46 protein-coding genes and 1 tRNA gene (2 of these 47 cut by a window edge) are annotated in these 57,671 nt (G+C 50.8%); 22 read left to right on the top strand and 25 right to left on the bottom strand.

What is annotated here, in order from left to right:
- The 3 genes from GN112_RS15590 to GN112_RS15580 form a co-directional block, all read right to left on the bottom strand.
- Positions 1-227, bottom strand: the 5' end (the start) of a protein-coding gene (locus GN112_RS15590; RefSeq protein WP_155311057.1) for an acyl-CoA dehydratase activase. 4,222 nt of this gene lie to the left of the window's left edge; the window shows 227 of its 4,449 coding nt (coding positions 1-227); its start codon is at positions 225-227; the stop codon falls past the left edge of the window.
- Between the two features lie 144 nt (positions 228-371).
- Positions 372-1,067, bottom strand: coding sequence for a GntR family transcriptional regulator (locus GN112_RS15585; RefSeq protein ID WP_155311056.1), 696 nt, complete (start codon positions 1,065-1,067; stop codon positions 372-374).
- Between the two features lie 450 nt (positions 1,068-1,517).
- Positions 1,518-2,264, bottom strand: a complete 747-nt coding sequence (locus tag GN112_RS15580) for a DUF6125 family protein (RefSeq protein ID WP_155311055.1) — start codon at positions 2,262-2,264, stop codon at positions 1,518-1,520.
- A 335-nt stretch (positions 2,265-2,599) separates the two neighbouring features.
- On the opposite strand from GN112_RS15580, the gene GN112_RS15575 reads away from it, so the two are divergent.
- From GN112_RS15575 to GN112_RS15535, 9 genes are all read left to right on the top strand, one after another.
- The gene (locus GN112_RS15575) at positions 2,600-3,403 is read left to right on the top strand and encodes an MlaE family ABC transporter permease (RefSeq protein ID WP_155311054.1); all 804 of its coding nucleotides are present in this window, start codon (positions 2,600-2,602) and stop codon (positions 3,401-3,403) included.
- Between the two features lie 7 nt (positions 3,404-3,410).
- Positions 3,411-4,181, top strand: a complete 771-nt coding sequence (locus GN112_RS15570; RefSeq protein WP_155311053.1) for an ABC transporter ATP-binding protein — start codon at positions 3,411-3,413, stop codon at positions 4,179-4,181.
- A 43-nt stretch (positions 4,182-4,224) separates the two neighbouring features.
- On the top strand, positions 4,225-4,677 hold the full coding sequence (gene mlaD / locus GN112_RS15565) for an outer membrane lipid asymmetry maintenance protein MlaD (RefSeq protein ID WP_155311052.1): 453 nt from the start codon (positions 4,225-4,227) through the stop codon (positions 4,675-4,677).
- Between the two features lie 267 nt (positions 4,678-4,944).
- Entirely contained in the window at positions 4,945-5,574 is a 630-nt protein-coding gene (locus GN112_RS15560) for an MlaC/ttg2D family ABC transporter substrate-binding protein (RefSeq protein ID WP_155311051.1), read from the top strand.
- 21 nt (positions 5,575-5,595) lie between these two features.
- Positions 5,596-6,438: an MlaA family lipoprotein gene (locus GN112_RS15555; RefSeq protein ID WP_162458957.1), complete on the top strand. Its 843-nt coding sequence runs from the start codon at positions 5,596-5,598 to the stop codon at positions 6,436-6,438.
- Positions 6,439-6,513: 75 nt separating this feature from the next.
- Entirely contained in the window at positions 6,514-8,313 is a 1,800-nt protein-coding gene (locus GN112_RS15550) for an ExeA family protein (protein WP_155311049.1), read from the top strand.
- A 67-nt stretch (positions 8,314-8,380) separates the two neighbouring features.
- Positions 8,381-9,136 (top strand): general secretion pathway protein GspB, encoded by a 756-nt coding sequence (locus GN112_RS15545; protein ID WP_155311048.1) that lies wholly within the window; start codon positions 8,381-8,383, stop codon positions 9,134-9,136.
- Positions 9,137-9,320: 184 nt separating this feature from the next.
- Positions 9,321-10,637 carry a M23 family metallopeptidase gene (locus tag GN112_RS15540; protein ID WP_162458956.1) on the top strand — a complete coding sequence of 439 codons (1,317 nt, stop codon included), beginning with the start codon at positions 9,321-9,323 and terminating at the stop codon, positions 10,635-10,637.
- 134 nt (positions 10,638-10,771) lie between these two features.
- Positions 10,772-10,847 (top strand) — tRNA-Ala (locus GN112_RS15535).
- A gap of 293 nt (positions 10,848-11,140) precedes the next feature.
- On the opposite strand, the gene GN112_RS15530 is transcribed toward GN112_RS15535, so the two are convergent.
- The gene (locus GN112_RS15530; protein WP_155311046.1) at positions 11,141-13,042 is read right to left on the bottom strand and encodes a hypothetical protein; all 1,902 of its coding nucleotides are present in this window, start codon (positions 13,040-13,042) and stop codon (positions 11,141-11,143) included.
- Between the two features lie 115 nt (positions 13,043-13,157).
- Entirely contained in the window at positions 13,158-13,559 is a 402-nt protein-coding gene (locus GN112_RS15525; RefSeq protein WP_155311045.1) for a hypothetical protein, read from the bottom strand.
- 459 nt (positions 13,560-14,018) lie between these two features.
- On the opposite strand from GN112_RS15525, the gene GN112_RS15520 reads away from it, so the two are divergent.
- Together GN112_RS15520 and GN112_RS15515 are read left to right on the top strand one after the other, a co-directional pair.
- Entirely contained in the window at positions 14,019-14,357 is a 339-nt protein-coding gene (locus GN112_RS15520; protein WP_155311044.1) for a helix-turn-helix domain-containing protein, read from the top strand.
- A complete protein-coding gene (locus GN112_RS15515; protein WP_197743333.1) occupies positions 14,347-15,135 on the top strand; it encodes a type II toxin-antitoxin system HipA family toxin in 789 nt (262 codons plus the stop codon). The genes GN112_RS15520 and GN112_RS15515 overlap by 11 nt, the downstream gene beginning before the upstream one ends.
- Before the next feature lie 341 nt (positions 15,136-15,476).
- On the opposite strand, the gene GN112_RS15510 is transcribed toward GN112_RS15515, so the two are convergent.
- From GN112_RS15510 to GN112_RS35285, 4 genes are all read right to left on the bottom strand, one after another.
- Positions 15,477-16,205, bottom strand: coding sequence for an ABC transporter permease (locus tag GN112_RS15510; protein ID WP_197743332.1), 729 nt, complete (start codon positions 16,203-16,205; stop codon positions 15,477-15,479).
- Positions 16,206-16,331: 126 nt separating this feature from the next.
- A complete protein-coding gene (locus GN112_RS15505; RefSeq protein WP_269434917.1) occupies positions 16,332-17,159 on the bottom strand; it encodes a quaternary amine ABC transporter ATP-binding protein in 828 nt (275 codons plus the stop codon).
- An 11-nt stretch (positions 17,160-17,170) separates the two neighbouring features.
- Complete coding sequence (locus GN112_RS15500; protein ID WP_155311042.1) at positions 17,171-18,178, bottom strand: ABC transporter substrate-binding protein; 1,008 nt, start codon at positions 18,176-18,178, stop codon at positions 17,171-17,173.
- A 356-nt stretch (positions 18,179-18,534) separates the two neighbouring features.
- Positions 18,535-18,696, bottom strand: coding sequence for a nucleotidyltransferase family protein (locus GN112_RS35285; RefSeq protein WP_155311041.1), 162 nt, complete (start codon positions 18,694-18,696; stop codon positions 18,535-18,537).
- A gap of 218 nt (positions 18,697-18,914) precedes the next feature.
- Here GN112_RS35285 and GN112_RS15490 point away from each other — a divergent pair, with 218 nt between their 5' ends.
- The 9 genes from GN112_RS15490 to GN112_RS15450 all read left to right on the top strand — a co-directional run bounded on the left by GN112_RS15490 (position 18,915) and on the right by GN112_RS15450 (position 25,261).
- Positions 18,915-19,151 carry a hypothetical protein gene (locus tag GN112_RS15490; protein ID WP_155311040.1) on the top strand — a complete coding sequence of 79 codons (237 nt, stop codon included), beginning with the start codon at positions 18,915-18,917 and terminating at the stop codon, positions 19,149-19,151.
- Between the two features lie 46 nt (positions 19,152-19,197).
- The gene (locus GN112_RS15485; protein ID WP_155311039.1) at positions 19,198-19,479 is read left to right on the top strand and encodes a hypothetical protein; all 282 of its coding nucleotides are present in this window, start codon (positions 19,198-19,200) and stop codon (positions 19,477-19,479) included.
- A gap of 552 nt (positions 19,480-20,031) precedes the next feature.
- Positions 20,032-20,304 (top strand): hypothetical protein, encoded by a 273-nt coding sequence (locus GN112_RS15480; protein WP_155311038.1) that lies wholly within the window; start codon positions 20,032-20,034, stop codon positions 20,302-20,304.
- 155 nt (positions 20,305-20,459) lie between these two features.
- The gene (locus tag GN112_RS15475) at positions 20,460-20,678 is read left to right on the top strand and encodes a hypothetical protein (protein WP_155311037.1); all 219 of its coding nucleotides are present in this window, start codon (positions 20,460-20,462) and stop codon (positions 20,676-20,678) included.
- A gap of 217 nt (positions 20,679-20,895) precedes the next feature.
- Positions 20,896-21,750: a hypothetical protein gene (locus GN112_RS15470; protein WP_155311036.1), complete on the top strand. Its 855-nt coding sequence runs from the start codon at positions 20,896-20,898 to the stop codon at positions 21,748-21,750.
- 80 nt (positions 21,751-21,830) lie between these two features.
- Entirely contained in the window at positions 21,831-22,961 is a 1,131-nt protein-coding gene (locus GN112_RS15465; protein ID WP_162458954.1) for a site-specific integrase, read from the top strand.
- A gap of 30 nt (positions 22,962-22,991) precedes the next feature.
- Positions 22,992-23,696 carry a dCTP deaminase domain-containing protein gene (locus GN112_RS15460; protein WP_155311034.1) on the top strand — a complete coding sequence of 235 codons (705 nt, stop codon included), beginning with the start codon at positions 22,992-22,994 and terminating at the stop codon, positions 23,694-23,696.
- A gap of 11 nt (positions 23,697-23,707) precedes the next feature.
- The gene (locus GN112_RS15455) at positions 23,708-24,289 is read left to right on the top strand and encodes a hypothetical protein (protein WP_155311033.1); all 582 of its coding nucleotides are present in this window, start codon (positions 23,708-23,710) and stop codon (positions 24,287-24,289) included.
- A 24-nt stretch (positions 24,290-24,313) separates the two neighbouring features.
- The gene (locus tag GN112_RS15450; RefSeq protein ID WP_155311032.1) at positions 24,314-25,261 is read left to right on the top strand and encodes a hypothetical protein; all 948 of its coding nucleotides are present in this window, start codon (positions 24,314-24,316) and stop codon (positions 25,259-25,261) included.
- A 434-nt stretch (positions 25,262-25,695) separates the two neighbouring features.
- Here the strand turns inward: GN112_RS15450 and GN112_RS15445 are convergent, their stop codons facing one another.
- On the bottom strand, positions 25,696-26,814 hold the full coding sequence (locus GN112_RS15445; protein ID WP_155310575.1) for an IS110 family RNA-guided transposase: 1,119 nt from the start codon (positions 26,812-26,814) through the stop codon (positions 25,696-25,698).
- A gap of 806 nt (positions 26,815-27,620) precedes the next feature.
- Complete coding sequence (locus tag GN112_RS15440) at positions 27,621-28,739, bottom strand: IS110 family RNA-guided transposase (protein WP_155309156.1); 1,119 nt, start codon at positions 28,737-28,739, stop codon at positions 27,621-27,623.
- 74 nt (positions 28,740-28,813) lie between these two features.
- Between GN112_RS15440 and GN112_RS15435 the strand changes: the two genes are divergently transcribed.
- Both GN112_RS15435 and GN112_RS15430 read left to right on the top strand, forming a co-directional pair.
- Positions 28,814-29,467: a deaminase gene (locus tag GN112_RS15435; protein ID WP_155311031.1), complete on the top strand. Its 654-nt coding sequence runs from the start codon at positions 28,814-28,816 to the stop codon at positions 29,465-29,467.
- Positions 29,436-29,606, top strand: coding sequence for a hypothetical protein (locus GN112_RS15430; protein WP_155311030.1), 171 nt, complete (start codon positions 29,436-29,438; stop codon positions 29,604-29,606). The genes GN112_RS15435 and GN112_RS15430 overlap by 32 nt, the downstream gene beginning before the upstream one ends.
- Positions 29,607-30,063: 457 nt before the next feature.
- Here GN112_RS15430 and GN112_RS15425 read toward each other — a convergent pair whose 3' ends face one another.
- The 14 genes from GN112_RS15425 to GN112_RS15360 all read right to left on the bottom strand — a co-directional run.
- Positions 30,064-31,020, bottom strand: coding sequence for a PGN_0703 family putative restriction endonuclease (locus GN112_RS15425; RefSeq protein ID WP_155311029.1), 957 nt, complete (start codon positions 31,018-31,020; stop codon positions 30,064-30,066).
- Positions 31,021-31,245: 225 nt separating this feature from the next.
- Positions 31,246-34,275: a sacsin N-terminal ATP-binding-like domain-containing protein gene (locus GN112_RS15420; protein WP_155311028.1), complete on the bottom strand. Its 3,030-nt coding sequence runs from the start codon at positions 34,273-34,275 to the stop codon at positions 31,246-31,248.
- Positions 34,265-37,864, bottom strand: a complete 3,600-nt coding sequence (locus GN112_RS15415) for a DEAD/DEAH box helicase (RefSeq protein ID WP_197743331.1) — start codon at positions 37,862-37,864, stop codon at positions 34,265-34,267. The genes GN112_RS15420 and GN112_RS15415 overlap by 11 nt, the downstream gene beginning before the upstream one ends.
- 43 nt (positions 37,865-37,907) lie before the next feature.
- Positions 37,908-40,481 (bottom strand): S8 family peptidase, encoded by a 2,574-nt coding sequence (locus GN112_RS15410; RefSeq protein ID WP_155311027.1) that lies wholly within the window; start codon positions 40,479-40,481, stop codon positions 37,908-37,910.
- A 2-nt stretch (positions 40,482-40,483) separates the two neighbouring features.
- A complete protein-coding gene (locus tag GN112_RS15405) occupies positions 40,484-41,482 on the bottom strand; it encodes an AAA family ATPase (protein ID WP_155311026.1) in 999 nt (332 codons plus the stop codon).
- 101 nt (positions 41,483-41,583) lie between these two features.
- Entirely contained in the window at positions 41,584-44,541 is a 2,958-nt protein-coding gene (locus GN112_RS15400) for an ATP-binding protein (protein WP_155311025.1), read from the bottom strand.
- 18 nt (positions 44,542-44,559) lie between these two features.
- The gene (locus GN112_RS15395) at positions 44,560-47,580 is read right to left on the bottom strand and encodes a DUF1156 domain-containing protein (protein ID WP_155311024.1); all 3,021 of its coding nucleotides are present in this window, start codon (positions 47,578-47,580) and stop codon (positions 44,560-44,562) included.
- A gap of 22 nt (positions 47,581-47,602) precedes the next feature.
- Complete coding sequence (locus GN112_RS15390; protein WP_155311023.1) at positions 47,603-48,841, bottom strand: macro domain-containing protein; 1,239 nt, start codon at positions 48,839-48,841, stop codon at positions 47,603-47,605.
- Positions 48,842-50,230 carry a type II toxin-antitoxin system toxin DNA ADP-ribosyl transferase DarT gene (darT, locus tag GN112_RS15385; protein WP_155311022.1) on the bottom strand — a complete coding sequence of 463 codons (1,389 nt, stop codon included), beginning with the start codon at positions 50,228-50,230 and terminating at the stop codon, positions 48,842-48,844.
- A gap of 3 nt (positions 50,231-50,233) precedes the next feature.
- On the bottom strand, positions 50,234-53,683 hold the full coding sequence (locus GN112_RS15380; RefSeq protein ID WP_155311021.1) for a helicase-related protein: 3,450 nt from the start codon (positions 53,681-53,683) through the stop codon (positions 50,234-50,236).
- Between the two features lie 69 nt (positions 53,684-53,752).
- The gene (locus GN112_RS15375) at positions 53,753-53,971 is read right to left on the bottom strand and encodes a helix-turn-helix domain-containing protein (protein ID WP_462477459.1); all 219 of its coding nucleotides are present in this window, start codon (positions 53,969-53,971) and stop codon (positions 53,753-53,755) included.
- Between the two features lie 306 nt (positions 53,972-54,277).
- A complete protein-coding gene (locus GN112_RS15370) occupies positions 54,278-55,408 on the bottom strand; it encodes a hypothetical protein (RefSeq protein ID WP_162458953.1) in 1,131 nt (376 codons plus the stop codon).
- A 185-nt stretch (positions 55,409-55,593) separates the two neighbouring features.
- Positions 55,594-55,860 (bottom strand): VrlD, encoded by a 267-nt coding sequence (locus GN112_RS15365; RefSeq protein ID WP_231717035.1) that lies wholly within the window; start codon positions 55,858-55,860, stop codon positions 55,594-55,596.
- A gap of 13 nt (positions 55,861-55,873) precedes the next feature.
- Positions 55,874-57,671, bottom strand: the 3' portion of a protein-coding gene (locus tag GN112_RS15360) for a DUF4815 domain-containing protein (RefSeq protein ID WP_155311018.1). 1,796 nt of this gene lie beyond the right edge of the window; 1,798 of the gene's 3,594 nt are visible here — the last part of the coding sequence; the start codon falls outside the window, past its right edge; it ends in the stop codon at positions 55,874-55,876.

Here is a 57,671-nt window from a genome sequence, read left to right as displayed (position 1 = left end):
AGGGTGCGTCTGGGATCACCCTCGTGGGGGTAACAGCTGTGCCTGAGGACCTGAATGCCTGCTGCTGATCCAACGCCCGGCCGTGCAATCCAGACCACCGACACGGTGGACGCGCCCAGGCACACGCCCATGGACGTGGTTCGCACCAGTCGGGCCGGTTTGAGGGACGGGGTTTCCGGTGCCGCGTGGAAACCGTCTCTGTTACCGATGGTTGAAGGGTCGTACATACGGCAATTGGCTGGACGCGTTGCTGGTTGATGGACGGTTTGGGATCGGCTGCCGGCCCGTGCGGGATCGGTTGGCCAGCGGGATTTCATTCAACCATAATAAGGCGATTTCTGTCAATGTGTTGGTTACGGTGCGACCGGCAATCAGAATCCGGTCTTTACCTTTTCCCGGGTCAGGCGCTCAAGGCCGTTGAGAACATGTTTTTTTACATTTCTGATGTGCTTGGAGAGGACCGTTTTTGCGCCGGCCAGATTGCCTTCACGAATATGGGCAAACAGTTCCTTGTGGGCCATATCGGCTTTGTCCATGGATGTTGAAAAAAGGATGTTGCCACCGTACTTGAGATACAGCCGGTCAAACAGGAGGCGCAGGATCTGCTGCTGAACCTGGTTGCCGGAGAGCGAGGCCAGGGTCAGATGAAACTCCATGTCCTTGAGCAGACGATCGTGCAGATAAACCTCGCGGGAGGCTTTCAGGTGGGCGTCCAGCGACGATTCGAGCATTTTGATCGCCGTCTTGTCCATGTTCTGCATGGTTCGGGCGAGAAGGGCCAGCTCGATCTGTTCCCGAAATTCGTAAATTTCCTCCACCTCCTGGGTGCTGATCGGTTCGGTATAATACCCGCGGTGGCGTTCATGACGAACAAGCCCCTGAAACTCAAGCCATTTCAGCGCCTGAATGACCGGCGTCTGGCTCATTCCCAAGCGCTCAGCCAGATCCCGGTAGGCGATTTTCTGCCCCGGTGCGATTTCGTTATGGAAAAGCATCTGCCGGATGCCCTGGTATGCCTTACGGGTGTGACCGGTATCGGACTTGGCGGTTGGTTTCGCGGTGGCCATTGTTTTTCTTCCTGTCCAATAGAAACAAGGCGACGGGGTTGTCGGGCAGCCCCGAGATTTCATATACAAAATATTTGATCAAATTTGTGATTAAATAAAAGTGTCAAAAAAGTCAATACCGGTCCCCCGGAACCACAGGGTAAATTTGTTCTATTTGTAACCCATTGATTTTACATGCCTGTGAAATATAAAGCGAATCTATCATTTCAGTGAGTTAGCATTAGAACAGATTCACTCTTCCCGGAGCCAGGTGGACGGCATTTATCGGTCTGCGGATTTCAGGGATGAGCACGATCATGGCTCGCAGGATGTTGCAGGAAGGTTGGCGCGGCCTTTTTCAATCGTCTGTCGATGGGACAGGGGGATTTTCGCGGCGCAGTATCACTCCGGGCCCACCCGGAACCCGACCGCGTTGCCGGTTTCCGGGTGAACATTCTTCGGGAAGGGGTCCTATTTTTTCAACGAAAACCGCCAGGCGCAGTACCACTCATCCGGGTGGGCGTCCGGGGGACAGCCGATGCATTCGGTTTCGATCCGCGGATCAATGGACTGTGCAAAATAGGTGTATTCGACCAGTCCTCCGGACTTGCAGGGGTAATCATCCAGGTTCTTGTTTTTGCGGGCGGCCTGAACCCGGCAGTCGTTCATCCGGAAAATGAAGGCGTCAGGGCCATCATCTTCAAAAGACTGCACGTTGATGCGGGCATAAACACGAAAGTTGAGGGCTTTTTTCAGCCCTTCCAGGCCCGGCCGGTCACCGAGGTCCAGGAACCGACGGACGGACCATGCCTCGAACGGCGAAAAGTGCGCCCAGCTGGAGTCGTTGCAGCGCTTGGCATCGTTCATACCGTTGGTGAATTCAACCGACTGAAACCACACCCCGTCATTGGCCAGCCAGTTGATGGCCGCCCCATCGAGAAGGGCCGACAGATCCTTTTTTTCCATGTTCAAGAGCGGTGTGGGGATACCATCCTGCAGGTCGAAACCCAGGATTTTTCCCAGGCGCTTGAGTTGGATGCCGATGCTTCGTTCCGATGCGGTGGATAGGCATTCCAGGGCTTTTTCAGGCCCCATCTGGTGGCGGATTTCGGTGAACCAGAGGGCGTAATGGACGATGGTACGATGCAGGACATCCATCACCAGGCGGGCAGTCTGGGTCTGGTCAAGGTCATCGATGGTCGCAACAGGTTTGGCCATGGAAATCTCCTTTGGTCGGGTGTTAAGGCAACGATGGCAATCATCGTAGGCAAAGCATAAGGTGAAGTCAAGGGGGGCGAACAAAAGCTCAAAATTCGGTGTGCATGGACCACGGCCGATCCTCATGGGGCCATCATGCCAATAGGGCGGCAACGGATTACCGGAACTCGGCGATTTCCATCTGTGCTTTACTTTGTCCGCGACTTCAGCTATTTCTATTAACCATTGCATACGAACCGAACCGGTTGACAATTTTAGGCTTTTTGTTAATGCCCCTGTCCTGACAGGCATTTTAAGGCACTTTCCTTTTTTCTGCAAAGCGCGGTGACGATGTGATGGCGCAGCTTCCGACAATCGAAACGTTCCTGGCTGGATTGGGCCGCATGGCCATTGCCCCCGTTCAGGAACTGGGGCGGGTGGCAATTTTCTTTTTCCGTGGTGTCCTGCATCTTTTTTCCGTTCCCATCCAGGCCGAAAAAATTATCGATCAGGTCTATTTCATCGGCATGAAATCGGTCTTCGTGGTCTGCCTCACCGGAGCCTTCACCGGAATGGTACTGGGGCTGCAGGGATACTATACCCTGGTCAAGTTCGGCTCCGAAGGCGTGCTGGGGGCCGCCGTGGCCCTGAGCCTGATTCGGGAAATGGGGCCGGTGCTGACCGCGATCATGGTGGTGGCCCGGGCCGGATCGGCCATGGCAGCCGAGATCGGCATCATGCGTATCTCCGAGCAAATCGATGCCCTGGAAACCATGGACATCAATCCGGTGCGTTTCCTGTTCAGCCCCCGCCTGGGAGCCGCCCTGATCAGCTTTCCCTTTCTGACGGCCATTTTCGATGTGGTGGGAATTATCGGAGGCTATCTGACCGGATCGCTGCTGCTGGGCATCAATTCGGGGCTCTATTTCAGCCGAGTCGAATCCAGTGTGCTGATGGAAGATATCAACGGCGGTTTCATCAAGGCCTTCTGTTTTGCCGCCATCGTGGCCACTATCTGTTGCTTTCAGGGTTACACCACCCATTTGCGCAAAGAGGGGTTTGGCGCCAAAGGGGTCAGTCTTTCCACCACATCGGCGGTGGTGATCTCTTGCGTGATGATTCTGGTGGCCGACTATGTACTGACCTCGTTTCTGCTGTGAGAGAATCATGACCGAACCGCTGATCGAATTTGAGGGGGTATTCAAGAGCTTTGGCGACAATGCCGTGTTAAAAGGGGTCGACCTGTCCATTTATCGGGGGGAGGTGACCACCATTATCGGTAAAAGCGGAATCGGCAAAAGCGTCCTGCTCAAGCACATCATCGGCCTGTTGGCACCGGATGCCGGCGAGATTCGGTTCGAGGGCCGCGCCATCCACCAGATGGCGCCTGCCGAGCGCAAGGCCGTGAAAATGAAATTCAGCTACATGTTTCAGGGAAACGCCCTGTTCGATTCCATGACCGTCTATGAAAATGTGGCTCTGCCACTGAAGGAAAAGGGCCGGGTGCCGTTTCACGAAATCGAGGAGCGGGTCCACGAAAAGTTGACCCAACTGGACCTGGCCGGCATCGAGGCACGCTATCCGTCGCAGCTTTCCGGGGGCATGAAAAAGCGGGTGGCCATGGCGCGGGCCCTGGTGACCGACCCGGAAATCGTGCTCTTTGACGAACCGACCACGGGACTGGACCCCATTCGTAAAAATGCGGCCCACGCCATGATTGTCCAATACCAGAAAACATACGGATTTACCGGAGTGATGGTCAGCCATGAAATTCCTGATGTATTCTACATTTCCCAGCGAATCGCCATGCTGGACCAGGGCCGGATTATTTTCCAGGGCGGGCCGGAAGAGATCCAGGAAAGCCGCGAACCGGTGATTCGTCAGTTTATCCGGGGCCAGGTTCCCGAAAACTTGCAAAGCGCGCTAAACGAACTGTAGGCAGAACGATCGTTCCGCATTCAGGATCGGTCGCGGAGGAAAGATGAAAAAGACATCGGTTGAGACATCGGTTGGGATATTTGTGCTCATCGGCCTGCTCTGTGTGGCCTACATGGCCATCAAGCTTGGCAAAATGGAGTGGTTCGGCGATGATTACTATATGCTTGACGCACGTTTCGACTCGGTATCGGGGCTGAAACCCGGTGCCCAGGTAGACATGGCCGGTGTGGAGATCGGTCAGGTGGCGGGTATTGATCTTGACAATGAGCGGCAAGTGGCCATCGTTCGCATGAAAATCAGGAAAGGGATCATCCTTACCGATGACGTCATTGCTTCGGTGAAGACCTCCGGCCTGATCGGCGATAAGTACATCAAAATGACGCCGGGAGGGTCGGACCGGGTGCTCAAATCCGGAGACATGATCATCGAAACCGAGTCGGCATTGGACATTGAGGAGTTGGTGAGCAAATATGTCTTCGGCGATGCGGGGAACTGATGCCCTCGTGAATGGCTAACGATCCTGAATAAGGCGATATTTTTTTTCGTGTCTAAAGATGTGGACAGGGAGTGCCGAAGGTCAAAAAAACCAACCTTGATGGTCTCGTAAAAAATCTCCGTTCAGACGGATTCGAAAAAAGCCCGAGATCAAGGCTTGCGAATCCTGAGGAATGAGGCGTACTAATCGTACTCCGCAGTGACGAAGGATGAAGCGTAACGCCGATATCGGGCTTTTTACGAATCCGTCAACCTTCGTGGAGGAAATATGATTGCCAAAACCATTGCCAGCATTCTGACGCTTGTTTTTCTGACCGTTGTTCCGTGCATGGCTGGATCCACGGATCCCATGGAAACCATCCGGACGCCCATCGATGCTCTGATGGTGATTCTCAACGATCCCCAGTACAAGGAACCGGGAACCAAAGCGGCCCAGCGGGATGAGATCTGGAAAATCGTCAAGCCCATGTTCGATTTCGTCGAGATCTCCAAACGGACCGTGGCCCGCAACTGGAGAGATTTCAGCGATGCGGAAAAAACCGCCTTCACCGATGTCTTCGCCCAGTTTCTGGCCAATACCTATATCGATAAAATCCAGGGCGAGTACCACAATGAAAAAATCGTTTACCTCAATCAGGATTTCTACTCGGACGCCTATGCGGAAGTCAAAACGCAGGTGTTGAGAGAAACCGCTGAAATCCCGGTCAACTACCGTATGTTTAAGGATGGTGCCGACCTGTGGAAAGTGTACGACATCATCGTGGAGGGCGTCAGCCTGGTCAAGAATTATCGCACCCAGTTTGCCAGCATCCTGAAAAAGGACAAGCCGGCGGCCCTTATCCAGATGCTCAACGAGAAGCTGGCCCAACAGAATCAGCGCTTGGCGGAAAACGGGTAATTTGAACGGATGAGGCAAACGATGAAAATGAAAAACCAACTGCCATTGTTGGCTCTGCTGCTCTGCATACTGGGGCATGGTCTTACCTGGGCCGCCTCCCCGGCGACCTTGGCCGCTCCCACGGGTGACGAAAGCGCGGCGGAAGCGGTTCCCTTTGACCCCTTTGACCCCTTTGATCCGTTTGACGATTCGACAAATGACCCTTTTGCCGGGGATGATGACGCCGTCCAGTCGGTGGCCGATCCCATCGTCGGGTTCAATCGGGCGATGTTCGCTTTCAATGACAAATTGTACTTCTGGGTTCTGAAGCCGGTCGCCATCGGTTACCGCACTGTGTTTCCCACGCCGGTACGGCTGGGGGTGAAGAACTTTTTCTACAATCTGCTGACGCCGGTGCGCTTCGTTAACTGCCTGCTTCAGGGAAAAGACGAGGCGGCCAAGGGTGAGTTCATCCGGTTTATGGTCAACACCACCTATGGGGTAGGGGGGCTGTTCAATCCGGCCAAAAACTATCCGGGACTAACTCCCCCTGCGGAGGATTTCGGCCAGACCCTGGGGCTCTACCATGCCGGCAATGGATTTTACATTGTCTGGCCACTGTTCGGGCCTTCCACCCTGCGCGACACCGTGGGAAGCGTGGGCGATTGGGCACTGAACCCCCTCACCTTCATAAAGTTGATCCAGGTGGATGCCGGAGAATTGACCACAACCACGACCGGTGCGGCGGTGTTCGGGCTCCGGACCGTCAACGACACTTCTTTTCATATTGGTGATTACGAAGCATTGAAAAATGCGGCCCTGGATCCTTACGAGGCCTTTCGCAATGCATATATTCAGAATCGTAACAGCAGGATCGCCCAATAGGGCAAAGGGCTGATAAAAACAGCTATCGAACCCCCGACGGGCGGATCCTCCAGCCCGAATAAGCTGGCAATATTCATGTACAATCGCTTTTTCGGTTTCAAAGAACGCCCTTTCAAGCTAGTACCCAACCCGGCGTACCTTTATCTCTCGCGGGTCCATGAAGAGGTGCTGGCGCATCTCAATTACGCCGTTGGGTACGGGGAGGGCTTTGTCGAAATCACCGGTGAGGTGGGGACCGGCAAGACCACCCTGTGCCGCATGTTCCTGGAAAACCTGGACGCGGATACCGAGGCGGCCTACATCTTCAATCCCAAACTGGACGCCCTGCAGCTGCTCAAAGCGGTCAATGACGAATTCGGCATCGATTCGGACGCCGGATCGACAAAACAGCTCATCGACCGGCTCAACGCCTTTCTATTGGATAAAAAAACCCAGGGCAAGCGGGTCATCCTACTGATCGATGAAGCCCAGAACCTGAGCGCTGATGTGCTCGAGCAACTGCGCCTGCTCTCCAACCTCGAGACCACCACCAGCAAGCTGCTGCAAATTATTTTGGTGGGCCAGCCGGAACTGGGTGCGCTTCTGGAAACCGATGCCCTGCGGCAGCTGAATCAGCGCATTACCCTGAGTTGCCACCTGATCCCGCTGAGTACCGCAGAAACCCGGGAGTATATCCGCCACCGCCTGCATATCGCTTCGCCCAAACCGGGGCTGGCTTTCTCGGCCGCGGCGTACCGGTCGATCTTCAAATATACCGGTGGGGTGCCGCGGCTGATCAACATTGCCTGTGACCGGGCCCTGCTGACCGCCTTCACCCAGGGCAAACACCGCATTACCAACGCGATCGTCAAAACGGCCATTCGCGAACTGGACAGCAGCCGCAGCCGTTCCAAGCCACCGCAATTCCGCCGGGAGGGGCTGATTACCTCTCTCCTGGTGGTGCTGCTCCTTCTGATGGCTGGCCTGGTTGCCAGCCAGATCGTTTTCAATGGCGCCAATTTTTTTTCGATGCCGGCTGTGGTTCATCACAAAATCGATACGCCGGCGGCGGTCACCTCGCCTGCCGTGGCCCAGGCCAAACCCCCAGCACGGATCGCGCCGCAACCGGTCCAGGCTCCGCCGGAAATTCCTGTGCCGGTGGAATCACCACCGGCTCTGCCGCCTGAAACACCGCTCGAAACACTCCCGATTGCCGAACCGACCCCATTAGCGGTGCAGCCGTTTGCCGAAGTGGTCACCGGTATGGATCCGGTCGCTTCACGGACCCGCTCGCTGAGGGCGATTCTGGAAAAATGGGGCGCTCCGCAACCCCTTCAGAGCGGAGCCTTGATCGCGGCAGACAACCAGACGTTCTTTCGGATTTCAGCGGCCCACAGCGGCTTACAGGTGCTGCGGGTTACGGGCCATTTTGATCTCATTCGAAAACTGAATCTGCCGGCCATCGTTACACTGGTTCCCGAGGATCACAGACCCCGGTTTATGGCGCTGGTCCACATAGACAGTGAATCCCTCCAGCTTTCCGATGGAGAGGCGATCCATACGGTACCACCGGATGCCCTGGACGGGCTGTGGAGCGGTGTGGCCCATATTTTCTGGAAAAATTTCCACAACTATCAGGGTATCATTCCAGATACCGCGTCTGGCGAAGCGATTCTTGCCCTCAAAGTGCACCTCAAGTCTACGGGGTTTGCCATCGCGGAAATGACCCCGGCTTACGATGTAACCACCCGGGCGGCCGTGGAGACCATTCAGCATCGCAACGGCCTGGTGGTGGATGGCAAGGTCGGGTCCCAGACAAAAATCGTACTCTACAATGAGGATCCGTCCTTGAAGCCCCCGCACCTTACCGACAGTCCGGCGGGTGACGGGAACTGATGATCGTATTGACCGACAACCTTTCGCCCGATGCGGAAAACGAAGAATAAACAGGGAGCTGCCGCCTTTGAGTTCTATTCTCGATGCATTGAAAAAGGCCGAGCAGGAATCCGGCGCCACGGGAAATAGAAACGCCCCTTGGCCGGCCCTCACCGCCGCCACATCCGCTTGCCGACGGTCCTACCGGCGCTGGATGATGGTAACGGTTGTGTTTGTTCTGGTTCTGGCTTCCGGGGTTTTCTGGCAACTTCGCCGACGGTCAACCCCTGGTCCGGCGGTGGCAGTGAAAACACCCACCCAGCCAGCCAGGCGACCGGCCGAAGCGGCACAACCGGCAGCCCGACCGCTCGCGGACCATGCTCCCCCCGCTGAACCGAAGAAAACGGCCCCGGTGAAGTCGCCACTGGACAGACCGATGGACAGCCAGCCTCCCGAAGAGCCCGGGGATGTCTTGAAAAAAGAGCCACCCATCATGCCACCCCGCCAGCTATTGGAGAAACCACCACTGCCGGCCAAGGTCGGCAACCAGCCCCCATCACTGCCGGTTTCATCAGCGGCTCCCCGTGTGGACCCGCAGGAGCCTGTCCCTGAAGCGAAGACCCCATCGCCGGATGACAACGGTGACGTCAGGGTTGATCCGCGAATCGATTTGCAGGCCCTGGTGTGGGCGCCGGAGGCGTCCGAACGGTTTGTGGTCATCAACAACCGCCTGATCAAGGAGGGCGGATCCATTGACGATATTGTGGTACTGCGAATCAATCGCGATGACGTGCTGCTTTCCACCGGCACCGACCGGTGGCGCCAGGTGTTCCAGATCCGGTAATGGAAAAGATCTTGGGTCCATCCACAATGTTGGCGGTTTTGGGCCCGTCAATCCAGATGGGCCCGAAAAAGCGGTTGCTTGCGGGTAATGCTTCTGCTAAATGGCTGACATGCAAGCTAAAGTTGTTGATTCGGAATGCCGAAAGAATGCTGAGATCGCCAACCGTTCGAAAGGAACGTTGAGAATGCAATGGAAATTGAATTTGCTTGCAGGCCTGTTCTGTGCCGTGTTGTTGGGGATGTTTCTGTTTCTGTCACCCATGACCGCGGCAACATCCGGTATTCAGGATGACCCCCTTGTTCCGCAACCGCCCGCTATGGAGACCGCACCGGTGCAACCGCCGGTACAACTGGAGGTACCGGGACTCAATATCGTAAAAGGGGTGATCGAAAACCGTACCCTGTACGAAGCCCTGACGGCCTGTGATATTCCGCCCTCGGATGTCCTTGCCCTTTCACGATCATTCAAACCCGTGTTTGATTTCCGTTGTTCCAGGCCGAAGGACGCCTATCAGGCCTGCATTGACGATCGCAATCAAATCCAGAAGTTCCTTTATAAAACCGGACCGCTGGACGAATATGAGGCCATCAAAAAAGATGACGGCGGCTACCGTGTTCATAAGCGTGAAATCGCCATGGACACCAAGGTGGTCTCAACGGTTTTTACCATTGAAACCTCCCTCTACCAGGCGGTAGCCGACAGCGGTGAAACGCAGCTGATGGCCGGCATGATCGCCGACATTTTTGCGTGGGACATCGACTTTTACCTTTATCCGCGAAAAAATGACCGGATTGCGGTTGTTTATGAACGCTGTGTCAAAGACGGCCAGTTGATCAAGTACGGTCGGATTCTGGCGGCCCGGTACGAAGGAGAACGGAAAAATTTTTCCGCCTTCCTGTTTAACGATGGTCAGTTTGATGGATATTTCGACGAAAACGGCCAGCCGTTAAAAAAGATGTTTTTGCGCACACCCGTGAAATTCGGCAAGATGACCTCTGCCTATTCCATCCGCCGCTTTCATCCCATCTCCAAGCGCTATAAGGCCCACACCGGCATTGATTACGGCGCTCCCACGGGAACCGCCATTTTTGCCACCGCCAATGGCCGGGTAACCTTTTCGGGTTGGAAATCGGGCTATGGCAAACTGTTGATCATCAAGCATCCCAACGGATACCAAACCTACTACGGCCATTGCAGCCGCCTGTTGAAGAAACCGGGGCAGTTGGTGGAACAGGGGCAGGTCGTTGCCCGGGTGGGCCAGACCGGCGTGGCCACCGGCCCCCACGTGCATTACGAAGTTCGCATCAATGGCAAGCCCGTCAATCCCAATACGGTAAAGAAAAGCCGGGTCTCCCCGCTCAAACCCGAGCGGATGGCCGCGTTTAAAAAGACGATCAGGGAACGCATGCGACTGGTGAACCATGTGCTCGAGGAAAAAACCAACCTGGTCATGCAGCCCGGGGAGTCAGATGCTCTTGACTCCGCCAGAAAAAAGACCTAAACAGACACAAACGAAAGATTGATATAGTATTTAAGATAATGTTTTTGGCAAGGCCAGAGGGAGGAAGCTGTATAATCCATACCGCGACGACCGATAACGCAGCCCAAAAACATTATCTTGAATGCTATATCAATGGGGGTGTAGCTCAGCTGGGAGAGCGCAGCGTTCGCAACGCTGAGGTCAGGGGTTCGATCCCCCTCATCTCCACCAATAAAATAAAGGGGTTACAGAGAGAAAAATCTGTAACCCCTTTTGCTACCTAAAAAACGGCCTCAGGATCACCTGGGACGTTCCGTTGGTCATGGGCCCGGGAAAAACTGATGGGTGGGATACGTCACCCCCTTGACGATTATTTGGTGAAACCGGAACACCACCGAACCGTCACCTGGATTATTGGGCCGAGCCGGCCGGTGCCGGGCTGGTTTTGGTGTAGACGATTCCGGAAACGGACGATTTCAGGGTGAAAATGGTTGACTTTTAAAACTCGAATGCCGATAAATTTATCAAAATGGTAACTCAAGCTGTTTGGGTAAGAAACTATTCGTACTTGGCTGTTCATCTTCTTTTCCGACGGGCTCTCCTAAAAGCGTTTTGGCTAACAACGCCAAATCTGAAGAACTAACCCACCCGAAATCACTTCGAGAAATCTGACCCACGAGCTGCTTGATCAGTTGGGAACCAAGGTCGGAATCCCAATTCGTTTTCGGATCAAGTTGAAATGCATCTGTCATTGTTTTGAGCAGTTCTTTTGCCATCGGGCCCATTTGGTGCGGTTGTTGCCAATGATCCGTCGGTTTCAATGCTTCCAGTGCAATCAAAATGGCAAGCGAGGTGACTGAGTGCTGGTCGAAAAGATAATACCCAGCCAAACGGTTGACTCGGATCCAGTTCATATCGCCAAATTCTTGGAGGCCGATGGAGAGCGCCAGAAAATCGCGCAACGGTGGAATTTTGGTCCAGATATGGTGTTTGCATGGGTGGGATAAGTAATAACTGCTGCTCCATTTTTTGGTTTCCAGCCAGGAATTCTTTTCCTTTTCCGGCACCGGCCAGCAGGTGGGGTCGGCCACGGCCATGAGTGATTGGAAGAGCCGATTTTTGGACGGGTTGGTTGCATTTTTCTGCGCCCACACGCTCCACATGTATTCCATTTTGGGTGTCCACAAAGGAAAGGTATGCATGGGTTCCCCTGCATATCGGGACATAATGTACCATCGAAGGTCGCTTTTTGTTAGCAGCAACTTCGCCGCCGCGTTTTGTGAATCCAATCGAGAATGCGTTTCACGAAGTGCATAGCATGTCGGTGAGACTTGGAGCAGATCCAGTGCACCAGCGACAAGAGGAGCGATTTGTGTGCTTTCATTTATTCGGTCTTGGTAGTTTTCCCGAATATAGGTATCTACTTCTACGGGACGCACCATCCCTTGTTTTCTAACAAAATCTTTTATGGTATCGAGCAGGAAAGAGTTAAAATCCGGTCGTTTGTAAAAAAACTGCGATTTATCTTCGTCCGGCAATTGAAGGTGAAAAAACTCCTTTTTTTCTATATGGGAAACTTTGACGGTGTGGGCCATGATAGTATACCAGCCCAAACTGCCCAAGCGAACAAACATGTGCGGATTGTCGGTCATGGATAAAACAATATCTGCGAGAAGAGCATCGTCATCCGAATACGTTTCTACATATTCCGCGTGAATCTGTTCCAAAGGCAAAATTTGATTGGGGTGATGACAGCAAAACATCAAATGAATCCGGATTGCCCGTACAGTCCGTGCCCTAAAACGGAAATTACAGACATATCCACGGTAGGTGGAAATCTTATTTGTAGAGAGTGCTAATACTTGTTTCAACAAACGACTTTCCACGTTCATTTGTTCAACAAACTGTTGAAACGGTAACGGCATGTGAATCCGTTCCTTTTGGTCAATCACTTCTTGAATCGTTGTGATGATAACTTTCTCCGGGTATTCACTGCGATACCAGGCAATGGGGTTTTGATGGGAATGATGATCAAGCCAATTGCTGACATTGTCATATAGGCATTTTATACCGATCAACAATTCGCCCGGAAGCCCGGTTATGAATTGTCGATTTAAATCGTCCTTGTAAACGACATTGTCTTCGTTTGCCAATGTCTGCCAGATTGTGTTGTCTGCTTTTTTCACGGCCTTGACGATCCATTTTGCTACGGAGGGGTGCCGCAACCTTCGAATCGCTTTTTTTTCCATGGCAATCAGGCATTCAATGGGTTGGCCTGTTTGATTCTCCAATTCTTCGTATGGCAAGCCGGGCGTTTGTCCCCTACCGTTACGCAAAATCAATATCTGTTTGATATCCCTTTCAAGGGTATCTATAGCCCGTGATATGAGTTGCTCGGGAGTTTGGTTGTCGTATGAACGGGTCATTGAGCATCCAACATAAGAGTTTGAAAACATGGCATAGGACTTATTTTTTCAAGGCCCTTGGTCTTCCCAGACGGTGGTTACGCTGTCGATGGCGGCTTGGATCACCGCCTTCTTTTCACGCCGTAAACGAGGTGTCAGATGGACATTCGATCCAGTGAGATGAAACCGATGGCATTGACGGCCGGCATCCGCGGACTTTGCGGGCTCGCGTCCGCAGTGCGGTTCGACGATACACCGTACAGATTTCTTCTGTGCCGATGGCGCTTAATCCGTCAGATTGACGATACAACGTCCCTTGTGCTGTCGGTTCAACATCCAATCGATCCGCTGATCCAGATCTTCCAGGCGGATCTCCTCGACCATGGTTTCCGTCCTTGTAGTTCAAGGATGAGAAATGAACCCGGACCGGCACGTCACCGGCTGGCAGGTCGTCCACGCTTTTATCCTGGATTTGCCACAGGTACTGTTTGCCTTCGATTTCGGTGATGACGAGGGCTTTGAATGTTGTTGGTTTCATGAAACCTCCATGGGGGCAGGGAAACTGCGTGTCAATAGGCATTTGGATTCTGGCATGTGTTAGTGATTGAATCAAGGTCGTTGATTTCTGATCCCTCCAAAAACAAGAATTATGGGGTTGACCCGACAATTGGCTCACAGTTTATGAAGGTGTTGCCATGGCCATAGTGCAACCGATAATTTGTCAAATCAAGGAGAGGGGAGATGATCGGAACGTCTCTAAATTTCTAACTCATAGGGCAAATTCTTTATCGAACGGTTCGGACAAAGGGCCAATTCTTCCCTTGGCGTGTTCGGGATGACCAAAGGAAAAATGGTTCATATATAGGCCAGAAGGTTTTTTTATGGTTTATATGCGCTGCAAAACATTCTTGACAAATCGATGGATGTTCATTATCCGTGGTTCATATAAAGGTCATAAAAGTGCTTCATGGCCTATATACGAACCAAGGGGTAAACGATGCCAAAATCCATCCCACGCACTTATTCACGCTATAGCCGCGACGCGGTTACACTGCTTGGTGCCTTGATCCGCGAAGCACGCAAGGAGCGAAAGCTTACTGCCCAGGAATTGGCCGATCGCGCCGGTATTTCCAGGAGCATGCTGCAGCGCATTGAAAAGGGTAACCCCAAGTGCGAAATCGGCGCCGTATTTGAAGCGGCGACCGTCATTGGTGTCAGGCTGTTTGATGCCGATGAAACCACGCTGACCAGACACTTGCGCCAAACCAATGAAAAGCTGGTGCTCCTACCAAAATCCGTACGCAAGGGATCCAATTCGGTGCGTGATGACTTCTAGGGACGGAGAAGAAGCCTTCGTCTGGATCTGGCTGCCTGACGAAACCGAGCCCGTGGTGGCTGGACGTCTTGAAGCGGATAACGGCAATATTCTGTTCAACTACGGCAAAAGCTACCTGAATAGAATTGGCGACAGCAATCCCGCTATCGCGATCTATGAGCCCGAATTGCCGTTAAAGGCCGGACTTTTGCCTTTGCCCGAGGGCATGACCATGCCCGGCTGTATCCGGGATGCCGCTCCCGATGCGTGGGGCAGGCGTGTGATCATCAACAAGAAGCTGGGACTCAGGGGCGCGGATACGGATACGGATACGGACGCGCTCGATGAGCTGACCTACTTGCTCGAATCTGGATCGGACCGGATCGGTGCGCTCGACTTTCAGCGCTCTCCCTCCAACTACTTGCCGCGTACCGCTGAAAACGTCAGCCTGGAAGAGTTGATCGAATCCGCCGAACGGGTTGAAAAAGGCGAACCCCTAACACCGGAACTGGATCAGGCGTTGTTCCATGGCAGCTCCATCGGCGGTGCAAGGCCCAAGGCCTTGATTCAGGACCGGGACAAAAAATACGTGGCCAAGTTTTCATCCGGTTCTGATCTGTATAGCGTCGTCAAGGCTGAATTCATCGCCATGCGGTTGGCCGCAATGGCCCTGATGACACCGGCCTACGACATTTGCCCCCAGGGCCGTGCCGGCAACGAGGCTTCACAGGCCATGCTCATCGCTGGCAACAACAATCTAAGCCAGCTTAAAACTTGTCTGCAAACCTTCTGCCAGTAAGCCAGTTTGAACGACGTTGATCGGAAGCTTCTCTGGAGACGACAGTTCCTGAATCCATACGCGACAGAGGGAATTCGGTGACGTAGTCGATGAATCATTCAAATTTATGGCGGCCGAAGATAAATGTTTAAAAAGTAAGCATAATTAGGGCCAATATCGCAATTTTCGGGGCCAAGAAATGAATTGTAGGGGCTGTGGCGGCACCGGTATGTTGTGGTTCACCCTGGAAAATACCGGCGAAGATAGGCGTCTTCCTGGCAAATAATGGATTTGTACCGGTCTACAGATCATGGTGGGGCTGCGCTCTCTGGCAGCCACTTTCTTTATAGCATATTGATATATTAGCCTTTCTTTTGCTTAATAAAGCCCTGGGTCAACCGATCGATCACGATGGCCACCACCACAATGGCCCAACCAGCTTCAAAACCTTCACCGCCGGCAATTTTGTTCGTGGCCATGAGGACTTCCTTTCCCAGACCTCCCGCTCCGATCATGCTGGCTATCACGACCATGGACAGGGCCATCATGGTTGTCTGGTTCATCCCCGTAAGAATGGAAGGAACCGCTAAGGGGAGTTTCACCTCGCGCAACATTTGCCAGCGCGTCACGCCAAAGGCATTGGCCGCTTCAATCACCTGTACGTCGACCTGGTTGATCCCCAGGCTGGTCAATCGAACCGCGGGCGGTGTGGCATAGATCACCGTGGCAAAAACCGCAGGGACCTTGCCAAGCCCGAACAACATGATCGCCGGGAGAAGGTAGACAAATGGCGGCATCGTCTGCATGGCATCCAGCACGGGGTTCATGACTTTGGAAGCCGGTTTTGACTCCGCCATCACGATGCCAAAGGGAATTCCCAAGGCCAGTGAGATGATGACTGCAACGATCACCACGGACAAGGTCTTGAGGGTTGTTTCCCACAGGCCGAAAAGACCCACGGTCAATAACAGAAAAGCCAGTGTCAGCGCAGTCGATAAAGACTTCGTTTTTCCGTAACACAACACCACTATCAGCGCGATAATGAGCCACCACGGCAAAAATAAAAGCACCGTGTCGATGGTCAGAAGCATTTTTAACACCAGACCGTTGAAAACATCCAACAGGGGACTGACGGTCGTGTTGAGATAATCGATAAAAGCATCGATAAAAGGCCAGACATGAAAACGCCAGTTTTCAGGAAACATTTTCTTTCTCAGTCAGCAGTTATTCTTCACAAAACGGTGCACATAGTCGTTCACTGGATTTTGGACGATCTCTTCAGGTGTCCCGATCTGAACGAACATCCCGTCGCCCATGACGGCCATCCGGTTTCCCAGGCGCATGGCCTCATCAAGATCATGGGTGACAAAGAGAATGGTTTTTTTCATTTCTCTTTGCAGGCGTAATAATTCTTCCTGCATTTCCCTTCTGATCAATGGATCCAGACCGCTGAATGGTTCATCCATCAGAAGAACATCGGCATCCTGAACCAGCGCCCTGGCCAGCCCGACCCGTTGCTGCATGCCTCCCGATAAACTGGCCGGGTATTGAGACCCCCAATGCTCCAGCCCCACGGTTTTCAGCATATCTGCGGCTTTTCCCGATCTCTCTTTTTTATCGACGCCCCGAACCTTCAATCCAAAGGCAACATTGTCCAGAACCGTTCGGTGGGGCAATAAGCCAAAATGCTGAAACACCATGGCCATTTGGGTTCGGCGGAAAGCAATCAGTTGCTTCTTGTCCATGGCAGTGACGTTTTTCCCGTTCACCACAATCTCCCCTGCGTTGGGTTCCACCAGACGCAACACGCAACGGATCAGCGTGGACTTGCCGCTCCCGGACAGCCCCATAATGACGAACACTTCTCCTTCGTCCACGCTGAACGATATGTCCCGGACGGCAATGACCTGCTTTTTCCCGTGAACCAGGGATGGCTCACGGGAATACCGGTCCATTTCCGCGGGTGTTTTCCTGCGCGACAATCCGAAGGCTTTCCACAGATGGGTTATTTCAATGCGGCTGCCGGTTACGGTATCATGTTCCATGGAGGGTAAAACTACAGGGCATCCTCAATCCGTTTGATGGTATTATCCGGAACCCACTTGTGCCATGCATCGGGGTATTCCCGTAAAAACCAGATCGCCGCATCTTCGGGCTTGCCGCCCGAGTCTTTCATGTATGCCAGAATGGAACTGGTCAGGGGCACCGATGTCTCGTACCGCTTTAAAAACGAGACCACATCCGGATTGGTTTCAACCAGCTTGCTGTTCACGCAGATAACGACATTGTCGGCGGCCCAGGCACACCCGTAATCCTTTTTTACCCAACGTTTCGGATCATATGCCGGCTCGCCGATCATGGTCATGTCCAGCGTGCCCATTACCCAGGTCGGTTCCCAGAAATATCCCAGCCATGGCTTTCCGTTTTCGTAGGCTGAAACCATGGATGTCACCAGAGCCATCTCGGAGCCTGAATCGAATACATTGTAGTATTGGTCCAGGCCGTAAGTGTGTATTTTGGTCTCGTTGATCTCATAAGTCAGGGCCCAGGAAGACGGGTTATTGTAAAACCGGCCCTTGTTCGGGGATTCCGGGTCCTTGAACAGCTCCCAGTAGCGGGGCAGGTCTTCCACGGTTTTAAGATCGGGCGCCACCGGCTTTATGCCTCGCTTCGGGTCTCCCTTGACCATATACGTGGGAATATACCAACCGCTGGGAGCATTGGTAAAATTGGGCCCAAGGTCAACCATTTTTCCTGATTCGGTCAGCTTCTTATAACCGGCAATGTTCGTCTGAACCCACATTTCCATCAAAACATCAATGTCTCCCTTACCCAGGCCTGTCAGGGATGCCATGGAATCGGCAAACATGTAATCCACACGGTATCCATAACCATGCTCAAGAATAAATCCGGCAATTCGGTTGTGGACCTGAATGCTGTCCCAAGACCGATCATTGAAGACAATGGTCTTTTTGGCATCAGCAGCCCATGCGTCAATTGAGATCAGATAGCAAACCAGTATTACAACGGTCACCACCAACCATTTTTTCTCGACGAATTTCATGAAACGCTCCTTTGCAGTTGCAGATAAGCTTTATTAATTAACGACCCAAGACCTGATCCCGGTAATATCCGAAGCGTCACGCACAATTATACAGGTCTGGATGTAGTACTAGGAGAGGCCAACTCATTGTTATCCAATGCCCTTAATCGGTAAGCCCTATAATATTTTCTATGAACATGTAACAAATCGAAAATATGCATACAAAAAACGGGTCGCATAGAGATCTTCTTTGTCGGGCAGGAACGATGGGGCATATGAATCTGAAGCGGACTGGTTCAATCAAGTAAAGAATGGATGTTTGATGTTTGGGGTTTCAACGAAGTTCCGTAAGGATCAAGAATAATCAGAATTGAATATCAGTTGAGAAGGGAGGTGGACCCAACGAGAAGGTCAACATCGCTGGTATCGATCGCCTCGTTTCTGGCAACCGATCCGAAAAGATAGATATGTTGAATGGAATACGTTCGCAACAGACCCGGCTGTTTTTTTAAAATGCTTATGATCTGCTGGCGTTTCATTTTGAATGAATAAGAATGGTTTTATACGGCACGAAACGATAAATAAAAAGCAGGTCGCGTCGTCGCTTCCTGCTTATTCGATTCGAACCAAGTAATTGGTGGAGGCGGCGGGAGTCGAACCCTCTCCCCTACCAAAAAAACCCAATGGTATCAAAATGTTAATTTTTCGTGGGGCTACTTGTGGGGTACCACGGAATTTTTTAGAAAGGATTTGAACCATGGGAAAAGGAAGTAGATTAAAGCGCCAAAGGAAAGAGAAACAACTGACCGATTCAGAAATTTACAACCTCTTTTCAGGTGAAGGCCTGGAAGAACTTACCAATGAACTCTATGAGGAGCTTCTTGCAAATGGTTGGAAAGAAAAGGACCTAAAGTTTTTTCAACAAAGGGGATCTCGTTATTGTCGATCCCGCAATTCTTTTCTCGATGAGCCCCAGTTCATGGGGGATGAATAACCCGAAATAATATTTCATCCACCACAATATGAAAAGGAGGCTCTAAATGTCCAATCTACGTGAACTAAAAGCCGCATTACCTGCCGATTTTGTATCAAAATTCAAAGAAAAAGCTGATTCTTTGGGGATGACTCATAGACAGCTTGCCGCAATTTGCATCTCTCTGGGTTATCAATCCGTTACAAAAATTGAAGAGAGGTCCTATTCCCTGCCTCCGGAGCCGCCCCCCGTTTCGGCTGATTCATTAGAGGAAAAGGCGGCGGTGTCAAGGGTCGCCGAAGGCGATGAAGCGAAGCGAAACTTGCCCTTTACATCGCCGGCTTTGTAGCTATCAGCCGAAGGAACGGGGGGCGGCGGTTTAGGAGGTGGGGAATCCCTGCCTCTGGTGAGCCCTTCATAATAAATAGACGCGCGTAGCGCACTTCTCCTCCGCTTAACCCGGGATTGGGTTCGGGCTGGGCGGAAGTTACTGTAAGTTAGCCCATGGGCGGCCGTTTTTTTGGCCGTTCATGGGGTTACTTACAGTCTTCGGGCCGAGCCCGGGTTAAGCGGAGGGCTCTTTTTCCTTCTTTCACTGCGGTTACGATCCCAAAACTAAAAGATGTAGCCGCTAACATAATCGGAGGAGGGCAATCTCTAACGATTGCCCGACCTCCGTTAAACAGAAAAAATGATTTCACAGTCAGAGACGAAACTACTGATTGCCAAAAAATCCAATAGATAAATGGAATAGCAGCCAATCCGCCGGGGAACGGAGGTGACTCCGGCGGACTGGCTGCTATTGAATGAAAACAAAGTCTATTTTGGCCTATCGCTAATTATCTTGACGGACATGGTGAAACAAGTTATGACATTGGCAAAACATGTTTTGGAGGATAGCATGGCAAGGCCAAAAAAAGATGAGAAAAAAATTCAATACACCGTGATGATAGAGCCAAGTGTAATAGAGGAAATAAAGATACTTGCTGAAAAGGCTGAATTGCCAACAGGGACGTTTGCAAGAAATCTTCTGATGCTTGGATTGGAGGATGCCCGTGTGTTCGATAAAGCCGGTATCATAAAATTAGTTGGAACCAGTAGGAAGCAGATGGATAAAATTAAAAAAAAATTCGGTCTGACATTGGATGGGCTTGATGTTCTGAACAAAGATTAAAAAAAACAAAAAGCCAAGCACCTGAACTTTGGCGAGGACCGGTGCTTGGCTGGCAATGAAAGAGGGCCTTACGGCACACTCAATCAGGTGAACAATACCATAGTGCACCTATAGTGTGTCAATAGGCTCTCCAAAACCATTGGAGGGCTTTTTTAATGCGTAAATCAGGTGTTGCTGACCAGAAAAAAAATCAGGAAGATGCTGCAAAACCCAAAGGGGGGCGGACTACTAACAGCCCCCCTCCAAATGTAAGTTCCGTTTATCCAGATGAGGTCAAAGCCCTTGGTTCAAATGTCGATACTCTCGCGCTCTCCATCGATGTCCTATGGGACGACACCTGCTATTTCGAATTTTTAGCTGAAAAAAAAAGCTGAAGCGAAAAAATCCGGGCATGAAATTCCGATTAACATCCCGAATGCCTTCCAAGAGAACAATTTTCTTTTCAATCTGAAAGAACACGGTTCAAATGGCTATGAATGGTTGCTTTATAACCATGAATACGCCTTGATGATTGGCAATTGGATAAAGCCTATTAGCCGGCCAAGTATTATGGCTTCTGTGCGGTCTGAGACGCTATGGCGTTTGGGTGCTATGAAAGCGGTCACCCTGATTTTGGATTATATTGTAAGTGTTGGAGGAAAGGTAACCTCAGTAAAACTAAGCCGCGTGGATCTTTGCGTAGACGTACTCTTGCCTGATTCAATCTGGTCGACCGATCTTTTAAAATTTTCCGTTTCACGCTGCAATAAAATTGGGATTCATCTTGGCAACAGATTGGAAAAACTCCAAACGATTGAGTTTAGTACTCGTAAAAGCCCAATAATGGCAAGACTGTATGACAAGCCACTTGAAATACAGGAAAAATCTAACAAGGAGTGGATGTTTGATGTTTGGGGCATAGCGGATGTCCCTAAAGGATACAGGATAATTAGAATTGAATTCCAGTTGAGAAGAGAAGTTCTAAAACAGCTAGGAATGAACAGTCCATCTGATCTGAACAATTTATGTTCTAATGCATGGGGGTATTGCACTCAGGAATGGCTCAATTTTAAAGATAATCCAGGAAAACACCAAAAAAATCAAAGAAAAACTTTAACGTGGTGGTCTGTTGTGCAGAACGGCTTCATGGAAATTAGCCAGCCTGTTCCATTAATTCGGTTTAGAGCAAGTAATTCTGATGAAAAACAATTGGTTGCCCAGACATTTGGATATTTGTCATCGATACAAGCCCTTATGGTGGAATCAAACGGAAATTATCCAACTTCAAGAAATGATATTGAAAATGTCCTTTTAAATTTTCCTTTAAAAGCCAATGAATTAGGGAAGGGTCAAAGAGAATTTAAGGATGCAATTGAATTAAAGCGCGCCAAGTATGTTCGAACTCAAGAAAAATTAAAAATGGTTATCGAGAGGAGAAAAGAATTTTTCAATATTAATTTAGAATAATATAGCGGCATAAGCTCAAAATGTTGACCACTGCTCATAGGCATGCTAACCAGAATCCATCCTACCATGGAGGTCTGTGCATGCGCGGCCGGATCTACTCCGATCAAAAATGCCCTATTTGCGGTGGTCAATTTATACATGACGATCGGCGGCGTGGTCTATTCTGTGATCAGCACCCCAACCAGCAGGCCACAGGGCGCTTCCGAGTTCAGTTTGGCAGAAACACTCGAAAACGTTTCAATAGTTATCAAGAGGCGGAAAGATTTTTGGATGGCCTTCGGTGGGAGGTCGACCAAGGGACTTTTGATCCCCGTGACTATAGGATAAATAATCCGTTAGGCTTTGAAACGCTTGCTTTGAAGTGGTTGGAGGTTAAAAAGAAAGAGGTTAAGCAGAAATCATATAATAATCTCCGAAATTACATGACTAAAGCCATTGCAGCCTGGGGGCAGATGAACGTCAAAACAATTGGATATGGCGAAATAGAGGATTTCCTGCATTCTCAAGAGGTTTCAGATAAAACAAAATCAAATATGAAGTCTGGATTGCATAATTTTTTTTTATGGGTAAAAAGACGTGAAAAAATTCCAATGCCTGACTTTCCCGAAACGCCGTTTGAGCTTGGATTCAGAAAAATAATTGATAAAGAAACTCAGTCGGTCATTATTAATGAGATTTATCGTCTTACGTATCATATTAATCCTAAGATTTGGTTAGGTATTAAATGGTTAGCTACATATATATCAATTAGGCCGGGCGAATTATTAAATCTAAAAGAAAAAGATATTGATCTCAAACTTAAATACTTCATTATTCCTCATCCAAAAGAAAAACGGCCAAAGTTGGTTCCAATGATTGATGAAGATATGGATATTCTTAAAGCGATGCCTCGTGGATTACCTGAGATTCAATTTTTTAGACATGCTAAAGGTATATCAGGTGTTAGAGCAGGACAAAAATTTGGAGATAAATACCTTTATAAATGGTGGAAAAAAGCTTGTAGAAATCTTGGAATTGAAGGCCTTGATTTATATGGGGGTACTCGACATAGCTCTACAACTTCCCTGAGAGAGAAGTTTACACCAGAAGAAATAAGAAGTGCAGGGACACTTCATACTACAAATAAAGCATTTGATAGGTATCTTCAAATTAATTCATCTGATTCAAAAAGAATTTATGAATCAATATCAAAGCAAAGCAAAGCAAAGTAAAGTTGGAAAATCAGGCTGAAAGGAATATCTATGAGTATTCTAACTGATGTTGATATTAGAGATTACTTTGAAAAAGAAAATCCGCTGATGATCAAACCATTTTCTGAAGAATGCCTAACACCAGTAGGATATGATCTTAGAGCCGGTGGAAAATATGTTACTACTGATGACGGTAGGCAAATTGAATTACACGAATGTATGAAGGTTACAATATTCCCGAAGCAAACAGCGCTAATCTCAACACTCGAAAAAGTTAGTATGCCAAAGGATAGATCGATATCGGCATTAATAGTTTCAAAAGTGTCAAAAGTATCGAAAGGTCTTTCTCACGTTGCAACAACAATTGATGCTGATTGGAGTGGTAATCTAATAATAGCTCTAACCAATCACTCCTCCGAAAAAATAGAAATTTGTCATGGAGAATCTTTTTGTACAGTGGTATTCTTTAAAAATTTAACACCATCAATAAAACCATGTGAAAAAAAAGATGGAAGGCCGGACGTTTTTTTTAAAGATTTATCAAAGAAAGCAACAGAGGCTCTAAAAAAGAAACAATATACTGAAAAAAGTTTTTTTTACAAGTCATTTATAGCTCCTCTAATAGTTGTTTTCGGTTTAATGTTTGCTTATTTGAATTTTGCAGACAACGGATATATGATTACTGGGATTGTGACTGCTAGTGTAGCTATCTCACAATTATATCACAGTTCACTTATAATAAAGTATAAAAAATGAATGAACGTATAATGGTGGTAAAAGCAAGCCTATTGGAAGAACTTGGGTCTTTTCAAGGATTAATGTTTGATATTGAAAAGTATCTCAATAGAATCAATTTAGATTACTTTTATGTAGATAGACAAGAGGCCGAAACAAATTTTAGTTATAAACAAATAATTCCATATGTATTATTAAATTATAGAGACAAATTTCTATGCTATTTAAGGGGAGAATTAACAAATGAAGGTAGGTTAAAAGGAAATTATTCATTGGGAATTGGTGGGCATGTAAACGATAAAGATGAAAATCTTTTTGAATCATCAATTGATGCTGCAAAAAAAAGAGAGCTATCGGAAGAGATAAGCATTAAAACAAAATATACTGACCATACAATAGCATTAATCAATGATGATTCTAATCCAGTTGGAAGAGTTCATTTAGGAATAATATCTGTGTTGAAATTAAATGAAAAAAAGGTATTAAAGAAAGAAAAATCAATTAATAAAATAAATTTCATTTCGATTGAAGAAATGAAAACAAATATTGATAAATATGAATCTTGGTCGAAGATAATTATTAAAGATATCGGTAAAATATCCGATTACTTGTAGTTAATCTATATCAGGCGGTGTCAAATGGAGATGAAAAAGGAAACCTTTAATTTAGTAATTGGCATTGCAGGACCATATGGTGCTGGTGCATCATCGCTTTCACAAGAGCTATTCGAAAATTTGACAAATTGGCCTGGAATCGATGTAGAAAAAATAATTGCCGCAGATTTAATAAAAAAATATCATAAATATTACCTCAGTAAACAGCTTGATGTTGATGAAGAAGATAATTCGAAAAGAAGAGAACTGCTGCAATCTGCTGGTACGAAAATTAGATTAAAGGACAGGTTGGCTACTGCTAAAATTTTTGTAACTGAGATTACAATTAAAGGTAAAGCTTCAGAAAATCAAGGCTCAGAAAAAGAAGAAGTTCCTAAGAATGAATCTGTAGGAGCAAGAGTATATGTTATTGATTGTTTAAAGAACGCTAACGAAGTTAATGAGTTAAGAAGAGTTTATGGAGATGAATTCTATTTGATCTATATTCATGCATCAAGAGAAAATAGATGGCGAAGAGAAGTTGACTATAAAGGTTGGAGCGCTCAGCAAAGAGTCGATTTCGAAGAAAGAGATCAAATTGATTATGACGAAAAATCAATTGACCCAAGTGTTGAGGATGCAGGTCAAGAAGTAAAAAAACTATCGACTATGGCTGATTATTACTTAGTAAATAATTATAACAGAGAAAAACTAAAAGAAGAAGCAAAGAGACTTTTAGATATTTTATTTGGGAGTGGTAAAAATCAGCCTACGATTGATGAAAGATCTATGCATATTGCATTTTCCGCAGCAAATAGGTCTTACTGCTTAAGCCGGCAGGTTGGAGCAGCAATAGTAGATGATATGGGTGTAATTTTAGGTATAGGGCATAATGATGTCCCAAAAGCTGATATGGTTGAACACTTGTCAAGAGAAAAACCTATCCATACCCAAAAAACTTGGGCCAATAATTTTCATCGAGCGTTTGGATAGAGGCGGGGTCTGCAATAACGACGGTAGAGCACTCTGATATTCGCGGGTTGGATACCGCCTGACTAGGCTTCGTCGTGGAGCTGCCTCGGTCTAAAGACGGGAGTTTCGGCCTGAAGGCCTATTCCGATAGCTTTTTCGAGGGTTCTCCAAACCGCGACCGCGCCCCTATCCAAAAGCTCGATGGCTATATTTGTTCTTTGATAAAGCCGATCCTTTCTTGAGCATTTTTAAAATCAATAAGTTCTTTTTCTATTTGCATCATCGATTATAGAGAAGTACTTATCCAGCTTCTTGAGCCGGAGCAACAGTCGCGCTTCTCTCGCCGTCGCTAATTCCCACCCAGCGTGGAAAGTCAGGGCTGTCAAGGCTGCGACCTTAGGGAGCACCCTTTAGGGCTTGGCCTTGATAGGCCTGGGTTTCCACGCTATAACAAATCATCTTTCAGCGGCCACGATTGGAACAGCCCGGGCAATGGCCCAGATGAAACCGGCCAACTCGCGTGCAATCGCGGTGATGACCACGTTATGGTTTTTGCCCTTTGCAATCAACCTGCGGTAGCGGTGGCATAGTCGTAGCTGTGCATTCCAGGCAATATCCAAAACATCGTCCGGCAAGCCTTCCTGGCGTTTACGGATCGCCTTACTTTTCCGGGCCGGCATACGATAGGCCTGAGCCGATTCGATCAACGTCCTGCGGGCATGGGTATTGCCGGTTTTGGTAATGGGGCCTTTTTTGATGGTGCCACCGCTTGAATGCTCCGATGGGATCAGACCCAAATAGGCCATCAGCTGTGCCGGCGTATCGAAACGGCTCAGATCCCCCAGTTCAGCGACGACGGTCACCGCGCTGAGCAAAGAAATCCCCCTGAGCGCTTGCAGAGCCTCGATAACCGGAAGCAATCGACTGGTTTGGCAACATTGCTCAATCGCTTTTTCGATGCGCTTAACGCGGGCCTCATGGTCTCCCATGGCGTCCAGGTATTCGGTAAGGGCAATGTGCTGGGCCGGATGCGGCATCTTCAGATCCGCCAGCCAATTTAAATGCGCTTTACTCCATTTGCTTTTACCTGGATAATTGATCCCTTGTCGCAATAAAAAGGCATTGATCTGTTGTTTGACTTTGCGGAGCGATATTTGGATGTCTTTTCGTGCACGTACCAGGTCACGAAGTGCTTCATCGGCCTGATCGGGGACATACACCGGCGTCAGTTCTCCGGAACGGTGGAGCGTCGCCAGGTGGGTTGCATCTCGGCGATCGTTTTTAACCCGATCACCGGTTTTTTTGGGGATCAGCGCCGGAGCAACGACAACGCAATCGATTCCCTTGCTTGTTAAATGCCTGTAGATTGGATATCCGCATGGACCTGCTTCATAAACACAATGCAATTCGGCGTTTTGTGAAATCAGTTTTCGCATGACGTTATCAATCTGCCCCAGGTCGTTGCTGATTTTTCCATACACTCGAACGTTTCCGTCACGTCCTTCATCGGCGATAGCAATGGTAATCGAATCTTTGTGGACATCCAAACCAACATACTTTACAATCTTTTTCACGGCCTGCCTCCTTGATTTTGGCTCTGTAGTTAGGGTTGTTAACGAACGCTTACTATAACCCACGTTTTCAAGGTTTGGCAGGCCTTTTTATTGCCGCGGTGGCTAACGTTCAACCATATTGTCTAATGGGGGATTATATACCCAGGAAGATGGAAAAGATGATAAACGTTGTTATTTAGTTGGAGATAGGAGATGTATCAATGACACCAACAAGCAAGAAAGGTTAAAAAAGTTAGAAAACCAAATGCTTGCGGAAATAGATCTTAATCCACAACAGAAAGAAAAGCTGATATGGTTGAACACTTGTCAAGAGAAAAACCTATCCATACCCAAAAAACTTGGGCCAATAATTTTCATCGAGCGTTTGGATAGAGGCGGGGTCTGCAATAACGACGGTAGAGCACTCTGATATTCGCGGATTGGATACCGCATGACTAGGCTTCGTCGTGGAGCTGCCTCGGTCTAAAGACGGGAGTTTCGGCCTGAAGGCCTATTCCGATAGCTTTTTCGAGGGTTCTCCAAACCGCGACCGCGCCCCTATCCAAAAGCTCGATGGCTATATTTGTTCTTTGATAAAGCCGATCCTTTCTTGAGCATTTTTAAAATCAATAAGTTCTTTTTCTATTTGCATCATCGATTATCGAGAAGTACTTATCCAGCTTCTTGAGCCGGAGCAACAGTCGCGCTTCTCTCGCCGTCGCTAATTCCCACCCAGCGTGGAAAGTCAGGGCTGTCAAGGCTGCGACCTTAGGGAGCACCCTTTAGGGCTTGGCCTTGATAGGCCTGGGTTTCCACGCTATAACAAATCATCTTTCAGCGGCCACGATTGGAACAGCCCGGGCAATGGCCCAGATGAAACCGGCCAACTCGCGTGCAATCGCGGTGATGACCACGTTATGGTTTTTGCCCTTTGCAATCAACCTGCGGTAGCGGTGGCATAGTCGTAGCTGTGCATTCCAGGCAATATCCAAAACATCGTCCGGCAAGCCTTCCTGGCGTTTACGGATCGCCTTACTTTTCCGGGCCGGCATACGATAGGCCTGAGCCGATTCGATCAACGTCCTGCGGGCATGGGTATTGCCGGTTTTGGTAATGGGGCCTTTTTTGATGGTGCCACCGCTTGAATGCTCCGATGGGATCAGACCCAAATAGGCCATCAGCTGTGCCGGCGTATCGAAACGGCTCAGATCCCCCAGTTCAGCGACGACGGTCACCGCGCTGAGCAAAGAAATCCCCCTGAGCGCTTGCAGAGCCTCGATAACCGGAAGCAGTCGACTGGTTTGGCAACATTGCTCAATCGCTTTTTCGATGCGCTTAACGCGGGCCTCATGGTCTTCCATGGCGTCCAGGTATTCGGTAAGGGCAATATGCTGGGCAGGATGCTGCATTTTCAGCTCCGCCAGCCAATTTAAATGAGCTTTACCCCATTTGCTTTTACCTGGATAACTGATTCCTTGTCGCAATAAAAAGGCATTGATCTGTTGTTTGACTTTGCGGAGCGATATTTGGATGTCTTTTCGTGCACGTACCAGGTCACGAAGCGCTTCATCGGCCTGATCGGGGACATACACCGGCGTCAGTTCTCCGGAACGGTGGAGCGTCGCCAGGTGGGTTGCATCACGGCGATCATTCTTAACCCGATCACCTGTTTTTTTGGGGATCAACGCTGGAGCAACGACAACGCAATCGATCCCCTTGCTTGTTAAATGCCTATAGATCGGATATCCGCACGGACCTGCTTCGTAAACACAATGCAATTCGGCGTTTTGTGAAATCAGTTTTCGCATGACGTTATCAATCTGCCCCAGGTCGTTGCTGATTTTTCCATACACTCGAACGTTTCCGTCACGTCCTTCATCGGCGATAGCAATGGTAATCGAATCTTTGTGGACATCTAAACCAACATACTTTACTATCTTGTTCATGGCCTGCCTCCTTGATTTTGGCTCTGTAGTTAGGTTTTTTACGGACCGCTCACTATAACCCACGTTTTCAAGGTTTGGCAGGCCTTTTTATTGCCGTCTTGGTTAACGTTCAACCATATTGTCTAAAAGATCTTATTAATGAATCGGCCTTTAAGGAATTAACTGAGTTTTGTCGTGCTGTGCATGCCGAAATGGATGCACTTATAAGTGTAGCTAGATCTGGACGAGGTTCGACTTCTGGCAGTATAATGTATGTTACTGCACAACCCTGCCACAATTGTACTAAGCATATTATTTGCTCGGGAATCAAAAAAGTTATTTATTTAGAACCATATCCCAAAAGTTTAGGTTTAGAGCTTCATTCTGATGCAATAGAGTTAGACCCAATTGACGATAGGTGTCTTGGGAAAAAATTAGTGTTAACACCCTATAGTGGTGTTGCGCCACATAGATACCATGATTTTTTTGTTAAGAGAGATGAACGAAAGAACGATAAAGGACATTATTTAGTAAGATCAAAAGAAGAACAGGCATTTAAACCAAGGTTTGCGCATAGACTAACAAAACGAAATCGTTCGCACCTAGATAAGTCGAATCCACATCCTATAACGGCAAATGAACTAAAGCATTTCATTGAGATCATATCTATGGTAGATAGATATGAAAATAAGGTAACTAAAAAGAATGGAGGGAAAAATGCCAGATCAGATCTTAGAAAGAAATTATGATAACATTGAAAAGTTAATTGAATATGCTAACGAAGCCGGTGAGACGTTAAGACATTTTTCAGAACAAGTAACAGATGAATCAAAAAGACTTTTCGATGTCTTTTGCCGTATGTCAGAGGATATCGATATCGGGGAATAACGTTTTCATAATGGCCTTGATCATTTTTTCGAAAGCCAAATGCTTGATGTCAAAACCAGATTTCGCTCGTTCTATTATTGTTGGCTTAATTATATGAAATTACTGAAAAATGAACTACTGTAAGGCGATAGATATTCGAAATTACGATCAAGGCCATGGTTGGGATACCGTTGGGATACAAAAAAAGGATGCTAAAAACACTTAACATCCTGAATATAAAACAATAAATTGGTGGAGGGCTTTCCGCCGTCCAGCAAATCCGTCTCACACGCGCTAATACATCAAAAATCATTTGATTACAACGTGTTACAATACCGCAAGGCAACACTCTCCGCGTCGCTTGCGGGAAATGCTTTTCTCCACATTTTCCCCAAACAGAGAACGGACGCGGGTTCGATTCCCGTTTGCACATCAAACGCGGCGATATCGTAACCCAAGTCTGAACCAGTTGACCTTTTCATTCGATTCCATATTTCTGTTTGAACTCGTCGATCCAGTCGTGATGGCGAACTGATTCATCAATCGCACTGACAAGCTGCTGGATGGTCACCCTCCCGACACTGGAGGCATGCTCTGCTGGCACAGATTCCATGAGAAACGGCCATAAGCCAGACTTCTTTCCGTCCTTGGAAACCTTCAGAAATGCAGGGTTTCTTTCGTCGTGAAGGAGCACGAAACAGCCGTCCTTTTTGAGCGAGAACAACACCTCCCTGAAAAACTGGTAGTAACTGATAAACGGGCATATGGGCCCGGATGCGAAAGCAGTCTCCCCGAAGCCGAACTCGTTTATTCGCTCCCAATATTTTCGTCCAATGTGGTGAAGGTAACAGCCGTCAATCCCATACGAGATAGGGTTCCTTCCATCACAATCACCGCCTGAAAAAACAGAACAGCCGCCGAATTCCCTTTCCACGAGTTTTGCCTCGATGAAGATTCTTGCGGTCTTCCCGGATATGGCCAGATCAATTGATGTGGGCTGCCCGGAATCTTCGTTAAAAACTGCCCGGTCGTCGTGCTCAAATCCAGCGGTGACTTCCCCGGTCGGCCAGGGCATTCCTGCTTTCTCGATAGCTACGCGTAGCGGTTCGAGGTCTTTTCTGACAATCAATGGTCCCACAAGATTGAAAACCATTGCCTGGCTGCTCAGGCCGTGGTGAAGGTACTTGTGAAGCGGGAAAGAATCCTTACCTAAATTCCGTTCATGCTCTTGCCTGATGTACTCGGCCACGTCAGTGCAAATGATATTTTCCGGCCAGCTATCATGGGATTTGAGGCAATACCGCATTCTCGCGGTTGTGGCCAAGCCCTTTCTGGAGAACCATTCTGCAGCAGCATCCCTCAGTTCACGTTCAAATACCTTATAACGTTTAAATGGCCATGTTTGCGCCAGCTGTCTGCTGTTCATTTCAGCCATTCTTGCCCCTCGTTTCCATTACAATTTTTTCAGCCACTCCAGAGCATTCACAGGCCAGAAGCCATCCGGGCGAGGGCGTCGCACATGTGGTTGTGCGGCAGCAGGGCGGCGGTTTAGCACGCATTCGGCCCATTGGTCGGGGATCGCGTTTCGACCCACACAGCGCCAAGAAGCGCGCCAAAGATGGCAGCGTTGGTATCAGTGACTACGCCGCGCATGACGGTTTCAATCTTCCGCTTCAAGAATCGCTTTCATATCAATGAAATGACTTCCAACAAACTTGATGCTTGTTTCTAACTCACCCAGGTTCAGAGGTACTTCACCTTCATCAGAAGCCCTCAATACCTGATTCAATGCCTCCATCACGCGCTCGTCAAGTTTCACGAATTCCTTATATCTCGCAGCGCACACCGGACATAAGGCCAGATATTGAGCCTCATGCTCTCTCGTGAAATAGTCAACAGAAAGCGCCTCGACCGATTCAAAATAGTACTGACCATCGCGCTTTCTGAACGGCATCTCCTCCTTGCAGATTTGACAGACCATTTGACCGGCATCGTTGGTGTACTGCTCTCTGAGCCAAATAGAAGGGTCGACAGCCCCCCTGGTTTTCCTAACGCTTCTTTCGCGTTCCTCGTATTCCTTTTTTGGGGAATCGGCGAGTTGCTCCCAAATCCTTTCCTGCCGGCGCTCAGGATTCGCTACCGTCCTTGACGGAAATGCTGGCCTTTCATTTTGTTCGGCAATCTGTGCTTTCCAATGGCTAAATTCTTCGGGAAATCTCCGTAATAAATCGATGTCTTCTACTGGAATACCTGCTTCTTCAGCAAGCTTAAAAACAACATCCTTCTTCATACCGAGAAGGTCAGCCAATTTTTCGTTACGATCAAATTGATCAGGAAGATCGCCAAGGCTTACCTCGCCTGGCTTGAATGGACTATCACTGCCATATTTAGGTATCCACGAACAGCCACGAAGTTGTCTCTTCCAGGTGGCGGTAAAATACGCTGTCCGCTCCTGATAATAAAACCACCTGTATTGTCCTTCATAAAATTGATAATAGGAGCTCTCCTTAAGATGCTCCAGAAGAAAGCCCCAGATAATTAGTGAATATCCTATTAACTGTTGGCTATCTTGTGGAACGTTTGATAAGAAACTATCCAATCCATCAATATCGTAATCGATAGTTTCAATATCTCTTGTATGCCCCTGATTTCCTCGTAATCTGCTTCTCTCCTCCCAAGGCAGATCAACTTGCATTTTTCTAAAACGCGGTTTTCTCGCAACGCCAAGTTCGCTCCAAACGCTGGGGTCGGTTGCTGAAGCTTTTTCGGATAGAAACCAAACATCTGTTGAGCCCGAAAAATATAGTCGCAAATCCGGGTTTTCCTGATATACAACGCATGGCTTTTTGAACGCCAAGTTCCCAAAAGGGTCGGTTGCTTTGAGAAAAGGTGTCTGCCTTGCTTCCTTAACAACCTTTTTCTTCCCAGCCTCTGAATCAGAGGTCAAAGCACGCATAATTTTTTGAATATCCGCCGCGTGCTCAGCCTCCGAGATCAATGACACATCCTCTTTCGAGTATTTGGGTAGAACCCTCTCAACGATGTCGTCAAAAACATCCGGCTCCGAAAGATCCAAACGTTTCAGGAAGCTTCCCGCTTGCTCATCGCTTGCAATCGACCGCTTCACAATCGGGAAATCAGTATCTTCCGGGGGAGGCAAATAGGCATTTGGCGTTGTTCCATCAGCCCTGAAAGGGGGCACGTGAGCATCATCTTGGAGCCGTACAATAGGCTTGGAACGGAGAAGTCCTCCCGAATCGCCGGACCATCTTGGAGAACGCCAAAGTTTTTCTGTGTCCAACAAGTATCCATAGAACCTTACAAGCCATTCGTCGCTTTGTTCCTCTAAGAAAGAATTATCGATCTTTCTTGAAAAGCTATCGGGGGTCACCTCTTCGACTTGCAGTTCTTGCCGAATATATTTCCAAAGCACACTATAACGTCCCGTTTCGGTTATCTCTCCATTAATCCATTTAAAATCTTTTTGATATAGAAGCCTGAGATGATCATTTCGCAATATATTTCTCAACCATTCAGCACTTGCCAATTTGGCATTCTGGGCCGAAACATAAGTTTTATCATCGGTTGGTAGTAGTTCTTGGTCCATAAGCGTATTACGCACGGCCTTAGCAATCGGAAAAAACATACTACCTGAAGGAAAATCTTCCATCCTTATCGGTAACGCCTCAAGCAGCGAGACATCCAAAAGACCAAAACCCTTAAGCTGCGGTAATACATCAACGATAAGGCACGCGGTCTCTCGTACCAGATTCGCATTCCAATCGTCCTCTTTTGGTATATTGTCCCGAGCAGGAGTCGTCTTGTACGGCCCCTGGATCAAAAACCCGAATCGAGTCTCTTTTTCCGTTGGGAAGTAGACCACAAGCGGTGAATCCTTAACTCTTGCAACCTCATCTCGACGTTCCTCTTCGTTTTTCTCAAGATGAAAACCAATCTCGACCGGGACGTGACGAGGGCAATCATCGCCAGGGTCAGGGACTTCCACGGGTCGTTCAAATATCAACCAGCTCTCACTTTCATCTACGCCGTTGTTCTGCCCAATGACCGTTACTTCCCTTGCAGCACCCCGAATAGCCTCATCCCGCAGATAAACACCTTCCATCCCATCCAGCAGCCTGTATTCGATCTCCTTAATATTTCGAAGGAAAAGAAGTGTTCTAGCGCTCAGCTTACGAAGCCTTCCGCTGATTTCCTTGCATGCGATTTCCGGATTGACATCGGGTCTGTTGAAAGGAAACACAAAATGAGTCGTCCATAAATCTCCTATAATCCGCGGCTGCACGGCATAGGGGCGAACGTAGTTTTCGATTCTGAAGCTTTCATGTCCAGAATGAATTTCAGGCGTGGTCGTATATGCATAGACAGACTTAAAGCCGATACCGAATTTGCCGATCTGTGTGAGATCTTCAGCCTTCGTGCCTTCACCCACCCCGCAAATGCCACGAACATCTTTCTCATCAAATAGGCGGCCGTCGTGGAACACCTCGAGCTTGTCCTCGAAAAGATTAAACAGGACTTTTGAAGCTCTGGCGTCCTCGGCGTTTTGCAGAAGCTCAAAGACAAAATGTGTTCTGTCAGAATACATTTTGCCCAAGAGCTTGAGGGCCTTGTCAAGAATAGCCTCGTTCCGTTTTTCGTCATTGCGTATGTGATCGTAGTTACTCGGCATAAACCACATCTCCAATGATTTGGATCACTCCGTATGCCACTGGCTCGGCGCTTATTTCCGCTCTTTCAATGGCGATGTCCAAGTCTTGGATACGCCTGGCGTAGTCGGCCTCCGCTGCTGCTATCTGTGAACGGCGCATCTTTTGGATTTTTTCATTTGTTGCCAGCTCGAGCTGTTCTTCGAGGAGAGCTATTCGTGCTTTGTGGCTTGTCGTTAGACTCTCCCTCCGGTACTCCGCCAGCTCTTGGGTTCTACGCTGATGTTGGGTGCGCGCCTCAGACCACATTTTGTGATGCTGAGCATCCAGCCCATCCCATATATTCTGCTCTGGTGCATCAGCTCTTTCCGTCGGTATGCTTTCTGCCGTTTCAAGAAGTCTGGAAAGGTGTTTGGTCACAGCATCTGTTGAAGCAACCGGCTGCAAAACCAAGTCCTCCCTGACGCCATGGAACCGCCACTGGTAAATTGCAAATTCATAGTTGCCTTTGGGGACATCATTGTTTTTGGCCCGCAAAACCGTAATGACTCGTTTTTTCGTATCGAAGATCGCAGCCGACTGTTTCACAAGAGGGTGAAGGGGCATTATGAAGACGGCTTCCGGATGTTGCGAAGCGCACTCGGAATCGAATGTAATAAGGAGATGCGGGTTCCCCCCCTTGAGCCAGTTTTCCCATTCGCGATAAACGGTCGTGTTCTGACGTGGAATCTTCCGGAAATCTCGCAACAGGTTGTTTCTGGCTTCTTGGGATAGACGTAGTGTTTTAAGCGCTTTTTCGCCAAGTATGAATTCCTGATTCCTCCCGCAAGTGCGCTGAAGGTAAATCGTGATAAGCCTTCGTATCGATATAGGGGACAGCCAATAGCTCGATGCTTGCTCGATTTCCCGCTTCATTTGGTCTTGTGGCAGACGGATGCCGAACAGCTCGAGTTGTTTCTGTTCGAGTTCGTCCTGTTCCTGAATCAGCCTGATCTTGTTGTCCGCCAGTTGTTGAAGCTGCTCTCCGCGCTCTATTTCGTTCAAGGAGAAATTTTCCGCGATACTCCGAATCTCCCTGGTGATCTCCCCGAGTATCTCCTCGCTGCCACCGAGGGCGTTGTTGAACACACCAATCCGCACCAGGCACCGCTCGTAGATATCCGCATCGACCGTACCCGGCGTGATCAAATTGAAAATCGCGACACTCTCGCTTTTCTGTCCATTCCGATCTATGCGGCCAATCCTCTGTTCCACCCGCATGGGGTTCCATGGCAGGTCGTAATTGACGATGCAATCACAGAACTGGTAGTCTAAGCCTTCGCAGCCAATCTCTGAAAACAGTAAAATGTCGAGACCGTCATCCTGATTCGGCGGCAATTCAAAGCGATTCCGAAGCTCGACCCGGTCCTCATCAGGTGTCCCGCCGTGAATCAGTCCAACCCTAAATCCATCCGTCTTGAGATGTTCATAGAGATAGTGAAGCGTGTGACGGAAGCTGCTGAAAAGCATCACCTTGTTATTGGGAAGCTTTTGCTTGTCCCGGATGACATTGCGGAGAGCGTCCAGTTTCGGATCGTATGGATCGAGGTCACGAGCCTTTCCAAGGATTGCCTGGATACGTGATTCAATGCTATCAACAGCATCGCTTTTGGGGACAAACTCGGTGTTATCCGCTTCTTCCCAGGACAATTCATCAAGGTGGCGGCTCAGTATTTCCTCGAGGAAGGGGGCAAGTCCAAAAAGACAACTGGCCGCCTGCCTACGAATGGTTGTCATCATGAACTTGACGTTGACATCCCCGTGAAGCCTGCTGAATATCTCTGCCTGTATCTGAAGCAGCTCGTCGTGTAGATCTTTCTGATTCGGTGTAAATTCAACGATCACAGTTTCGGGCTTGCGCACCGTGAACTCCCCGATATCGCGACGACGCGTTCGGTTGATAATCCCTGAAAACGTATGCAGAGCCTCGAGTTCGGTTATCAACTGTACGCGCTCTTCCAAGCCGATCTGGCCTTCGGCGAGCCGCACATTTATACGATTGAACTCTGGATTGTGTATGAGAATCGACTGCCCCCACGGCGTTCCCGCCGCGTTGTCTAGTGCTTCCTTAGCCTGAATAGCCCATTCCGGCTCCTGGGCACGGGCCAGGGCTACCGCTTGATTAATGAACGGATTCGGCTCTGACATATGCTCAAAGCTCTCTTGATCGATGATCAGATCGGGACGAAGGGTATGCAGTAGTACGAACAGGTCATGGTTGCCAAGTTGGATGGGAGTCGCGGTCAGAAAGATCACGGCTTCCGTATGGTCGCAGAAAAACCGCACCGCTTTGTGACTGAACGTATCCTGATTCCGTATATGATGAGCCTCGTCTACGATGACCAAGTCGAAGCGAGGGGGCGGGTCCAAGTCCAGCAGTCCTTTTTTGCGCTTTCTTTTACCGTCCGAACCATATAGAAGCGCTTCATCGAATAGGGGATATGGGATGATAATTCGATGGTGCTGCTCCGGCCAGATCCCTTCCAAATCCATTTCGTTGATGCAGTACCTCAGTGTTGGGCCATCGAGATGAACAAAGCGCTCCTCAAACCGCTTCATCTCAATCTGCCATTTACGTTCGGTTACAAGCGGACGGGGACAGATTATTAGGATGGATCGTATGTCGCGCCTGGCCTGCAGCTCTCGGAGAATCAAACCTGCCTCAATGGTCTTGCCGACGCCAACACCATCGGCAACCAGCAATCGAGGGCGGTCTGATCGGATGAATCGCAAGACGGGCCGGAATTGATATGGGATGAAATCCACACGGGCGGCATTTAATGAATAAAGCGTTGAAAGTCCAGGATATCGAATCTGCAACGCGGTGAGGTATGAATGAAACTCAACACAGGGCAAGAAACGAGACTCGTCCTCCGGTCGGTCTTCCGCCTTCAGCTGTGATGCATAGTAGGTATGCGTTTCGCCGTCCATGAACACCAGGAATCGGTTCTCCGGCTTGCCTGGTATTGAGGAAACAACGGCACCCCGCATGGTTGGGTTGGATTTGAGATGAACGATCTGACCAGGTGTGAATTCCGTATCAGACCCCGGTGCCTCGGGAGATGGGCTTTCCAGAACAGCACCATCTTGATCAGGGCCGGGACGTTCCTTGGAAAGCAGGGACGCCTTGGTCTCGCGCACCTCGTCGAGTAGGCTTTCATCTGTCTCAACGACAACGGCGAAGCGCTGCAGCGTATCCAGGTCGCGGTATACGTCGTCAACAGGGAATCCCTCACTACCCGCATGCGCCCATCTGTTTCGAACTGTCTGCATTTCTTTGACAAAGTGGCGTGCCTCCGACGTCAGTTCCAGTTTAGTTGATATCTGATACCAATTCTGATCAAGCACACGAAGCAGCGCGGCGAGGTCCAAGGATGCCAAGGAATTGATACCTCTTTCCTTAACCCGACGACGTTGCTGAAATGAAAGAATGTTGACGACAGCCTCATTCCACCAATCGCCAAAAAGACCCGGCAGGACCTTTTCCAGAAAACGCGCAAGGTTCTTTGACGCCTCACTCAAAAGGTGAGCCATGGATACCTGCATGCTGTTATTTTCCAGTAGGTCCGCCATTTTCTATTTTCGATTCATAAAACTTTTTGGTCCTTGGCTAATATCATGTTGTGTGCCCTCCCGAAATTGGGACGCGAACGCGGAGCCTGTCTCGCACTTCCTGGTAGATCGGAATATCGATTCCTTCGGCGACTTCCAAAGTCACAGCCAAACCATAGCGTATGGGCTCTGGTAAATCACCGGCATCGGCACGACAGGTCACCTTGATTGTGATTGCATCCCCATCCTGGAAATCCACTGCTTTCGAGCTCTCCAGCACTTCATGCTGAACGGTACCTCTTTGTACTGCATGATGATCCGCACAGATCCGGTCCGTTGCGAGGCTGTTTTTTGGACTAAACCATAGATGAGCGATCCTGTAATTCTGGCGTATACTTTTCACCGGAGTCAGCCAAGCGAGAGTGACCGTCAACCTCCGTTTATCTGTTACAGCCGAAAGACTAGGTGGAAGTGGCAAGATAAATTCCTGGCCCTCGCCATCATCGAGTTTGCCGACTCCCAGAACGGTCACGCGTTGATCCGTGCAGACCATCGCCTTCTCCACGTCGGCGAGACCGTAACCAAGGAAACGCCCAACATAGTCCCTGAATGTCCGACTATTCTGAGAATTCTTCAGGATTGACTCATAGAGCGCCCCTGCATCTGTCCAATCCGCTCCGTGGACAAGAAGCGCCTTCAATAGGACCACATCATATTCCGAAGGTAAACTTACCCCAGGCTGTGCGCGAAGTTGACCGATAACATCAAACAGCGAACTTGCCCAACGTGAGGCTAAGGCTGCCGAGTTGCTCGTGCCCCTTGTGTGAAGAGTACGATTTAATTCACCAGACGCTCCAGGTGCTGCGACGCGTTGCCCAGGAGGACTATTGAAAAATGCCGTTTGTAGGATAGCATTGGCATGAGCATTGCCCAATTTTTCCGAAAGAAACTGTCTCCCGCCGGGAAGAAGGATGTCGGGCTTTATAGTTCGACGGAATCCCGGTCCCTGAGCGCTGGTTGTGCTTGGGAGGTCAGAACGAGTAAAAGGATCAATTACACTAGGATTAGCTGTAGCTGTAGAGGCATCTGCATGGATGGACCCGAGAGTAATTCCGTTGAATGTCTCAGAAGGTGACAGCAAGCGTCGATGTCGCGTATCTGCAGCGGTCGCCTGAATCACGGATTTCTCGATCTCTTCTGCTGACAGGTCACGAAGATCCGTTCTTGGAATGTTCAGCTCAATATCATGAGGACGATTACCGGCACTAACCACGAACAACACGTTGTATTTCCACGACAACCAGTCCAACAACCGCGCCAAGGAACTCATCCCACGATCAAAGGGCCGGGAACGGTCACACACCGACAGATTTATGACACGAACGCTCGGCGCTGCTGGCGGCTCGCCACCCTCATTTTCATATAGCCGTCGTACCGCGCGATGCACCAGGTCTATTGGTAAAACTTCCTCGGGTATCGCCTCGAAAAATTGCCCATCAAAACCACGATGAGGTCGCATGATCGGCCGGACATACAATGGTCTTCCCGTCGGTCCACCACCTCCGTCCAAGTCACCATGACAGATGAGCGAGGCCATAGCTGTACCATGAAAACGTTCTTTTGCCTGATAAGTATTTTCGTATCCATCTGGGTCATCAACAATCAGCCGTCCATCAAGTAGCCAGTGTCCCGTCAGAGGCAATCCGTCGAACAACCCGAGGATTGGCTCACCATGGGGCATATCCGGCTGTTCTCCTTCTTCAAGGACTTTCGTCTCGGACAACTCTCCCGGCAATCGAATTGCACACTGCCCGACGGGACGTAGATGCATGATGTCTTCGCATTGGAGCAACCTTACCTCACGTTGTGCTATAATTTCAGAAACCTGATTTATAGGAATTTTTCCCAGAATGCCATGATAAGCAATCTCTGGAACGACACATTGCTGAACAACCTCGCCGCCGAGGCCTTCGATCACACCACGGAGGTAAGATTCAGCCTGATGCCGTCTGTTTGGGTTTCCACGAAACCACAGTTCGGTCTCAAAAGGAACTGATTGCTGACCGTGTTTCATACGAAACTGCCAGTCTTGAATAACACCGGTCTCTCGTATACGGTCCTGCGCATCCCAAGGACTAATCGTATGGAGATGGACGAAGGCGTGTTTCAGAGGAGCTAATCCTCTGGGGAACTTAGCGTTGTGGTCTTGCTGCCAGTTATTGAAAAGGCTCTGCAATTCCTGAAGAGCACGCTGATCCGTCATGACCAGGAAGAGTTGACCCTTCAACTGTTTTTGAGCGTCCTTCTCGTCTTCAAATCCGTGCTCGGGGGAAATATCGTCAAGTTCGAGTTCACCAAGCCACTCAAATCCCTCGACCTTCCTCACAGCGTTGATGAAATTCTTTATAGGACCGACAGTTTCAAGTATCAAGGCTTGTTCCGGCTGGAGACCAAGGGAGTTATTCTGCAAAATTAGACGCTGTCGATCCATGGCCTGCTGAAGACGTTGGAATTGTGGTGTTAAACGCCTGGCCTGACTTCTAACGTCAGGCAGCCGGAATTTTCCCCCGCCACCATACCGTCTTGCTTTTTCAGCACGTGTTGGTTCCGGGAAAATAAGGAGTGGATGTTCAGCCATGATTACTTGTCCTTCCCGGAACTATCTGGATTCTTCAACGTAAACCGAATTCTCCATTGGTTCAGACATTGTCCCGCAATCTTCTTGGCGTCCGTCTCAGAATCGCTAAGAGTGACTCGCCGGAGCACATCGGAGCCGAAATCCTCGATTTCGGCGAAACTCAAGCCTTTTAGGTTCTGAGCAAGATTGCGCGGCGACAGGCCGAGCGTGTGCCCTGTTCGAGCTTCGAAGCGCCTGAACCATTCCTCGATCTGGCTCTGTTTCGGCATCGGCAACTCCAGTCGTATCTGGAATCGACGCCACACTGCGCGGTCGAGCAATTCGGGATGATTGCTAGCTGTTACAACGACGACATAACTCGGTAGCGCGTCGATTTGTAGCAGTAGCGAACTCACGACTCGTTTGATCTCTCCGGTTTCGTGCAGATCTCCCCGCTCTTTGCCGACTGCGTCAAACTCGTCAAAAAACAGCACACATTCCCTTGACCGTGCGTGCTCGAAAACCTGCCCAATGCGTTGAGCTGTCTCTCCGAGATAGCTTCCGATAATCGCTTCGTAGCGAACAACCAGGAATGGTATGTTTAAGGCATCGGCGATTGCCTCAGCGAGGGATGTCTTGCCGTTTCCTGGAGGACCGGCAAGCAGCACGCGGTTACGCGGCTCAAGATTGTGCGACCGCAGCAAATCGGCACGGTGCTGCTCCTCTACTAACTCGCGAACAGATTGTTCTGTCTCGGCTGCTAAGACCAGATCTTCTACTCGTCGTCCGGGAGTTATCTCCGCCACGAGTGGGCCGGACAGTGGTCGCGCAGGAGGCGAAGCGGGTGGTCTGGGGCGACCATTACTGTCCTGCTGAAGCTGGGCAATGAGCCGGTCTGCCAAAATCCCGTGATTCTTAGCCCGCTCATCTGCGGCCAACGCTTCCACAGTCTTCTGCACTTGAGCCCTGTCGCCGCGGGCGGCAGCCCGAACTAAATTAAGTATCAAATCTGCTCGCGCCATATTTTTCCTCAATTGCACATCTTTGTATTTGCCGTAAACTCCCAGAACAGTGAGTCTGCCAGTTCTGCTTTGCACTTCTTAACCAAGCATGTTGCCTTCCTCTATTCCACATTGTCATTCAACCCCAATCCCCTCAAGGCCGCGCGGATGTCGTCCGTTTGCCGTTCGCCGAGTCCTCCTTCCGGTGAGGACTCAACATTCACCGTAATCTTCAGGCCGCCAGCTGATACGAGTTTTGAAAGCACTTTCGTGTAGAAGTTCATCCATTTCTGCGGCGGGATTTCGCCAGACCATTTCATTGTCTGTTCAAAAGGAGGTGGGGGTGTCGTCGGTTTTTTTCCTGCAGGGGTTGGCTCTCTCGCTACAGAGACACTCGCCTCACCCTTTACACCCTTGGCCTTTACAGCCACAAGAAAACGCCCCTCATCCTCGCCTGCCTGAAAGACGCCCTGCTCATCCATGACTCCGCCGGTCGCATTCCATTCGAGATCTGGACATTCGAAGTCACGGCCAAACTGATCCAATCCCTTCGCGCTGAATGCCTGCTTTTTCCCCGGTTTCACCTGCGTGTATTCAGGGGTGACAAGGATACGAGTCAGTTCCGGAGGCTTGATGTGTTTCTCCGCGTCTTCCGCAGTGATGATGAAGACATCATCTGAAATCTCAACATCGTATTCGTTAAGGGACTGCTTGTAGATGAAAGGATCGTATCCGTCCGTTCCCTTGGCGACATAGGCGATCCGGCCTTCTGAAACGCCCCGGGCAATGGCACCCTGGACGGCCTCAACGCTTAGTAAACGAGGGAATAGCGGAGAAGCGAAGAACGTATCCCTGACATCCTTTGTGCTCCATTCCGGCTTGGCAGGCGGCCAGTTTTTGAGCAAAAAACGCGGGCTGACTGCCTTCACAATCTCGTCATTTTGTCGCAATGTGGATAGAATCAGCCTTGTAAGCGACTCGGCAGAACTTGACGTTACCAATCCAAGATCGACCGTTTTTAGCGCACTGTCTTTTCCCAGAAGCATGACCTTATTATAGCTACGCCAGACGCTTTCCTTTAGGTCACGGCGCGCGCGCTTCAGGTGCTCGGTCAATTGACGGCGTTGGCCATCGTCCAGGTTCATCGCGCCTTTTTCGGCGTCAATTGCCTCCCATGCCAGCAATTTACGGGCGTCATCCCGCATGACGTCTGCATTGTCCGGCACCACCCATATCAGAGCACTTTTGAACGTGCGCATGGAACTGCCGGATTCTTTTGTCATAGCGGTCAGCTCAGAAACAAGTTCCGGTGTATCGCTTAAGGACTTCTCAGGTTGACCGATAGCCAGGGTGATAACTGGCCGGTTAGGAATTTGTCCGCTTTTCTCGGGAAAAAACACACGCTCCAGCCCATCTGCGTTGGCAAATACTTTTTCGACTTGCTCACGCACCAACCGCGCAACATCCTCTTCTTTAACCCCGGCGCGTCGATCCGAATAGCGCTTGTTGAGGTTCTCCATCATGCTGAAATAGTAGCTGTTGCGCTCAAGGGTCAGGTAGTAACATCGGTCGGTTAATGACTCCAGAGCCGTTTCGACATTCCCAATATCAATGTTCGGTCCGGCAACGGCCAGCCGTAGTTCCGGCACCGTCGCCGACTGCCTGTTCTCGCCCTGGCCACCGTTCGACTCAAAGAACACAGCCGTGGCGGATTTCTGGTGGACGCATGCCTTGCGAAGCGTCTCTTCCGCTTCCTTGTCCAGGAGCACGGCATGTGATTCCTTGCTACCCGCAATGTCGGTTGCAACGGCTCCCTCCAATCGGGACTCGCCGAGTTGTTCAAATACCGCGGTGCGAAACTGAGAATCACCCAGCGGTGCGGAACCCAGGCCAATCAGCAATTCCCTCTGTGCCCCTTTGAATCCGCTCTGGAAAGAATGGGAAACCCACAGGGCCAGAAGCCGCAGGACACCACGGGTCTGCTGAAAACGCGGTAGTTCGCGCCACTTACGCTCGAAAACCGAGATCACCATCGGGTGGAAGGGATAGGTCGCCTCGAATGCGTCCTGGGCATGATCGGTGAACCAGTTGGGGACCTGGTTGCGGTTGTCCTGAATCCAATCGGCGTGTTCCCTGCATGCGTTCGAGGCATCTTTTGGCAGCAAAAGCCTTCCTTCCGCGCCAACGGCCCGGAGGTCCCACTCGAATAAGCGCCGGCGGATGATTTCAGACATCTCATTCTCGGCGGACATAATGACCGGTTTACCCTTGCGGTCCAGCATCTTCTTGAGACGCGTATAGTCCGCTTCGTCGTCTGCCCCCATTTCCAGTTCCGACGCGGGAATCGACACCACGGTGACCACACGGTCCATCCCCGAAATTTCTTCGGAGAGCTTCATCAGGAAGTTATACATCTCCCCGGCGTGTTTGGTTTTTCGCTCAGGGCTGACGTAATTCATGACTTCGTCAATAAGCAGCAAGGCGGGTTTATCGTCTGGGATCATCTTCCTGATGACATCGCCTGCCGGGGCTATCCCTTGCGCATCGTGTTCGCGCACAACATCAAAAGAAGCTTCCCCACCCAGTTGCCACGCCAGCTCGCCCCATGGCGTACGGCGCTGAGGCGTGCCGTCGTCACCACCGCGCCCAGTCAGCACATCGAAGCGTGTGCCAACAAAAATGCCGACATTCGCCTTTGGGATCTCGTTGACGCCCCCGGCCTGGAGAATGGATTGCACGCCCATGAATGCCTTGGCCGCATCACCGGATGTTGCCAAATGATAGAGTAGCGCCAGGGAATGGGTCTTGCCACCACCGAATTGCGTCGTCATGTTATACAGGGATGACGCTTCGGTGTTAATACCGTTCAGGCGGCGCAACACCTCTCCCGAAACGGCTCGCAGGTTCCGTGTCAGGAAGGTCCGCTCGAAAAATCGCACCGGGTCCTGATAGTCGGGATGGGCGTCACCGTCGCGAATATGATCCAGATGAACCGCGAATTCAGAGGCGTCCAAGGGGCGGCCCTCCCGCAAGTCCTCGCGGGGGTTGACCACTTTGTACCAAGGCTTCAATTTGGGCATGAGTCGCTCCTTTATCCTTTAGAATCCAAGTCCTTTTTTCCGTGCCAGCACGCCGTCCACCCAGCGCTTTTCGTTGGTGTGGGACGGATAGAGAGCCGAGAGCGCCTGGGCGAGCGTCCAAAACTGCGGATTTGTGCCGATGCCGTCGTCCACCAAAAATCGCTTGAGCGCTGCGCCCCGACCCGCCGTGAATAGGAGCATCGCCTGGTGTAATTGGTCCAGTGCCGTTTTGCCCGCGGGAGGGCGTTCGAGTTCAGCCCGTTCCGCCGCGGTTTCTTCTTCGTCGGGCACTCCCAGGAGTGAGAACAGGTCTTGTTGAACCGGAGCATCTTTTTTCTTGCGGCGTTTGGCTGTGGCGCGGACATCTTCTTTGCCGAATAAATAGTGCGCCCGCGATTCTGCTGATAGCAGCATAGCCTTATCCCCCTTGACCTCAACCAAGTGGGTCAGATTCTCCAGATAACAGCCCAGCCCCTGGGCGATCTTGCGAGCAGCATCATATTCGAGTGTGTAACCCGGCAGACTCGTGGGCTTCTCATCGTCCACGCCATTACCATTCGCCTCGGTGCGCAAGGTCCAGAGCCACATGGCTGTCAATCGGGCATCTTCCTCGAAGCCGCTGGCGTCCGCGCCTTCAAAGATCATGTTGAGTGCCTGCCGCGCCACCTCGGCCCAAACTTGTTCCAGGTATTCGCGCAACGGCACAACCTCACCGCTGGCCTTTTCGACCGAGGAGTAGCGAGAGAATATCTCCAGCGCCGGTCCCAGGCATGAAAAAATAGCGTCTGCCCCCACAACACCTTCAGATGCCAGACGCGGAAGCCAGGCCGCGATTCGTCCAGGCAATTCCGCAAGTACATCCCGCCAGTCGCCTATGTTCTCGATGACATTGCCGTCTTCGTCTTCACGGGGACGGCAGACTAGGTGAACGGAGGAGGCAAGAGCGGCAGAGTCCATTGCGCGGAGGCGATTGCCAAGTTCAGTATCGATTGGCCATGAACCGGTGATTGTCCACCCGGCGTTAACCATCGCCTGCATCTGGGATTCCCAACCAGCCGTAGATTTGTGGGCGAAGACAACCGTTCCAACACCACTGGGCTGAAGAATGCGACGCCCTTCTGCCATAGCCTCTTGCATGGTTTCTTCGAAGAAGGCGCGGTCTTTTCCCTTGACTTCATCAACGATACACTCTTCCTTCTTTGGTGCGAGTTCTGAGTCAACCAAAGCCACCCCGCAACGCTTCTGCCATACATGGAAGAAATCGGAAAGGTCTGCGTATGGAATGGCATCGTAATAGGGCGGGTCGGTGAAGAATGCTGTCGCCGAATCGTTTGGAAGAATATGGTTCGCCGCACTGCAAGTGCCCACATTCGCGGGATTTTCAATACAAGTATTGGCTCTCAGAACAGACAATACCCAAGTTGTTGCAGTTTCCAGATTTCCGCTGCCAGATGACAGTGGGCTACCCTCAGAGAAGTCCCAAACCATCGGTATAGCGTGGCGGGAGTAGAGACCTTGGAGATTCTGACGGGTCGAGTCCCAACGGCAAAGCGAGGTGAGAGCATTCGCTTGCCGATCAATGATTATCGCCGCGCAAGCACGGACCGCCATATCAAACTCCATCCGCTTACATGATACATTCCCCAGAGCTCGCACTAACGTCGTCAACGCAAGCAACTGACGACTGGTGAAGAGGTCACAGAATTGGTCCATGCCATAGTTGCGTTGGGAAAAGGCGCGGCCTGCACCGCTTCCACCACCTTGAGGGGTAGGCTCTTCCGGCAACAAACTCAGTTCCCCTGTATGGGCGATCTTTCGACGCTCAAGTTCTTCTGCGGCTTTGCGAACGGATTCCAAATCGCGACTGGTGGGTAGGCGATAGAACCGGCCTTTCCGACCAGGTCGGGTGGTGACCACGGCGAACATGCGGGCATCGTTGGCACCGCCTTTACGTGTTTTTAGTTGAGCGCGGACCGATTTGACGGGTGTGGTAAAACCGCAGCAGGGACAAGTGGCCGAACCACGCGCCACCGTTCCACTAAACTTGGGCTTCTCGCAGGTATAGTCTGGTTGATCCTGATAAACCCATTTCCCGTTCTCTTTCTTGATAATAACAAAGTCGCAACGTTTCTCTTCGGGCTTCGGAACAATCTGCACCGCAATGGATCTGTTGCTCTTTTTTGCCAGCCAGAGGGAACGCATCAGTGGCACCTCCGCCCCACAACCGGGACCCTCGCAGGTAATCGTCCGTGCCCAGAGGTAGGCAATTGGCGTCGCGCCATCTTCGTCCTTCGGATAGTATTCGGCCAGTTCCTTCTCTGCCTGTTCCTTGATCCACTTGCCCCACTTCTCGACTTCGTCAGCAAGACGCTGGCCGTACTTGGGGATGTATTCCAGCACGACCTTAATCAGCAGGACGGCCACGGGATTCAAATCGCTGGCAAAAGCGTCAGCACCGCAGCGCAAACCTTCGAGGGGAATCGCTCCGCCTCCGGCAAACGGGTCTACCAGCAACGGTCGGGGAGCATCCTTGATGGCTTCGTTCAGAGACTCGATACTGATCAATTCTGGAATGGTAAAGGCGTTGGTAGCTTCCAGTGCGCTACGCGCGGCAACGGTCATCGTTTGTGCGACGGCCAGGTAGGCGGGATCAGTCGAGTTATCCCAGTTGGCAAAGTCGGCAATAAAATCGAGCAAGGCCTTGCGCAGTTCCTCTGCATCGTCCAGACAACCCGGTGTCCTGGCTATCTTGTTAAACCGCGGGTAGCTATCTGAACTGCACATTTGCAGGTATCCTTCGCCCCAATACCACATCAACCGCTTGGCCGTTTCGACAAACTGTGGCGGGCAGATCTCATCTGCCGGATCGGGCCACAACGACGCGCACACTACAGCACGGCACGCCGCCAACGGCCGCCGCGCCCACCAGATATGGAGCGTAGAAATATGCCCATGACGAATCGACTTCTCCCGCCGTGCATGCGCCGAAATCCGTTTGATAGGCAAATCCACTTCTATTAGTCGTTTGGGGTAGGTCACAGATGCTTCTCCTTCGGCTTTCTCAATCGGCACAAGTTCTTTTGTCGTCTTTGGATTCGTGCACTATGGGAACAGATGCACTGGCCTCTTTCTGCGGTTCTGTACGTGCGAGAGCGGCGAGTACCTCAGCCACATTCGGCTTGCCTGACTCCCGGCTTCTGCCGAGTGGCTTCGCATGCAATTCCCGCAAGGATGCCTTGATGTCTTCCTGCATATCCCCATAGTTCATGTAAAAAATTCTGGCACGAATTCCAGTTGTCCTGTTACGCGCAAAGCCCGACAACCATTTGGGGTACGGATCAGAAACCAGTGCCACATCAGCGAGTGATAATTTAATCGCCGTTGCTTTCCCTGCGCCGCCCGGATACCATTTTTGCTGCGGTTTGGCCGCTGAAAGTACAGTCACCCGGTCTTCGTCCCACACGTCCTGTAAATCGCGCCGGATGTTGAACAAAAGAATGCCTTCTACAAGACAAATGATGACATGCGCACCCTGTTCCAGCGCAGTGCGAATGACGGGGCGGTCCGTCTTTGCGGAATATCCGGTCAAGATACGGACGCCTGGATTGGCCAGTTCCTTCACGCAGGCTACGACACCCTGTATTTCGCGTTCGGACGGTTTAATCGATGGGATTACCGCTACCATGGGGCCGCTCAGTGCTTCCACATCCCCCTTCAGATAAACGGTTGCGCCTGATCTGCCGCGCAACGTCTCGGGATAGCCGGGATCGCCAGATTGCAGGCGTTTGATACCGAGTTCCTTTAAACGGGCGAGGGTTGACTCGTCCAGGCGCTCGCCGGCCGCGTGGGAAGACGATGGTTCAAACACGATGATCTCGACGGCCAAATCGCCAAGAGCCGCCTCTATCATTTTCTGGACGCGTAACCAGTCCAGTCCGCCGTGCCCACAGCCTAAGGCAGGAAGTGCAACGCGCACTTTACCGCGCTTCTCGATAAACTCACGCAGCCATCGCAAACCCTTCTCGACGTACTCGTACTCGGAAGGTTGCCTCCAGTGATCTTTCGTCGGCAGGTTGACAACCGTGACAACTTCGTCGAACTCACTCTTTTCCCAAACGTGGGGCTTTCCTGGTCGCACTTCGCCGGCTTTGCATGCCTTGGCGTACTTCTTGAACATTTCCGGGTATCGGTTCTTGAATGCCAGGGCCACCCCCGCACCCATTACGCCAACACAGTTCACCGTATTGATGCGGATGTCCGCAGGTGTGTCAAAGATATCACCTTGTGCGTAGCGGATCATCTATTCCTCGTCCTCCAAATTTTCCAAAGTCCATTCCCGCAGATCGGGCAGACCTGCCTTAATTCTTTCGAGCCAACCGGGATGTGAAGAGATCATTCTGGCCAATCCACCCTCCGGAATAAGGCTCTCAACGTCCGCGCAATTCAGGGCTGCGAGCATATCGAAGTCTTCGGCGCACTCGATCACGTCGAGAAGCTGCTGCCGGTCGCGCCCTTTGCCAAGGATGTCGCCGATCAAGTCATGGTAGGCGACGAGTAAAATTATCTGTCGAACCTCTTCCTCATCGATTGTTTCGATATCTTCGGTCAGAATCCTTTGAACCAGTGAAATTGCCCTCGCGGGATGATCCGCGTCGACTCTTTGACGCCCTTGATCGTCTCGCGGGCTTTTTCCCTTGCCTATATCATGAAGATATGCGGCAAATTCGACCAAAACCTTTTCTCGGTCGGATAGCGCTTCAAAGAGGTCAGAGTTTCTCAGCTTATCGACCACGGTCCGGGTATGCGCCCCGACATCCTCACGATGCTCCTGGTTCGCGGTGGGCAGATCGTTGATTTCAGCAAGCTCCGGCAAAGCGCAGAAGTCATCATCGAGCTCATCAACAGCGTCCTCAATACTATCGAACATTGCTTCATCCGGAGATTCTTCACTCCGGGTCTCCATCACTTCCTTTGCAGCCGCTTCATATTGATTTCGGAGACATATCGGTCCCGTGACGATTGATACCCTTCCCCCTTTGTCGTAAAAATTGATATAGTAGAAGTGCCTTCCCCTGTGGCCATCGAATACAATAGCGGGAGGGTCTATGTCGGCTTCGGCGTAAATCTCTTCAACCTTTTCCTTAACCATATCATTCCAGACAATGATGTGGTCGATTTTCGACACTTTTAAACGCCTATGAATCAACGCCTCAGCCATACGCGCGTGGCGAGCATCATCAGACGGGCTACCCCATTTCTTGGAATCGATATTCGCCCAGTCGAGGTTTACTAGATCCGACGGGTCCGAGTAAAATGTCGGTGGTACGGCAGTATTTGCGGAGGCATTAGTGAAAACGGCTTTAGGCAAAGTCAATACGTCAATGGGAACACCAAGATAAAGCAGATAGAGTTGATCAACGTTCTTTGCGTTTACGACCGAAAGAAGCATGGGAGATCTGGAACAGAAATAGAAAGGTACGTAGTTGTGCACTACGCCGCCGGGGCCAACTGAAACGTCCATCACTGCCCGACGGTCCTGAATACTGCTAGATGCAATGGAAATGTGGGAAATTCCGCGCCGCTCCTTTTCGTTGTATGACAGGAGGCCGTGCTGCAAAATGTCCGGCAGATTGTCCAGATGCGTAAACTGGTAGATATGGCGGGTCTTGTGTTCATCAGGTATCGACATATCTCAGCCCTCCTCCGCCCGCAAAATATCCTGCGGTCCAACATGGTAATGTTCTATCTTGACGAGGGGTTTCCACCCAAGGCGAGCAGGATTTCGAATGATGTGCAATTCCGGATTAGTGGCGCAGTTGAAGACGACGTAGAGCCAGAAGTCACCCTGGAGCCGTTCGGCGGTCTGAAATTCATTGGTCGTAAGAGCCACCTCGCCGATATGGGAACGGCCTTTGACTTCGATGAATCGCACTTCAACAGAGGTCTGCGGGTCTTCGGAATGGGGCCGCCGCGAGATGAGGTCGAAGCCACGATTCTCACTTTCAACGCTCTGCACCTTCCATCCACGGGCCTCTTCGTGGGCAATGACAGTTTCCACGGCAATACGCTCGATTTCTGGATCGCTTACCATGGGCTTTATGTCAGGAGCCTCACGGTCCGGATGCGGCAATACCCAAGCGGAGGCGAAACGGTGAATGTTACTGATGGTGCATTCACGCTCCTGGAGCAGCTCGGCCCGACGGGTTTCGAGACGATTATTCAGTTCATCGAGACGGTCTTCAGTCATCTTGAGACGCCCCTCAAGGCCGATTTCATTGGTGCCCGCCTCTTTCTGGTTCATCAATTCGGCGAATTGGCACTGCACTTTGTCGATGACCGCGTTGAGACTGATTTCCATGTGTTCGGAAATCCTACGCGTTTCCTGCTCCCGGCGACCTATTTCCGCTTTAAGTAGGGGCTGCAAGGCTTGCTCATGGAGCGCAATTTCCAGAGCGGTAGCGTCGGGCGGTGTCAACCCCGCCGGGATTTCGGTGCCTTTGGGCGCAAGAGACAGGTCAAGAAAAATGGTCGGTTGCTTGACCATCATACGACCGTTGACGTCAGTCTGAACGACAAACAGGCGCTTGTGAAGCACATTGGCCCGCCCATCCCGCACCTCCGCTGAGAAAACGTCCAGATGCGCGGGGTTTGATGCGTGCAAATCGTAGAATACAGCGCCGCGTGAATGGCAATCTCTCACATCGCGCTCAATAAAAACGCGGATGCACTCAAACAATGGATGGCCGGGTGTCACCCACTCGAGGGTTGGATCTTCCTGAAGCTCCTCTTTGTCAAAGACGATGTGCTTGTATTCTCTGCCCAGGCGGCCGAATTGTGGCTCGAGTTCATTGGCAAGCGGCATCAGATTGCGGGGCAGACGCCCGATGCGGTAAACGTGCCGGTTCTGCTGCTGTGCTTTGGGTGAAACGCCGGCCAGCGGTGCGGCTCCAAGAAAAAAACCCTCAATGACCTCCGGCACAAGACGGCGCTCTTTGGCCTCTTCGGACTTTCCGACAATGGCCGATAGGTTCAGGCTTCGTTTGGCCAGTCCCTCCAGCGTGGATTCCGTGATCTCGCGCAAGCGTTCGGTATCCACCTGTTCAATGATCCGTGATTTGATGAGTTCCTCGGTCATCTGGTTGTGCGCATACATGTCCCGGAGCATCCGCTCGATTTGGTTGGCAGGAAAGACGTCGCCAAGGACATTGAAGACCTTACCTGTGCGGTTCGGGTCCAGATCGGCTTCGATCTTATCAATCCGCTCAAAGAGCTTTTCGAAAACCCGGCCTTCACGGGTGTTCGTCGCCACGAAGTTTTGGATATAGCAGTCCTTTTCCTGACCGTAGCGATGGATACGCCCCATACGCTGCTCGAGTCGATTTGGGTTCCACGGGATGTCGTAGTTGATCATGTACCAGCAGAACTGAAGGTTGATGCCCTCACCGGCAGCCTCTGTGGCTACGAGAATCTGGCAATCCTCCCTGAACTCTCGTTCTGCATAGATACGGGTCCCAGGGGTGTTCCGGTCGCCGATCTTCATACCACCATGGATTTGCGTGGCGTTGAATCCCCATTCTCGTAACTTCCCGAGAGGACGCCCGTCGTGGCCATCGGCCACGAGATAGTCCAGTGTGTCTTTATGTTCGGTAAATATGAGCAGCTTCATCCGAGGGTCATCAAAGAAATTCTCGTCGGTCAGGAAGGATTTTAGCCGAACGAGTTTTGACTCCACTTCCCGTTTTTCCAGCGCACACGCCTTCTCGACCAGGTTTTCGAGTTCAACGATATCATCGCGAAGGGCTTGGGGGTCGATGGAAATGACGGCTGCTTCAGCGGCTTCCAGAACGGATTGCTGCATGTCCTCGGGCAGATCTTCGAAATCGTCTGGTATTTTCTTCTCAATTTGTTTTTGCCGGTATTCTTCAGGATTCTCAAGAATCCAGCGACGCTTCTGTATCATTCTTTCCAGGGTGCGCCGGACGGCATAAATGCTCGATGCGAAACGCCTTTGAAGCATGGCCATTGTAAATCCGACGGCCCTTGCTGCCGCCGTGTTCTGTTCCGACGCACGAATGGACTGGTCTTCAACATATTGGGTTAACGCATCGTAGAAATCCAGTTCCTCATCGTCTATTTCGAATCCGGCAGTGTGGACAATCCGCTTGGTGAACAGGCTCTTCGATTTTCCGGTTTTTTGATCAGGGAAGGTGACCAGCGCTTCCTTGACGCGGCGCAAATAAAACGGAGCCTCATTACGTTCCATAGCGAGGTGTATGCTCTTTACGTCGGCATACACGTCCGGATCGAGCAGCCGCAGGAATAGTGAGAAGTTCTTGGGATCGCCTTTATGCGGTGTCGCAGTCATTAAGAGGTAATGGTCCGTCATACGCGACAACGACTCCCCCAATTGATATGCCAGCGTCTTTTTGTCCTCGCCATAGGCGCTCATTTTGTGTGCTTCATCGACAATCACCAGATCCCAGTGGCTGCGCATCAAACTGTCCTTTGCATCCTCGATGCGGGACACCCAGGAAACGGATGTGATCACCTGGTCTATATCCTGCCAGGGATTAGCGCCGTAATTGGCCCGAAGCAAGTCGCTCCGGATCACTGTGAAGTCCTCGCGGAAACGGTCTTTGAGTTCACGCTGCCACTGAAAGGAAAGATTGGCGGGGGTGACGATCAGCACACGGCGAATCAGACCACGGACTTTCAATTCTTTGACAAGTAATCCTGCCATGATGGTTTTTCCGGCACCGGGATCATCGGCGAGCAGAAACCGGATACGCGGGAGTTTGAGAAAGTAATCATAAACAGCTTCAAGCTGGTGCGGCAGAGGGTCTACGCGAGCAATGGAAAGACTGAAGTAGGGATCATATTCATATGCCAAACCTAAACGAATAGATTCAATCCCAAGCCGGAAACGCTCCGAATCTCCGTCGTATGGCTTTGAATCGGGCGAAACTTCGAGTGTCGCTATCTGTTCCGGGGACAGAACGGGCTGATGAACTTTGCCTGAATCCAGCCCTTCCGCGATAACTTTAACCGAGCTTCCCATTGGAACAACGGCAATGATTTTCACGGGTTCAGGGAACACTGGCCCGTATGCGATGGCATTTGGTTTGAGTTGTTCGAGATTCATGTCTTAACATGTCCCTTTTAGGTGATCATACTCGCTTGTTTCCTTGTTTCTGTTCGAATTGATTTCCCATCAATTTCCCGTGGAGTCCTCCTGTTGGCCAGAAGCAGATCCCGCTATGCTAGCCCCACCAGCTTCGATCCACGCGTCCACTTGCTTTCTCTTGAATTTCCAGAGACGACCCATACGATGAGCAGGCATGTTGTGCTTGTCGATCCAGCGGTACACGGTGTCGCTGCTGACCCCGAGGTACTTGCCAATTTCATCTACTGATAACCAACGGTCTTCCATCTCGGCCATTTCTTTTGCTCCTCATGGGCGATTTGGTTAATAGTCACCTTCGCCGGAGGCGAAAAACAGGGTAGCTGGGCACAGCTACCCCAATTTAAACCTTCGGCTAATATACATGGGCAAATGCCCGCTGTCAATTGGTTTTGTCCGGATAAAGCCGCACAAGGAGGGTTAGATACGCCCCCATTGACCGTTGGCGACTCTTTTTTGGTGAGGCTGGCATCCCATCCGGTAGAATTAGGCAGGTGTGATACGTGGTTTCACGCTATTCCTTGGAAATGGAAACCGGAAAGAATAGAACACCGATCAGGTTCGTTCCCATGCTGTTCCGGTGTGTTTCTCCCACTTTCCGCCGCCGGAGAGATCGGTGTTAAACCACTCATCTCCCAGAGCTGGGTTGGGGATAGCTACGTCCCGTTCGGCCTCGGAGCCTTGGCCGCGACGAACAGATCGGCGTGCCGTGAGCCCTTGTCCTAGATGATCGGACCCGAGCAGGTCCTGCCAACCAAGCGAAGGTGCCCTGAGACGTGAAACAAAGGTCCGGTAATTGGTATCATCGCGCGCGGAGCGGTAAAGAAGCAGGGTACCGTCAGCGTCAATGGCGAGGCTGGGTGTGTAGCAACGTTCGAGGAAGGGCCCGTCACCCGCCTGAAACACGGGATTGAAAGAAGCCTTTGTCCAGTAGATTCGGTCCCAGGACCACGCGTAACCGATGCCGGCGTTTCCTGCCGCGCCGCCGGAGTAGAGCATCCACCAGCGTCCGTCAGCCAGGCGCTCCACGTGGCAGGAGGAGACGTAGCCGTTCACCCCTTCCCAATCCTGAGCATCGATCAGTCCGGAGAGGATCGGCGTGTCCCCATAGAGTTGCCAGTCCATCCCGTCGTCCGAATAGCCCAGACCGAGACTGTCGTTGCCGCCCGTTGAGGCGATAAAGAACATGGCGTAGCGCCAGGTGAAAGGCTTGCCGGGAATGGAAGTCGGCTTCTGGTTGTACCAGAGGAATGACGGTCCGTAGTGGCCGCGGTTCCAGACGGCCTCAGTTCCCTCGGTAACCAGGTTGCCTGTGCAAACCGCATCCTCGGTAAACACAGAGGCGTCCGCCTGTGGATTGCAGATCGCGGTACGCAGACCGGCCATGGCATAGGGCTGGTTCGGCACATCCGGGTCCCAGTAGAGAATCCGCATGCGATTCGGTGTTTCCAGGGCGCAAACGACATGATAGCCGTTGGCCGCAATGCCTGTGACCTCTTTTTCGTTGTCCCAGCTGAGCCCGTCATCGGAAAAGGTGCAGCTCATCCCGTTCCCATCAGCGTAGTAGGCGATGAAATCCCGGAGGGTGGTGCCATCGTGAAAACCACCGGGAGAACGAAGGACGCGGACGTAATAGGCCCTGTCCGCCGAAATGGGCAGCACATGGGGATACTGATGGTCGAACACGACCGGCGGCAGACCGTCGGGCGCTTCCGCGCCGGAAGGAACAAGCAGGAGTCCGAGATCAATGGCTCGGACAAGATCCTCGGTCATGGCGGGTAGGCTTGTTGTTTTTCCCGGTCCGAGTGTTCCCGGCAGACTGGGCAGCTCTAATATGGTGTCGGTGTTGCTTTGAATCGAAATGGTCATGGTCATATCCTCTCAGTGTGGCTGACACCGGAATCAAGCAGCTTCCGGTTAATCCGCCTGGTTTCGGTTTCTTCCTGCTGAATGCGTTTCATGATCTCGGTAAAGGCCGCAGCCTCTTCGCTGGGAAGATCGAGTTCCATCTCGATACGCTGAAGCCGTGCATCCAGGTTCGCCATTAATTCCAGCGCGTTGTCACGAATGACTCCGTCGCGTTTTTCCCGCGGGGAAGGAATGAACTCGGTCAATCCACCTTGTTGTCGAACGATCATGGGCATTCCTCCATCAGCTCAACGTGGCCCCGAGGGTGTGAATCCGCGGGTAGACCAGGTTGTTGCCGTTCATTTCCGCCTTGTAGCGGACCTCGGTTCCGCTTGGATCGGAGAATGTCCGGGTGAGCGTGTACTCGGTCCACTCCTGATCGATCTCCCGTGTTGTCTCGATGGACATGGGCTCCCAGGTCGCACCGCCGTCGTTGGAGGCGAACCAGTTGAGACTGGTACCGCTGGGAATGTTCATCTGCGTGTAGACCTTGGTGGATTCCACTCCCTGGGTCAGTTCGTTCTCGCGGGAGATATAAGCCCCGGTCGTGTTGTTCAGATGCCCGATCAGGTTCACGTCCTTGTAGTTCAACGCCGGTGAGTCGTTAATCTCGGCGCTTTCAAAAAGCGCTCGCAGCAACACATCGCTTGCGATGTTCGGCAGGTTTTCCTCCTCGGCGGGCACGATAGCGTCCCAGGTGGTTCCACCGTCCGTGGAATATTCCCAGACGATGCCTGTGCCTTCCGGGATGGCCGAGTATTCATCAAGATTGAGTTCGCTGAATTGCGCGCCGGTGACAGGCTGGAATCGAACCTCGCCGGACGGCTGGAAATCGTATCCGTAAATCTTCACTGTGAGATCGGAACCGTTGAGCGGGGTCCAGGTCTCGGCATTGGAGCTTTCCAAAAGCACACCCTGTGCATAGGTCTGCCGGGTGATGACGCCGTTTTGCCCCATCTGTCCCAGCGTGGCGATGCGCACGCGATAGTTGGTGCTGTTGGTGAGCAGCACGACGGCGTAGCTGGTGTTCGCCTCGGCGTAGAATGGATCGTCGAAGGTGATCTTGGTTTCGCCACTCAGGCTGATCTCGTCAGAAGAAACCACCTTCTCGGCCAGAACCACTTCGTTGGGCAAGCCGGTGGTCACACCGCGGATCTGAACCGTCACCGGGATGGACGCGTCCTTTTGAGTGAAATGAACGCCCACGGCCGAGACGACACGGTTCTGGGTGAAACTGAAGGTCTGGGCCAGCGGGTCGCGCCTGCGCCATCGCCATCTCCAACGCCACACGGTCCGAACGACCGGCACCCGGACGATACGCGGCGGAACCCGCTGTACGATGGTTTGTCTGCGCACGATGGTGCGGTTGACCACAATGCGCTGGATTCGGGTGATCACGAGCGGATCGTTGACCTGCAGGTTGGTCTGGGCCGAATAGGTGCCGTCGGTTACTTCGACAATCCGGTCGCCATTACGGACATTGGTTGGGATAACAAAGGATGCGCTCACCCGTCCGGCAGCGTCAGCCGTGAGGTTGGAAGCGACCACCTGTCCGTCGCAGCGTACGGTGACATCTGTTGCGCTGGGCGTGAAGTTGGAACCGACCACGGCGATGCCGGTCTGTCCCCGGCGTCCGATGTTCGGTGTGATCTCCACCGCTGCATCGGGCTTTTCAAAGACCGCATAAGGATTGATGTTCTTCTCCTCGGACCAGTCGGCCTGTTCGATCAGGACCTCCTCCGTGCCGGGAAGCAGCACCAGGCTGCCTTTGAACAGCGCGTCACTCGCACCCAGGTCGACTTCGAGCAGGTTGGGTGTGGAAACACGATCCGGCCCCACAAATTGACTCACGCCGTCAATCCTGGCGCTCCATTCGCTGTGATAGATGTCGGACTGGGCGTCATTGGAGAAATCGTCCGAGTAGACGCCTTTCTTGGTTTGCGCGTCTCGGTTCTGCAGCTCGTTGTTCATCTGGAACTGGGCGTCGTTGTACTTGAGGTCCTCCACGTCATCGATGATCTCGTGGATCTGGTCCATGGTG

The sequence above is a fragment of the Desulfosarcina ovata subsp. ovata genome (genome assembly GCF_009689005.1).
In the GTDB taxonomy this organism is placed as follows: Bacteria; Desulfobacterota; Desulfobacteria; order Desulfobacterales; family Desulfosarcinaceae; genus Desulfosarcina; species Desulfosarcina ovata.
This window is presented reverse-complemented; position numbering and strand designations above follow the sequence as displayed.

What these genes read in the sequence shown, in the direction of transcription:
- GN112_RS15585 (WP_155311056.1), bottom strand. Translation starts at nt 1,067, where the DNA reads ATGGCCACCGCGAAACCAACCGCCAAGTCCGATACCGGTCACACCCGT.
- GN112_RS15580 (WP_155311055.1), bottom strand. Translation starts at nt 2,264, where the DNA reads ATGGCCAAACCTGTTGCGACCATCGATGACCTTGACCAGACCCAGACT.
- GN112_RS15575 (WP_155311054.1), top strand. Translation starts at nt 2,600, where the DNA reads ATGGCGCAGCTTCCGACAATCGAAACGTTCCTGGCTGGATTGGGCCGC.
- GN112_RS15570 (WP_155311053.1), top strand. Translation starts at nt 3,411, where the DNA reads ATGACCGAACCGCTGATCGAATTTGAGGGGGTATTCAAGAGCTTTGGC.
- mlaD (WP_155311052.1), top strand. Translation starts at nt 4,225, where the DNA reads ATGAAAAAGACATCGGTTGAGACATCGGTTGGGATATTTGTGCTCATC.
- GN112_RS15560 (WP_155311051.1), top strand. Translation starts at nt 4,945, where the DNA reads ATGATTGCCAAAACCATTGCCAGCATTCTGACGCTTGTTTTTCTGACC.
- GN112_RS15555 (WP_162458957.1), top strand. Translation starts at nt 5,596, where the DNA reads ATGAAAATGAAAAACCAACTGCCATTGTTGGCTCTGCTGCTCTGCATA.
- GN112_RS15550 (WP_155311049.1), top strand. Translation starts at nt 6,514, where the DNA reads ATGTACAATCGCTTTTTCGGTTTCAAAGAACGCCCTTTCAAGCTAGTA.
- GN112_RS15540 (WP_162458956.1), top strand. Translation starts at nt 9,321, where the DNA reads ATGCAATGGAAATTGAATTTGCTTGCAGGCCTGTTCTGTGCCGTGTTG.
- GN112_RS15530 (WP_155311046.1), bottom strand. Translation starts at nt 13,042, where the DNA reads ATGACCCGTTCATACGACAACCAAACTCCCGAGCAACTCATATCACGG.
- GN112_RS15525 (WP_155311045.1), bottom strand. Translation starts at nt 13,559, where the DNA reads ATGAAACCAACAACATTCAAAGCCCTCGTCATCACCGAAATCGAAGGC.
- GN112_RS15520 (WP_155311044.1), top strand. Translation starts at nt 14,019, where the DNA reads ATGCCAAAATCCATCCCACGCACTTATTCACGCTATAGCCGCGACGCG.
- GN112_RS15515 (WP_197743333.1), top strand. Translation starts at nt 14,347, where the DNA reads ATGACTTCTAGGGACGGAGAAGAAGCCTTCGTCTGGATCTGGCTGCCT.
- GN112_RS15510 (WP_197743332.1), bottom strand. Translation starts at nt 16,205, where the DNA reads ATGCTTCTGACCATCGACACGGTGCTTTTATTTTTGCCGTGGTGGCTC.
- GN112_RS15505 (WP_269434917.1), bottom strand. Translation starts at nt 17,159, where the DNA reads ATGGAACATGATACCGTAACCGGCAGCCGCATTGAAATAACCCATCTG.
- GN112_RS15500 (WP_155311042.1), bottom strand. Translation starts at nt 18,178, where the DNA reads ATGAAATTCGTCGAGAAAAAATGGTTGGTGGTGACCGTTGTAATACTG.
- GN112_RS35285 (WP_155311041.1), bottom strand. Translation starts at nt 18,696, where the DNA reads ATGAAACGCCAGCAGATCATAAGCATTTTAAAAAAACAGCCGGGTCTG.
- GN112_RS15490 (WP_155311040.1), top strand. Translation starts at nt 18,915, where the DNA reads ATGGGAAAAGGAAGTAGATTAAAGCGCCAAAGGAAAGAGAAACAACTG.
- GN112_RS15485 (WP_155311039.1), top strand. Translation starts at nt 19,198, where the DNA reads ATGTCCAATCTACGTGAACTAAAAGCCGCATTACCTGCCGATTTTGTA.
- GN112_RS15480 (WP_155311038.1), top strand. Translation starts at nt 20,032, where the DNA reads ATGGCAAGGCCAAAAAAAGATGAGAAAAAAATTCAATACACCGTGATG.
- GN112_RS15475 (WP_155311037.1), top strand. Translation starts at nt 20,460, where the DNA reads ATGCGTAAATCAGGTGTTGCTGACCAGAAAAAAAATCAGGAAGATGCT.
- GN112_RS15470 (WP_155311036.1), top strand. Translation starts at nt 20,896, where the DNA reads ATGAAAGCGGTCACCCTGATTTTGGATTATATTGTAAGTGTTGGAGGA.
- GN112_RS15465 (WP_162458954.1), top strand. Translation starts at nt 21,831, where the DNA reads ATGCGCGGCCGGATCTACTCCGATCAAAAATGCCCTATTTGCGGTGGT.
- GN112_RS15460 (WP_155311034.1), top strand. Translation starts at nt 22,992, where the DNA reads ATGAGTATTCTAACTGATGTTGATATTAGAGATTACTTTGAAAAAGAA.
- GN112_RS15455 (WP_155311033.1), top strand. Translation starts at nt 23,708, where the DNA reads ATGGTGGTAAAAGCAAGCCTATTGGAAGAACTTGGGTCTTTTCAAGGA.
- GN112_RS15450 (WP_155311032.1), top strand. Translation starts at nt 24,314, where the DNA reads ATGGAGATGAAAAAGGAAACCTTTAATTTAGTAATTGGCATTGCAGGA.
- GN112_RS15440 (WP_155309156.1), bottom strand. Translation starts at nt 28,739, where the DNA reads ATGAACAAGATAGTAAAGTATGTTGGTTTAGATGTCCACAAAGATTCG.
- GN112_RS15430 (WP_155311030.1), top strand. Translation starts at nt 29,436, where the DNA reads ATGCCAGATCAGATCTTAGAAAGAAATTATGATAACATTGAAAAGTTA.
- GN112_RS15425 (WP_155311029.1), bottom strand. Translation starts at nt 31,020, where the DNA reads ATGGCTGAAATGAACAGCAGACAGCTGGCGCAAACATGGCCATTTAAA.
- GN112_RS15420 (WP_155311028.1), bottom strand. Translation starts at nt 34,275, where the DNA reads ATGCCGAGTAACTACGATCACATACGCAATGACGAAAAACGGAACGAG.
- GN112_RS15415 (WP_197743331.1), bottom strand. Translation starts at nt 37,864, where the DNA reads ATGGCGGACCTACTGGAAAATAACAGCATGCAGGTATCCATGGCTCAC.
- GN112_RS15410 (WP_155311027.1), bottom strand. Translation starts at nt 40,481, where the DNA reads ATGGCTGAACATCCACTCCTTATTTTCCCGGAACCAACACGTGCTGAA.
- GN112_RS15405 (WP_155311026.1), bottom strand. Translation starts at nt 41,482, where the DNA reads ATGGCGCGAGCAGATTTGATACTTAATTTAGTTCGGGCTGCCGCCCGC.
- GN112_RS15400 (WP_155311025.1), bottom strand. Translation starts at nt 44,541, where the DNA reads ATGCCCAAATTGAAGCCTTGGTACAAAGTGGTCAACCCCCGCGAGGAC.
- GN112_RS15390 (WP_155311023.1), bottom strand. Translation starts at nt 48,841, where the DNA reads ATGATCCGCTACGCACAAGGTGATATCTTTGACACACCTGCGGACATC.
- darT (WP_155311022.1), bottom strand. Translation starts at nt 50,230, where the DNA reads ATGTCGATACCTGATGAACACAAGACCCGCCATATCTACCAGTTTACG.
- GN112_RS15380 (WP_155311021.1), bottom strand. Translation starts at nt 53,683, where the DNA reads ATGAATCTCGAACAACTCAAACCAAATGCCATCGCATACGGGCCAGTG.
- GN112_RS15375 (WP_462477459.1), bottom strand. Translation starts at nt 53,971, where the DNA reads ATGGAAGACCGTTGGTTATCAGTAGATGAAATTGGCAAGTACCTCGGG.
- GN112_RS15365 (WP_231717035.1), bottom strand. Translation starts at nt 55,860, where the DNA reads ATGATCGTTCGACAACAAGGTGGATTGACCGAGTTCATTCCTTCCCCG.